Origin of the sequence: Massilia horti (genome assembly GCF_004614195.1) — a bacterium.
Classification (GTDB): domain Bacteria; phylum Pseudomonadota; class Gammaproteobacteria; order Burkholderiales; family Burkholderiaceae_D; genus Telluria; species Telluria horti.
Window position 1 is genome coordinate 1 of the sequence record NZ_SPUM01000145.1, and the last position, 45,376, is coordinate 45,376.

Below are 45,376 nucleotides of genomic sequence, written 5' to 3' on the forward strand. Positions count from 1 at the left end.
GTAGGGTGCGCACCCCGTGCGCACGCGGTTCGCGAAAGCAGCGTAGTACAACAGCAGCCGCAAGCCAGCATGCGGTGACCGCGTGCGCACAAGTGCGCACCCTACGAACTGCCGAAGCCGGAGCAGTCACACATCGTAGGGTGCGCACCCCGTGCGCACGCGGTTCGCGAAAGCAGCGTAGTACAACAGCGGCCGCAAGTCAGCATGCGGTGACCGCGTGCGCACAGGTCCTCGGCGGCCCCGCGCCCCCTACGAACTCCGATCAGGATTGCGACAAGGGCGCCAGCCCGACCCCGATCAGTCCTGCTTGATCGTGACCTGCGCCCCACCCTGCTCGCTGGCCAGCTTCGACAGCGATTCAAACAGCTCGCTATCGTCGCGCGTGTTGCGCCACTCATCGCCCACGCGCTTGTAGTGATAGCCGCCGGCGCGCGCCGCCACCCACATCTCCTGCAGCGGCGCCTGGCTGTTGACGATGATCTTCGAACCATTATCGAGGAACTCGATCTCAAGCACATTGCCACTGCGCTTACATTCAACGTCGAGCACGTCCTCGTCGTTCAGCCGGTCCAGCGCGGACTCGATCGTGTCCAGCGTCGATTCGGCCAGGTCCAAAAATTCGGTTTCGGTCATGCTACACTCCAAGGTCTGCTAATCAAACCATGATTCTAAACGTGAAGCCTTCCGTCGCGCTCATCGCCGCCGCTGGCCTGGCCGCAAGCCTGGCAGGTTGCGGCCAGCCTGGCCCGCTGTACATGCCCAAGCCGCCCGCCAAGCCGGTCCCGACCGCGCCTCCCGAGTCGCCGCAGGTCACCGGCGCGCAGGTCCCACCGCAGCTTCCGACGGCGGCTCCGACGCCAACGCCGACTCCGGACCCGAACCCGACTCCGACCCCGAATCCGATCCAACAATAAACATGTCGCACTTTTCGTATCAAGACGGCGTCCTGCACGCCGAGAGCACGCCTTTGCCCCAAATCGCCGACGCGTTCGGCACCCCGACCTACGTCTATTCCAAGGCCGCGCTGCTGGAGAACTTTAACGCCTACGCCAATGCCTGCAAGGGCCGCGACGCGCTGGTCTGCTATGCGATGAAGGCCAATTCGAACCTGGCGATCCTGGATTTGCTGGCGCGCGAAGGCGCCGGCTTTGACATCGTCTCGGGCGGCGAACTGCTGCGCGTGATCGCGGCCGGCGGCGACCCCGGCAAGGTGATCTTCTCCGGCGTGGGCAAGACCGTCGGCGAGATGAAGCTGGCGCTTGAAAAGGGCATCCTGTGCTTTAACGTCGAGTCGATCCCCGAGCTGCACCGCCTGAACGAGGTGGCCGGCGCGATGGGCAAGCGCGCGCCGGTGTCGCTGCGTGTGAACCCGAACGTCGACGCCAAGACCCATCCATACATCTCGACGGGCCTCAAGTCGAACAAGTTCGGCATCGCCTTCGACGACGCGCTGGAGGCCTACCGCACGGCCGCGCGCCTGCCGCACTTGGCGGTGGTGGGCATCGACTGCCACATCGGCTCGCAGCTGCTGGACGACGCGCCGCTGCTCGAAGCGCTCGACAAGCTGATCGACCTGATCGACACCCTGGCGGCTGTTGGCATCGTGCTGCACCACCTCGACATCGGCGGCGGGATCGGCATCAACTACGGCGCCGCCGGCGACGATCCGCCTGTCGCCGTGGGCGAATACCTGGGCCGGCTGTTCGCGCGCATCGACGCCTGGCGCGCCGACAAACACGGCGGGCAGCCGATCAAGGTGATCTTCGAACCGGGCCGCTCGATCGTCGGCAACGCCGGGGTGCTGCTGATGTCGGTCGAGTTCCTCAAGCCGGGCGAGGAGAAGAATTTCTGCGTGGTGGACGCGGCGATGAACGACATGATGCGCCCGACCCTGTACGAGGCGTGGATGGCGGTGCAGCCGGTAGTTCCGCGCAGCGGCAAGCCGGTAACCTACGACATCGTCGGCCCGATCTGCGAATCGGGCGACTGGCTGGCACGCGGGCGCGATCTGAGCCTGGTGCCGGGCGACCTGCTGGCGATGATGACGGCCGGCGCCTACGGCATGACGATGGCGTCCAACTACAACACCCGCGCCAGGCCGGCCGAAGTGATAGTCGACGGCGACCAGGTGCACCTGGTGCGCAAGCGCGAAAATCCGGTGGATTTGTTTGAGCTTGAATCGCTGCTCAAATAAGACAGGGGCCAGGACGAGGCCCGCTTCGGCGGGCCTTTTTGCATCCTGTTCTTACGACGACTCCGCTGCCCGTCATTGCACGATTTATCTCAATCGGCGATCACATCTTCCATACTGCCTACGTCCATAAGACGATACATCCAGCGCTCGATGTCCGCTTCTGGTGCCTCATCAATACGTTCGGCTATCGCTGCTGGAACACCGCCAAAACGCTTGGCGAGCAGGCCCTTGAGCAGGTTGCGGTTTTTTGCCAGGGACTCCTCACGCACCTCCTCACGGCCTTCCTCACGCCCCTGGGCCAAGCCAAGCTGCCGACCTTCATCCTTGTACGCATCGGCCCAGGTCGCGTATTTTCTCACGAACCGTTCACCCATTATCCGGCCCTCCAGCAGACTCTTGATTTCTTCCTCTGTTGCCTCATGACCTTCCCGTTGCAACAAACGGGTGATCCAGCTTGTAATGCTACGGCGGAGCGGCGCTTGCCCATCACCCGAAAGCCATGCTGCCAGCGTTGCCAAGGCGTCAATTAGATTGTCCGCTCGATCGGATAGTTCAAGCCGAAAAAGCTCGGCCACCAGGTTCCGCGACTGGCCGATCCGATCCATGTCGAGGCTTTGCTTATCGATCAGCACGTACCGCTGACTCGCCTGAAACGCATCCAGTTCGGACGGCCCGGCGGCCACAAGTTCGCGTAATTCTGCGCATGCCGTCCACGGCCGGTTCCCGCTGTAGAAAACGACAGGTAACACCGGCGGCAAGGCCAGGCGTGGACCAAGTTCGTGCCGCTTTACGAGGTCCTGGTAGAGCAATCCGACATACACCTGCATGCGCAAGGCCATCCAGCGCTCGGCTTGGGACTGGAACTCGAGCAATAGATAGACGTAGACAAAGTGATCGGCGACGCGGACCCGCCACACCATATCACCATGCCGTTCACTGAAGCGGTCACTCACATAACTGGCGCTCACCCGGGCGAACGCGGCAGGCGCCAAGCCTCGAAAACAGGCAAAAGGCGTAAAGCCCGCGAGCAAGTCGCGCACCAGTTCAGGATGCGCGAACAGCTGTTTGTAGCCAAGGTCGTGGTCGCCGGACATCCGCCCAGTCTAGCGCCGCCAATATCGCGCCCTTCGCGCCGGCTCAAGTACGTTGCGATTCATGGTTGAAAGAATGCTATGCTCGGGTGTCGCCCATTCCCGAGTCCAATGCCATGCTTGCTGCCGACCCTGCCATCGAACCCGTCCCTGAAACGCTCAATAGCTCACGCATCGGCGCGGCCCGCGTTGCCATCGGGCTCACCCAGGGCCTGGCGTTGTACCTGCTCTATCACGCCGCGCAAACCCCGTCCTGGCCCGCGACCGAGCCACTGCTGTTCGCGCCGCTGCTGCTGGTCGCGCTGCTGGCGCCGCTCATCACGATCAGCAGCCTCGGCCACCTGACGCACCGGCAGGCCGCGCTGTGGGTTGGCATAGTGACCGTGCTGGCTGCGGCCATGGGCTGGTACGACCGCTGGCGCGCGGCCGACATCGCCATACTGCCGAAGTCGGCTGGGCCTTCGGAGCGGATCGTTTTCCTGATCGTCGCCGGATTTTTTATCGCGCATGCACTCGTGCTGGCTGGCGCGCGCGACCGCCGGCGCATCGCGTCCTATGCCAGCTATTTTGAAATCGCCTGGAAGCTCGCGGTCCAACTTACGTTCAGTTCGCTGTTCGTGGGCGTCACCTGGCTGGTGTTGCTGCTCGGCGGACAGCTGTTCGAACTGATCCAACTGGACTTCCTGAAGCGCTGGATCCACCAGTCGTGGTTCGCGATCCCGGTCACCGCGTTCGCGTACGCGTGCGCGATGCACCTGACCGACGTGCGGCCGGCTATCGTGCGCGGCATCCGCAGCCTGCTGCTGGTGATGATGTCGTGGATCCTGCCTGTGATGACGCTGATCGTCGGCGCCTTCCTCCTTTCGCTGCCGTTCACCGGACTGGCGCCGCTATGGGCGACGCGCCACGCGGGCTCGGTCCTGCTCACTGCCGTCGCCGGGTTCGTCATTCTTGTCAACGCCGCCTGGCAGGACGGCGCCGCATTCGCCACGGCGGCACGCGTCGTGCGCGCCAGCGCCCGCGCCACCGCCGTGCTGCTGGTGCCGCTCACCGTCATCGCCATCTATGCCCTGACCATGCGCGTACGGGACTACGGCTGGACCAACGAGCGCGTCTATGCCGCGGCCTGCCTGCTGGTAGCAAGCTGCTACACGTTCGGGTATGCGTACGCGGCTGTGACCAGCGGCTCGCTGGGGAGGCTCGCAAACGTGAACGTCGCGAGCGCGTTCGTCGTGCTGGCGACGCTGCTGTTGCTGCTCTCGCCGATTGCCGATCCTGCGCGCCTGTCAGTCAACGACCAGCTCGCGAGGCTCTCGTCCGGCAGGATCACGGCGGAGAAATTCGACTTTACCTACCTGCGCTTCGAAGGCCAGCGTTACGGACGCGAAGCGCTGGCGCAGTTTGCCACCCGCACCACCGGCAAGGATGCCGAACTGATCCGCAAGCGGGCCGTCGACGCACGCGCACTGCGCGACCGCTGGGACCGTGTGATTCAGCCGCCGGCAAGCATCGCGCTAAGCGTCCATGTGTGGCCCGAGGGGGCGCGCCTGCCGGAGAGCTTTTTGCGCCAGAACGTGAATGATTTCCACGGCGAGTCCGCCGGACCGCAATGCCTGCGCGATGCCAGCAAGACCTGCGACGCCTACCTGCTCGACCTCACCGGTGATGGCAAGCCCGAGGTCATCCTGCTCGGCGAGCCATTTGAGCAGTCCGCGGTAATGGCGGAAACCACGCCAGGACGCTGGGAAGCCGTGGCGTGGCTACCGTTCGAGGCGTCCCATTGCGGCAGCCTGCGCAGCGCCATGAAAGCCGGCCAGTTGCGCGCCGTGCCGTCGACGATCAACGATATCGAGGTTGCCGGCCAGCGCTTGCGCGTGTCCCTTAAAGGTGAGGTCCGCTGCGCGCCGACAGCGTCAGGCCACGACGGTCCTTGATCGAGCCAGGCTCCAGTAAACCCGCAGCCCAAGCAGCAACGCGACAATCACACCGAACAACAGCGGCTGCGCGAAATTGTGCTTGGCGGCCTTCATCCACCAGAAATGCAGGATGCCGAGCGGCGCGATAACGTAGATCAGCCGGTGCAGCGCCTGCCAGCGCCTGCCGCCCAGGCGCCGGACCATGGCGTTGGTACTGGTCGCCGCCAGCGGCACCAGAAGCACGAAGGCGATGAAGCCGACCGTGATGAAGGGCCGCTTGAATACGTCTTTCCACATCTCGGCCAGATCGAAGAAATGGTCGAACCAAAGGAATGTCATGAAGTGCAGGAAAGCGTAGAAGAACGCAAACAGCCCGAACATGCGGCGCAGCCTGACCAGCCAGTTGGCGCCCGTCAGCCTGCGCAGCGGCGTCACCGCCAGCGTGATGCACAGGAAGTACAGCGTCCAGTCGCCAGTGCCGTGCGTGATGAACGCGAGCGGGTCGACCAGCCGGCCAGCAACCGTCAGCCACGCCATGCGCGCCAGCGGCACCAGCGCCAGCACGAAGATGGCCGCCTTGATCAGCGCAAGCTGGCGGGGACTCGGATTGATCGCCATGTCAGAAATACTTCTTCAGGTCCATTCCGCTGTACAGCGATGCGACCTCGTTGTAGCCGTTGAACATCAGCGTCTTGCGCTTGCGCTGGAAAAAGCCGTCCTCACCGATGCGGCGCTCGGTCGCCTGTGACCAGCGCGGGTGGTCGACGTTCGGATTCACGTTCGAATAAAAGCCGTATTCGGTGGGGCCAGCCACCATCCAGGACGTGTTCGGCTGGTCTTTCCTGAAACGGATACGCACGATCGACTTGGCCGACTTGAAACCGTACTTCCACGGCACCACCACCCGCACCGGCGCGCCATTCTGGTTCGGCAGCACCTGGCCGTACATGCCGACGGTGAGCAGCGCCAGCGGATGCATCGCCTCGTCCATGCGCAGGCCCTCGACATACGGCCAGTCGAGCACGTGGCTTCGCACGCCCGGCATCTGGCGCGGGTCGGCCAGGCTGATGAATTCGACGTACTTGGCGTTGCCCGTCGGCTCAACCTGCTTGATCAGGTTTGAAAGCGAAAAGCCGATCCACGGTATGACCATCGACCAGCCCTCGACGCAGCGCAAGCGGTACACGCGCTCTTCCAGCGGCGCGAGCTTGATGAGGCTGTCGATGTCCAGCGTGACCGGCTTCTTGACCTCGCCCTCGATCGCCACCGTCCACGGCCGCGTGCGCAGCGTTTGCGTGTTGTCGTGGGGATCGGACTTGTCGGTGCCGAACTCGTAGAAATTGTTGTAGCTGGTCGCGTCCGTGAACGTCGTCTGTTGCTCGGGCGTTCTGTATGCCGGATTGGGTTGCGCCGCCAACTTTTGCAACGCGGCGCCTTGCGCAAAGGCTTGGCGGTTGGCCAGCTCCCACAGCGCGCTGCCGGCCGCCGCGCCGGCGGCGATCCGCGCGAGGAACTTGCGCCGCTCTTCGTATATTTCGCGTGGCGTGATTTCGGATGCGAACGGCAAGTCGCGGCCGTTCGGACTGCGTTTGATCAGCATGGCTTACTCCAGCAAGACAGTGACGTGTGCTTGGTTATAGAAAATACTACACACATTACACCATCTTGCAGGAGCTTTAAGCGCCATTACAGCCGCTTACAGTTTGCCGTAGGAATGCAGGCCCGACAGGAACATGTTAACGCCGAGGAAGGCGAACGTGGTCACCAGCAGGCCGACCAGCGCCCACCAGGCAGCCGCGCGCCCACGCAGGCCCGACATCAAACGCATGTGCAGCCAGGCGGCGTAGTTGAGCCATACGATCAGGGCCCAGGTTTCCTTCGGGTCCCACGACCAGTAGCCGCCCCAGGCGTCGGCCGCCCACAGCGCGCCCAGGATGGTGGCGACGGTGAAGAACGCAAAACCGACCGAAATCGCCTTGTACATCACGTCGTCCAGCACTTCGAGCGACGGCAGGCGATCGGCCAGGATGCCGTGCGACTTGAGCAGGTAGGCGCTGCCGACCATGGCCGCCAGCGCAAAGGTGCCGTAGCCGATGAAGTTGGCCGGCACGTGGATCTTCATCCACCAGCTCTGCAGCGCCGGGACCAGCGGCTGGATCTCGGCCGCATCGCGCGATACTGTGTACCACAGCAGGAACCCGACCGCTGCCGAGATCACCAGCAGCACGAACGGACCCAGCTGCCGTGTGGCGTAGCGCTGCTCGTAGTACAGGTAGAACAGCGCGGTGATCATCGAAAACAGGATGAACACTTCGTACAGGTTCGAAACCGGAATGTGGCCGACGTCGCTGCCCAGCAGGTAGGATTCATACCAGCGCATCATCATGCCGGTAAAGCCGAGCACCACCGCGGCCCAGCACAGCTTGGAGCCGACCGCGGCGCCGAACGGCGAGCGGGCGACCAGGCTCAGCCAGTAAAACGCGGTCGAGAACACGAACAGCGCGCTCATCCACAAAATCGCGGACTGGCTCGAGAGTGCATACTTGAGGAAGAACCTCTGGTTGGCCGCGGCGAGCGAACCGCCGTAGAGTGACACGCCCCACAGCGACAGCGCCGCCACCAGCGGGATCAGCCAGCGCACCGACTTGAAGTGCCAGCCGAGCGCGGCGAACGTGGGCGCGGTCAGCAGCAGGATCGCCTGCTCGTAGCCGTCCATGTAGCTGCCGTAGCGTTGCAGCGCGAACACGGCAGCGGCCACCAGGCCCAGGCCGTATAACCAGTCGAACACCGACAGTCGTCGGAAATAACCTGGCTGCTCCCGGTAGATGTCGGTTTGCGCCTCGGTCCGCGTTGCTTCCGATAATTCCATTGTCTTCTCCAGTCCGTCTGCTTTGCTCCAGCTTACGCCGATTGCGGCAGCTTGGTTTTCAACTCGTCGAACTCCCGTTCGAAATCAAGCGTCTTGCGCTGCGTGCTCATTGCCATCAAGGCATGGGCGCCCTGCCCGTCGTCGCGCACCCACACCCACAGCCGCCGGTCACGGATGTAGAACATCGCGAACACGCCGGCCACCAGCAACAGGCAGCCCAGGTAGACCACTTTCTTGCCCGGCGAGCGCGTTACCTGCAACACCGACGCCTTCACTTCAACGAAATCATCCAGTTGCAGGTAGACAGGGGCGCCATAAAAAAAGCTGTCCGACAAGGCGTTGGTGGCCAGTTGCAAAAAGCGGCCATGCGCATCGGTCGGCTCGGCCGCCGGCAAGCCGTCGCGCTCGCGCGCCACTTGCCACAGTTCCCACACCGAACCGTTGAGCATTTTCATGAAGATGTTGGCAGCCTTCTCCTGTTCCGCAGCGGGAATCTTTTCCAGGAAGCGCGATACGCCCATGAAGCCGCCCTGGCTGCCCTCGCCGGCAAAGATGCCCAGCGTCTTGAAGGCCGATTCCTGCAATTGCGCGGCAAGTTGCTGCTCTGCAGCGCCCTGCGCTGCCGGCATCGTGCGCAGCGCGTAGCGGCGCGCCGCCTCCGCCCGCAGGCCGGGGTCGGCCAGCGCGGCGCGCAGGCGCATCCATTCGGTCACGCCGTGCTGGTCGTCGGCCGGGATGCGCAGGAAGCTGAACGGGTCGGCCGGGCTGCTGCGCACGCCCGCCAGGTACACCTGCGCGCCATCAAGCATGACCGGCTGCATGTAGTTGAGGAACTCGCGCGCCTGGCCGGTCTGGTCGCGCAGCTTGTACTGCACGCTCGGACCGACATTTTTCAAATCCTTGTTGTTGGCGTTCTTGGCGGCCGAACCGGATGCCTTGCCCAGCGTGCTTGCTACCTGTTCGTCGAACGACTGGCCCTTGGTCACCGCGCGCACGTCTTGCCCGGTGTTCACGTTTTCGACGTTGAACGGGCGAAAAGCCGACCACTCGACCGACCAGGCCTGGCCGCCACGCTTGAGGTCGGTGGCGCTGCCGACCTCGCCAGCGATCGGGAATGTCTTGCTGTCGGTGCCGGTCATCGGGTAGCCGACGAGCTTGAGCTTGCTGCCGCCGTCCTCAATGCCCGACTGGTACACGGCGATGCCCTTGTAGATCAGCGGTTCGTTGACCTTGATCGTGGCCGGGAACGACTTGCCGGTTTCATGATCCCGCACCACGACTTCGCTCGCGAACAGCTTGGGCATCCCGGTCGAGTAGAAGTCGACGATGAACTTGTTCAGGTGGATGGTGAACGGCAACTCCTGGATCAATACCCCGTTGCCCTGGTTAATGACCGCAGTATTGCTGCTCTGCCCCTCGGGAATCAAGGTGTTGCCACGGAAGGTAGGGTTGCCCAGGCCAAGCCGATGCTGTTCCGGGATCTGGGCAATGATGCCGCTGCCGTCAAACGGCTTCTTGCCCATGAACCATTCTTGGAAACGGATGGCCAGGTCGGAATCGAGCGTGCCGCCGATCAGGATCACGATAATCGCGGAATGCGCAAAGATGTAGCCGAACTTGTTGCCGGCGCCCTTCTTGGCGCTGACCAGCGTGGCCTCGCCCTTGTCGACGATCTTGACCCCGTAACCCGCATGGCGCAGGCGCGCGGCGGTTCTTTCCGCAAGCTGCGTGCGCGCAATCGGCGCGCGCCACTCGACCTTGTGATGAAAATTCTTCAGCGACTGTTCGCGCACATGCTCACGCCAGCTGCGCATGTCGTGCAGCATCTTGGGCGCATTGCGGATGATGCACAGGCTGGTCGAGACGATCAGCACGAACAGGATCAAGAGGAACCACCAGGTCGAATAGACCGCGTAAAGGCCGAGCTTGTTGAAAATCTCGAACCAGAACGGGCCGAACTGGTTCACATAGTTCGGCATCGGTTCGTTCTGCTTGAGCACGGTACCGATCACGGCTGCGATCGAGATCATCGTCAACAGGCTGATCGCAAAGCGCATCGACGAGACAAGCTCGACCACTTCGGCCAGGCCACGGCGCCGCGTGTTCAATTCAATTCCGGTGGTACTCATTGTTCAAGGATTCGTAGTATTCGGCAATGCCCGCGCAGCAGCATACAACAAAAAGGGCAGCCCGCTTACGCTGCCGCCCTTCATTACTACCGCATTTTTGGCCGAACCTATTTGAGGCCGGCGATGTAATCGACAACCGCCTTCATTTCTTCGTCCGACATGCGCTGTGCCAGCGTGGTCATCTGCGGGCTGTTCTTGCGCGCGCCGCTCTTGAACGCCTGCAGCTGGGCGAAACTGTAGTCCTGGTTCTGGCCTGCCAGGCGCGGGTACTGGATCGGCACGCCGGCGCCGATCGGTCCATGGCAGCTCGCGCAAGCGGCCACGCCCTTGGCGGCGATGCCGCCACGGTAGATATTGCGGCCCAGCTCGACGGTGTTCTTGTCGTGCGCGGCGCCCGGTTTGGGCTGCTGCTTGGCCAGGTAGGCGGCGATGTCCTTCTTCTCCTGGTCGGAGAGCTGCTTGGCAATGGGGCTCATGATCGCGTTGTTGCGGCTGGGCGTGGTGAAGTCGACCAGTTGCTTGTAGGTGTAGGCTTCGAACTGGGCCGCGAGCTTGGGATTGGCTGCGATGGTCGAGTTGCCGCCAGCGCCGTGGCAAGCCACGCAGGCCGGGATGCCGCGCGCAGCATCGCCCGATTCGAACAGCGTGCCGCCCTTGGCCACATCGGGCTTGGCGGCCGCAGGCTGCTGTGCAGACGCAGCCCCTGCCAACGCCAGGGTTGCAACCAACAAGGATTTCACAAACGGGACCGAGATTCGATTCATTCAACCACCTTAAAGTCAAAAAAAATTCAGTTTTTCTTGCAAGTCACGCCCAGGCATGACTCAGGTGAAGCCGCTTCCCTTGCCGGTGCGCCTCCCCAAGGCGACGCAACGTCAGATAACCCCTTATTGTACAATAGCTTTGTTTCTCCAACGCTCATTTAGTTGTCTCTTTCGCCTCATTCATGTCCAAACTCTGGCAAGCCCGTTTCTTCACGACCGTCAACCAACTGCGCGACCTGCCATCGACGCGGGTGCCGGAAATCGCTTTCGCCGGACGTTCGAACGCGGGCAAGTCGACGGCGATTAATATCCTGACCAACCAGAAGGGCCTGGCCTTTGCGTCCAAGACGCCGGGCCGCACCCAGCACATCAACTTCTTCTCGATCGGCGGCGCGCATGTGGGCCAGCACCGCAACGACCCGGTGCGCATGGACGAGCTGCAGGCGCTCCTGGTCGACCTGCCCGGCTACGGCTATGCGGAAGTGTCGGGCGGCGCCAAGCTGCACTGGCAAAAGCTGCTGGGCGACTACGTCCAGCGCCGCGAGCAGCTGGCCGCGCTGGTGCTGATCATGGACTCGCGCCGCCCGTTCACCGAGCTCGACGTGCAAATGCTCGAATGGTTCGCGCCGACCGGCAAGCCGATCCACTGCATCCTGACCAAGGTCGACAAGCTCAACCGCAACGAGGCGACCAACGTGCTGCGTCAGGCCAGGCAGGTGCTCGACAGCTATGTCGACGAGGAAGGCAACGGGTTCCCGTTCACCGTGCAGCTGTTCTCGGCCTTAAAGCGCGTGGGCGTGGAAGAAGCGAACGACAAGATCATTGAACTGCTCGGCCTGGCGGAAGACGATGCCCAGGCTGCCCCTGCTCCACCGGACAATGAATAGCAGCAACCAGGTTCACGATCAATCTTTCGGGACACACACAATGCCAATCATTACCCCTGCCCAGTATCCCACCGCCCGCATGCGCCGCATGCGCCGTGACCCGTTCTCGCGCGCCCTGATGCGCGAAAACACGATCACCGCCTCCGACCTGATCTACCCGGTGTTCATCCTCGACGGCGTCAACCAGCGCCAGCAGGTTGCCTCGATGCCGGGCGTCGAGCGGGTGTCGGTCGACCTGCTCCTGAAGGTGGCCGAAGAGTGCGTGGCGCTGGGCATTCCGGTGCTGGCATTGTTCCCGGTGATTGACCAGTCGCTCAAGACCTATGACGGCGTCGAGGCGACCAACCCGGACGGCCTGGTGCCGCGCGCTGTGCGCGAACTGAAGCGCAACTTCCCGGAACTGGGCGTGCTGACCGACGTGGCGCTCGACCCGTACACCACGCATGGCCAGGACGGCCTGCCGGACGAGACTGGCTACATCGTCAACGAAAAGACGATCGCGATGCTGACGCGCCAGGCGCTGGCCCAGGCCGAGGCGGGCGTGGACGTGGTGGCGCCGTCGGACATGATGGACGGGCGCATCGGCGTGATCCGCAACGCGCTGGAAGAACAAGGCTTCATCCACACCCGCATCATGGCCTATTCAGCCAAGTACGCTTCAAGCTTCTATGGCCCGTTCCGCGAAGCCCTGGGTTCAGCGGCAAACCTGGGCAAGGCCGACAAGAAGACCTACCAGATGGACCCGGCCAACAGCGACGAGGCGCTGCGCGAAGTGGCGCTCGACCTGGCCGAAGGCGCGGACATGGTGATGGTCAAACCGGGCATGCCCTACCTGGACGTGGTGCGCCGCGTGAAGGATGAGTTCAAGGTGCCGACCTTCGCCTACCAGGTGAGCGGCGAGTACGCGATGCTGCAGGCTGCATTCCAGAATGGCTGGCTCGACCGCGACAAGGTGACCATGGAATCGATGATGGCGTTCAAGCGCGCCGGAGCGGATGGGGTGCTGACCTATTTCGCGCTGGAGATCGCGCGCATGCTCAAGGCTGGCGCGTAAGCGACATTCCTCGGCAAAAAGGCCGCGCCCTGGATTGAACAGGCGTGGCCTTTTTTCATACCCGTTGCCGACGGGTAGCCGTAACGTGAATCACTGGCGCACTAAAAATAGCACGTCGTTCCCGGGCTCGGCGCCCCCCTTGGCGGGAACCCATGCTGAGCGTCATGTCACGCTGCCTATGGGTCCCCGCCAAGGGGGGCGCCGAGCCCGGGGACGACGATTTTTGGGGCAGACTATCGTTGTTATTTCCCCCCAACCGCTTCCTGCAACCCCTGCACGAACTGCGCGCCCTGCTTGACCTGCGCCGTCGATCCCTTCAACGCAGCCCCGATCGGTTCAGCGCGCCCACCGAGGCAGTTGCCGAGGAAATTCTCCGCGACGGCGTTGAACGCGATGTTGTTGACCGGCCGTGCGAAGCCATGGCCTTCGTCCGGGAACACAACATAGGTCACCGGAATGCTCTTGGCGTTCATCGCGGCAACGATCTGGTCCGATTCACGCACGTTCACGCGCGGGTCGTTGGCGCCCTGACCGATGAGCAGCGGGCGCACAATCTTGTCGGCGAAGTTCAGCGGCGAGCGTTCCTTGAGCATGGCGCGGCCCGATTCGGTCGTCGGGTCGCCCATGCGCCGGTAGAACTGCTGCTTGAACGCCTCCCAATACGGCGGAATGGTCTCCAGCAGCGTGAACAGGTTCGACGGCCCGACGATGTCGACGCCGCAGGCAAAGGCCTCGGGAGTAAATGTCAGCCCGGCCAGCGTGGCGTACCCGCCGTACGAGCCACCCATGATCGCCACCTTGTCGCGCGTCGTGATGCCGTTGGCAACCGCCCAGTCGACTGCGTCGAGCAGGTCGTCATGCATCTTGCGACCCCACTCCAGATTACCCTTGGCGATAAACTCCTTGCCGAACCCGGTGGAGGCGCGGAAGTTGACCGACAGGACAGCGTAGCCGCGATTGGCCAGCCATTGGTGATAGGAGTGGTAGCCGTAGCTGTCGCGGCCCCACGGGCCGCCATGGACGAACAGCACCATCGGGACCGGCCGTTCGGCCTTGCCGCTACCCTGCGGATCGGCGCTCTTGGGCAGGCTCAGGTAGGACACCAGCGTCAATCCGTCGCGGGCCTGGATTTCTTGCGGGAACATCGGCACCAGCGGGGCGCCTTCCAGTTCAGGCCTGCTCACGTACAGCTTGGTCAGGCGCTTGCCCTTCCGATCGTACAAATAGGTGGCGGCGGGCGCCGAGACCGTGTCGACCGCCACCGTCCATTTGTCGTCCTTGTCGCTGCGGGACGTTACGCTGAACTGCCCCTTCAACTCTTTCTCGAGAAAATCAAGGTCGGCCTTGATCGACGGATCGATCGGGACGTACTCACGCTTGAGCACTTCCAGTTCATAGGCCTGGATGCGCCCGGTGCGCACGTCGAACAGTCCCGAGGTGATATCGGCACGGACATCCGTCGCGATGACCGTGGGCTTGCCCGACGCCACATCCTGCGCGATCAGGGCGGCCGTGTCACGCCCGCGCGAATCCCTCCAGTAGAGCGTCTTGCCATCAGTGGTGAATCCCAGCGGGGCGGTCGTAAGCGAATCTTCCAGGCCAACCTGGCCGATGGGAGAGTTCTCGACCTTGCCGTTGCTGATGCGGTAAAAATCGTTGCCGCCGTCTTTGCGTGCCTTTGCGGCAAGCCGCAGATTGAGGCTTTCGTCGCTGAAGAATTCGGCATAGCCATCGTTCTTGTACACGAGCGTCAGCTTGCCGGTGGGCAGATGGAGGCTGTAGACATCGTGCCAGCGCGGGTCGCGGTTATTGACGGCAATGAGGATGCGGTCCTTGACCTGGCGGCTGATGTTGACCAGTTGCACGCGGGTCTTCTCGAACGGGGTGTAGAGGGTTTGCTTGCCGCTCACCACATCCACGCCATACAGGAGGAAGTTTTCGTCCCCGCCCTTGTCATTGATAAACAGCAGCGTCTTCGAATCGGGCGACCAGAACGCGCTGCGGATCGGCCGCGTTTTCTCGTCCGTCAGCGCCCGTGCTGCGGACGGGTCGGCGAGGGGCGCAACCCAGACGTTGAGCACGCCGTCGCGCGGTGCGATCCATGACAGCCATTTGCCGTCAGGGCTGACACGGCCGGCGGTCTTGGTGGGGTTGCCAAAGAGCTTGGCACGCTCGATCAGCGGCGTGTCCGCAGGGGACGCGGCGGGGGCCTGTGCATAAACCGGAACAATAACTGCGACAGACAGTGCAATCAGGATGGAACGGAGCATACACACCTCACTAAAGGGATGAGTGCTCCATGGTATGTTATTTTTGGTATTGAAATAAAGAAAATTATTGTTTATGCAGCATCACCGCTTCACCGGCGGTTTGTACTCCGGGAACATTTCCTTCATGAGGAAGGCCATCAGCTCCGGCTCATCCTTGGGCCGCGCGCTCATCGTGATCACCTTGCCCAGGCGGTGCGATTCCCACGGGAAGTCGCCGGGGCGCTCCCTGCGGATCAGCTCGATCATCTTCTTCACCACCGCGGTCTCGAGGTCCTGCTCGTTGCCCTGCTCGACCGTCACCTGCGTCAGCCAGCGCTGCTTGAAGTTCGGGTTCCAGCCGCGGAACTTCAGGTCCATGCTGTGGAACGTCCGATTCGATGTGGAGAACACGCCGCCGTTCTCGTTGCGGTCGTCGCGGCTGCGGCCGTTGACCGCCGCGATGTTGGCCAGCGCGTTGCGCATGCCGCGCGCCTCGTCGGTTTCTTCAACCGCCTGGCTCGGTTCGGGCGCCCCGCGCTGCCTACGGCGCGCGTCGATGGCGGCCTGCAGGTCCACCGCCTGTGGCGTTTCCTGCACCTCTTTCTTGGGCTCGACCTTGGTCACCTCGACCGGTTTTTCGTTCGGCAGCGTGATCGTGTTGGGCAGCCGCTGCACGTGCACCACCTCGGGCGGCGCGCTCTTGTGCGGTTTGGTCTTGGGCGTGTTCTTCGGGGCCTGTTCCTGCGGCCGGGGTTTCGGCTTGCCGGGGCTCGGGGCAACCCAGACGATCTCGCCGCTAGCGGGCGGTGTCGAGCGCTCGCGCTTCACTTTCGGCTGGAACAGGTAGATCGCGATCAGCATCAGGTGCAGCAGAACCGTGACGATCAGGCCCGTGCGCCGGTTGCGCCCGCCGCCATAGGACGGGCTGGACGAAACGCCGGGCAGCGGCTGGCCGCAATGCGCGCAAATGCCGCTGCTGTCGGTCGAGATGTGGGAATGATCGCGCAAAGGTGAATCCAGTGTTCAGGTAGCGACGTGGGCATAATCGAAGCCGAGTGCGGCAGTCTATCCGTTTTGGACAAGGTGCGCACGCAGCAGGGCTAGCCAAAGCTTACAGCGAGCCCTTCCTGATGGATGTTACAGTATGTTTCCGTGTCGGTGACCGCTGGTTGCGAAGCGCCCGTCCCGCCCGAGGGCAAAGGACGGGCGCCGGCTCAGGCTACGCGGATGGTGCGTGCCCTGGCCAGCTCCTTGTGCTCATGCGCCTGTTCGGCCTGCGCAAGCTGCTCGTCGCTCATCGGACCGCTGCCGCTGTACCGGTCGAGGAACAGGTAGATCACCGGCGTGATGTACAGGGTGATAACCTGCGAGAAGATCAGGCCGCCGCACACGGCCAGGCCCAGCGGCTGGCGCAGTTCGGCGCCGGCGCCCATGCCCAGCGCGATCGGCAGCGCACCCATCAGCGCGGCCAGCGTGGTCATCAGGATCGGGCGGAAGCGCAGCACGCACGCCTCGCGGATCGCCTTTGCCGGCGTCATTCCCTGGTTGCGCTGGGCGTCGAGCGCGAAGTCGATCATCATGATCGCGTTCTTCTTCACGATACCGATCAGCATCAGGATGCCGATGATCGCGATCATCGTCAGGTCCAGGCCGAACAGGCGCAGCGTCAAGAGCGCGCCGACCGCCGCCGACGGCAGGCCGGCCAGGATCGTCAGCGGGTGGATGAAGCTTTCATACAGCACGCCGAGCAGCACGTAGATCACGCCGACCGCCGCGATAATGAGGATCAGTTGGCTCGACTGCGAATCCTGGAACACCGCCGCGTCGCCGCCGTACTTGGTGATGATCGAGGCCGGCAGCTTCATGTCGCGCCCCATCTGGTCGATCGCCGCGGTCGCGTCCCCCAGCGGCACTTCCGGCGCCAGGTTGAACGACAGCGTGATCGCCTGCAGCTGGCCCTGGTGGTTGACCGCCAGCGGGCCGACGGTGCGCTTGACCGTCGCAATCGAGGACAGCCGCACCAGCTGGCCGGTCTTGCTGCGCACCGAAATGCGCGAGAGCGCCTCGTCGAACTGGCGGTCGGCGGTGGCCGCCTCCAGGATCACGTAGTAGCTGGCGGCGGTCGAGTAGATGGTCGAGACCTGGCGCTCGCCGAACGCGGCGTACAGCGCGCTGCGCACGTCGGACATCTGCACGCCGAGCAGGTTGGCCTTGTCGCGGTCGATGTCGAGCGAAGCCTGCAGGCCCTTGTTCTGCGAGTCGCTGGTCACGTCGCGGAACAGCGGGTTGGACTTCATGCGGTCGAGGAACTCGTTGGCCCAGTTGCCGATGTCGCCACCCGAGACGCTCTGCAGCGTGTACTGGTAGCGGCTCTTGCTCTGGCGGCCGCCCAGCTGCAGGTTCTGCACCGGCGACATGTACACGTTCACGCCGGCGATCTTGTGGGTTGCCTTGCGCAGGCGGTCGAGCACCTGCGGCATCTTGGGACGTTCGGACCGGGGCTTAAGGACCAGGAACATGCGGCCGTTATTGCCGCCGCCCGTGAACGAGGTCACGTCCTGCACCGCGGGGTCGGCCATGATGGTCGAGGAGACCTTCTCCTGCAGCGCCAGCAGGGCGGCGGACGAGATGTCCTCGGACGCTTCCACTGTCACCCGGATCTGGCCCAGGTCCTCCTCGGGGAAAAAGCCCTTGGGGATGGTGGTGTACAGCACCACGGTCAGCACGAAGGTGCCGACCGCGATCAGCAGCACCACGGTGCGGTGCGCCAGCGCCATGTCGAGCGTCTTGGCGTAGCCGTCGCGCAGGCGGGCGAACCCGGCTTCGAAGTGGCGCGTGACGAAGCCGCCTCCGCTGTGCCCATGCGCGTCGTGCGCGGACAGCAGGCGCGAGGACAGCATCGGCACCAGGGTCAGCGACACCGCCGCCGACACCAGGATCGACAGCCCGACCACCACCGCGAATTCGTGGAACAGCAGGCCGATCACGCCCGGCATGAAGAAGATCGGAATGAACACCGCGACCAGCGACACCGAGATCGAGACGATGGTAAAGCCCATCTCGCGGGACCCTTCGAGGGCGGCGCGCATGGTCTTTTTGCCCATCTCCATGTGGCGCACGATGTTCTCGAGGACCACGATCGCGTCGTCGACCACCAGGCCGACCGCGAGCGTAATGCCAAGCAGCGAAACGTTGTCCAGGCTGTAGCCGAGCCAGTAGAACAGCGACAGCGCACCCAGCAGCGAGATCGGCATCGTGACGGCCGGGATGAAGGTCGCGGCCACGCGGTGCAGGAACAGGAAAATCACCAGCACCACCAGCGACACGGTCAGCGCCAGCGTGATGTTCACGTCGTGGATCGCCTCGCGGATCGAGACCGAGCGGTCGTTGACCAGGTTGATCTTGATCGAGGCCGGCAGCTGCGACTGGAAGCGCGGCAGCAGGTGGCGCACCGCGTCGACCACCTTGACGGTGTTGGCGTCCGGCTGGCGCTGCACCAGCAGCACGATCGAGCGCTCGCCGTTGTAGCTGCCGTAGGCCTTGACCGACTGGTAGCTGTCCTCGACCTCGGCCACGTCCTTCAGGCGCACCGGCTCGCCGTTGCGGGTGGCGACGATCAGGTCGGCGAATTCGGCCGCGCGCTGCATCTGGGCGTTGCCCTTGATGGTCAGCGTCTGGTTCGGGCCGTCGATGATGCCCAGCGGCGTGTTGGAGTTGGCCGTGCGCAGGGCAGTGGCCAGTTCGTCCATCGTCAGGTTACGCGCGTTCATCAGGTCAGTCTTGGCGCGCACCCGCACCGCGAACTTCTTGCCGCCGTTGACCGACACCTGTGCCACGCCCGGCAGGGTGGAAAGCGCGGGCGAGACCAGGTTCTCGGCGTAGTCGTTCAGCTCCGACAGGTTCATCGACGGCGAGGTCATCGTCATGAACAGCACCGGCGCGTCGGCCGGGTTGACCTTGCGGTACGAAGGCAGGTCCGTCATCTCCTGCGGCAGCGAGCGCTGGGCGCCGAGCAGCGCCGCCTGCACGTCGATCGCGGCGACGTTGACGTCGACCGACGGATCGAATTCGAGCGTCAGCGAGGTGTTGGAGAGGGAGCTGGTCGAGGTGATCAGGTTGATGCCGGCGATCGTCGAGAACGCCTTCTCGAGCGGCAGCGCGACCGAGGACGCCATCGTCTCCGGGCTTGCGCCCGGCAGGTTGGCGTTGACGTTGATGACCGGGGTGTTATAGCTGGGGAGCGCCGCGACCGGGATGTGGAAGTAGGCCAGCACGCCGACCAGCACCAGGCTGATCGACAGCAGCACCACCATCACCGGGCGGCGGATGCACAGTTCGGACAGGTTCATGCGGCCGCGCCCTTCCCGCCCCTGGCGCCGCCAGGTTTGCCGCCACGCTTGCCTGCACCGCCGCCGTGCTTGCCTTCGCCATCGCCGGCGCCGGCCAGGCGCACCTTGCCGCCGGGGCGCAGGTTCTGCTTGCCCTCGGTGACGATCGTCTCGCCCCCAGCCAGGCCGGTGACCGCGGCGCTGGGGCCGAACGCGTGCACCTTCTCGACCGGCGCCAGGCGCGCGGTGTGGTCAGCCTCGACCACGTACACGTAAGTGCCCTTGGCGTTGATGATGATCGCGTTTTGCGGGATCACCACCGCATCCTTCAGGGTGCTCACCGTGACACGAGCGTTGACGTACTGGCCCGGCCACAGGCTGGTGTCGGCATTGGCAAACTGGGCCTTCACGCGGATCATGCCGGAAGCCGGGTCGACCGCGTTGTCCACGAAACTGAGCTGGCCGGTCGCCGGTTGGCCATCGGCGCCGGCGCGCGCCTCGACTTCGACCTTGCCGCGCTTTTGCGCCGCCAGCAGCGCCGACAGCGACGATTCAGGCAGCGTGAACGCGACGTCGATCGGGTCGAGCTGGGTGATCGTGGTGAGCGAAGTGGACATCTGTACCAGGCTGCCCGGGTAGACGTTGATCGCGCCCACGCGGCCGCTCATCGGTGCGGAAATCGCGGTGTAGCTGGTAGCGACAATGCTGGCCTGGGCGGCCGCCATGTCGGACTTGAGCACGGCGCGCGCGGCATCGACCTGGCTCTTCAGGCTGTCGACCGCGCTCTGGGCGATGAACTTTTGCGCGAACAGTTCCTGGCTGCGCTTGTACTGGCGCTCGAGATCGGCCAGCGTGGCCTGGTCGCGCGCTACCTGCGCCTGGGCCTTTTCAAGGTTGGCGCGGTCCGCGCGATCATCCAGCGTGAACATCAGCTGGCCCGCCTTGACGAACTGGCCTTCCTTGATGTGGACCGCACGGATGGTGCTGGTCGTCTGCGGACGCAGATCGACGGTACGGATCGGCGTCACGGTGCCGTTGGCGATCACCACCACCGGCACATCCTGGCGAACCGGCGTCACCACGTTGACCACGGTCGGACCCTGCGCCCCCCTGCCTCCCTTGCCGCCACCACCACCGCCGCCGCCACCGGCCCGGGCCTCGGCTGGCGTGCCGCTACCGTGATTGAAATACCATGCTGCGGCGCCGGCGAGCACGATCACGCCGACGATAAGTCCCACACTATTCTTCTTCATTCTGATCCCTGGCCGCTTTGCCGCGGCTTATTCATTACGTATCGGATGCTTCCACGCTGTCCAGGCCGCGTGGTCCGACATTGTCGCACACGTATGTTTCGCTAAAGTGTCATTTTCGCGAGTAATACTCAGGCAGCATCAGCGTGACTTCCAGCCCGCCCTCGGGATGGTTGAGCAAGGTGATGCTGCCGCCGTGCTGTTCGGCGATATTGCGCGCAATCGTCAGTCCCAGGCCGGTACCGCCGGACTCGCGCGAGCGCGAGGTCTCCACCCGGTAGAACGGTTCGAACACGCGCGCCAGCTCGTTATCCGGGATGCCAGGGCCGGCGTCGCGGATGCGGATGCGGGCCGCGCCGCCCATACGGTCGACCGTCACGTGCGCTTCGCGTCCGTATTTGACGGCGTTGTCGATCAGGTTCCCAAGGCAGCGCCGCAGGTCCATCGGCCGGCCCAGCACCGCCATGCCGGCATGCCCGCTCAAGGTCGCGTTCTGGCCGGCGTCGATGGCGTCGGAGCACACCGAATCGAGCAGCGAATCGAGGTCGAGCATCTGCATGGTTTCGGTGGTGTCCATGCTGCGCGCCAGGTCCAGGCCCTCGCGCACCATCGCCTGCATTGCCGACAGGTCGCCGATCAGGCGCTGCTGCAGCTCGGGGTCGGATACCTTCTCCAGGCGCAGGCGGATGCGAGTGAGCGGTGTCTGCAGGTCGTGCGTGATCGCGGCCAGCATCTGCGTGCGCTGCAGGATGTACGTGCGGATGCGCGCCTGCATCGCGTTGAACGCGGCGCTGGCCTGGCGGATCTCGCTGACCCCGGTCAGCTCGAGCGGCGCGTGGTTGATGTCGTTGCCCAGGTCCTTGGCGGCCTGCGCCAGCTGCTTGAGCGGCCGGGTGGTCATGCGTGCAACCAGGTAGGCGAGGAAGGCAATACTGACCAGGAACAGCGCGATCACGGCCTGGTAGTTGCCCTGCGGCGGAGCCAGGTTGGCGCGCGGCGGCAGCAACGACAGGCGCACCTCCTCGCCATCGCGCAGGCGCACGTTCAGGCTCTCGCACGAACCACGCCAGCGCAGGCTCATGAGGCCGAACAGCACCGGCTGGTGGGCCGGGCCTTCGCACGCGGCCGGACGCTGGCTCGACGATTCGATCGTATAGGCCTTGCCCAGGCGCGCGGCCAGGGCAGCGGCGAACTCGCTCTGCGACCCCTTCGGCAGCGCTGCGCCCAGCTCGATCTTCAGGCCCGGGCGGCTGGCCACGGCCAGGTAGGCCTGGCGCGCGGAGACCGGCACGATCTCGGTGGCCATGATGATCTGTTCGGCGCGCTCGAGCATGTGCTGGTCGCGCGAATCCTCCATGGCGCGCTGGCGCTCCGCATCGGCCAGCACCTGGGTCAGCGCGGCCGTGATCAGGATCCCCAGCAGCAGGGTGACGAACACGCGGCCCGTCATCGAGCCGAGGAAAGCTTTCACGCGGCAGGCTCCACCGTTACCTGGCCGGCCAGCACATAGCCACCGTTGCGGACAGTTTTGATAATTTGCGGCATGCGCGCGTCCTCGCCCAGCTTCTGGCGCAGGCGGCTGATCTGGATGTCGATCGAGCGGTCGAACGGGTCGGCGTCCCGCCCCTGGGTGAGATTGAGCAACTGGTCGCGGTTGAGCACGCGGTTGGGGTGCTCGAGGAACACGCGCAGCAGGCGGAATTCGGCGCCCGACAGCATGATCACCACGCCGTCCGGATTGACCAGGTGGCGTGCGGTCAGGTCCAGCGTCCAGCCCGTGAAGCGCATCCGTTGCACGTTCTCCGAGGGGGCGTTGGAGGGCATCGCATGCGAACGGCGCAGCACGCTGCGCACGCGCGCCAGCAGCTCGCGCGGCTCGAACGGCTTGGGCAGGTAGTCGTCGGCCCCCATCTCCAGCCCCAGGATGCGGTCGAGCGGTTCGCCCCGGGCGGTAAGCATGATCACCGGCAGGGTCGAGTGCGCGCGCAGCTTGCGGCACAGGGTCAGGCCGTCGTCGCCGGGCAGGTTCAGGTCAAGCACGATCAGGTCGGGGCGTGCCTCGTCGAGCGCCTTCCACATGGCGCTGCCGTCGGCCGCCGCCAGGGTGCGGTAGCCGTTCGATTCAAGATAGTCGGCAAGCAGCGAGCGGATGTCGCGGTCGTCGTCGACGATCAGAATAGTAGAAGGAGTGTCCATACCTTAATTATCCTTACTTACAGACGCGCTGAACAACCAGTTTGTATCGGCATGTATAACGGCTGGTGGACGATACAAATTGATACAAAGTCTACGGCACGGGACACGCGTCCGATACACTGGCGCGACATGATGAACATGTGCACAGCAGTCGGATGCACGCCCACCACAACCCGGGCGCCCGGCGACGGGCCCCGTATTTGACACGGAAAAGGACGACAAATGAATACCTTACGCAAGCAGATTCTGATCGGCCTGGCAGCCCTGTCGATGGGCACGACCGCGGTCGGCGCAATGGCGCAGACCCAGCCGCAGCCGCAAGAAGGACGCCACGGCCACGCCATGACGATGGAGCAGCGCCAGGCCAAGATGGCCGAGATGTGGCAAAAGCACGTGACCAAGCTGCATGACTCGCTCAAGCTCACCAGCGCCCAGGAGCCGGCCTGGAACACCTTCGTGAACGCGATCAAGCCGCAGCCGATGGCCAAGCCAGATCGCGCCGCCTGGGCCGCCCTGACGGCTCCGCAGCGGATGGAGAAGATGATCGCGATGTCCAAGGAGCGCACCACGCGCATGGAATCGCATCTGGCGGCGCTGAACACCTTCTACAATCAGCTCACGCCCGAGCAGAAGAAAACCTTCGACCAGCAGACGCTGCGCAGCACCTGGGAAGGTGAACACGGCGGCTACGGCGAACACGGCATGAAGAAGGGCTGAGCAGGCCGGTAACGCATGCGCCAGGGGACACCGCGTCCCTTGGCGCGCCTTTGTGCCGGGCCCCTGCCCGGTCAATGGCGTCCGAGCGGCACCCGCAGCTTGTCTGGTTCAAAATATCCCCGCAAGCGCGCGATCTTGCCGTCGGGGTCGAATTCCAGCAGCGTGGCGCCGTCGTAGACGATCGGCTGGCCGTCCGGCCCGGTACCGTCCGAGTGCCAGAACAGCCCGGCAGTGTGATCGCCGCAGGTGATTTCGCCGAACTCGGAATGCACGGTGCCAAAGGTGCCGCGATAGGCGCGCCAGAAAGCCTTGATCTCGTCCCGTCCCACGCGTTCGCGCCCCAGCTGTTCGAGGAAGGGGTTGGTCAGCGAGGCGTCCTCCGCAAACATCTCCGCGATGCCATCGATCGCCGCTGGCTCGCCCTGCTCAAGCCGCTGCAGTTGGCCGATGAAGTGTTGGGCAGTATTCCTGACCTGCTCCTGGCTCATGCTTTCCTCCGGCGGTGGCGGTGCTCTGTCTGATCCTGTGCGCCGCTGGAAGTTCGAGCCGGTTTTGCAGGGTGGGCGGGTTTCCCGCCCACCCTACGCGGCCAAGCTAACGATGACAGCGCCTTTTGAAACGGCCGCTACGGCAGCCGCGCGAGCGAGCGCATGAACTTGGTAGCGTCCTGGTAGCCGATCACGCGGCTGTCCGGGATTTCGCGCCCGTCCCGGTCGAACATGATGATGCCCGGTGGCCCAAACAAACCGAAGCGCTTGAGCATGGCCTGGTCGTGCGCGTCGTTGGCGGTCACGTCCACCTGCAACAGTAGCGTGCCCGCCAACTTTTCCTTGACCGCCGGGTCGACGAAGGTCAGCTTTTCCATTTCCTTGCATGAGACGCACCAGTCAGCGTAAAAGTCCAGCAGCGCGGTCTTGCCGCCGCTGGCTGCGAGCGCCGCGTCGAGCTGGTCGACAGTCTTGATGCGGGTGAAGGCCAGCGCCTGCTGCTGCCCGCCACGCAGGTGCGCCAGCGGCGCCAGCGCGTCGCGGCCACCGCTGGCCACGCCGGCCAGCTGCATTGCGCCCAGCACGGCGCAAGCGGCTCCCAGGGCCATCCCAGCCCATTGTCCCCGTGCGCACAGCAGGTAGAAGCCGTAGCCAAGCAGGAGCGCGGCCCACAGCAACATCTGCGCCACCGCCGGCAGCACCGGCGACACCATCCACACCGCCATCGCCAGCATCAGCACGCCGAAGAAGCGCTTGACCGCGTCCATCCAGGCGCCGGCGCGCGGCAGCAGCGACCCGGCCGACACGCCGACCAGCAGCAGCGGAATGCTCATTCCGATCGCCATCGAGAACAGCGCCACGCCGCCGATCAGCACGTCGCGCGTCTGGCTGATGTAGACCAGCGCACCTGCCAGTGGAGCCGCCACGCAGGGCCCGACGATCAGCGCCGAGATCGCGCCCATCGCGAACACGCCGGCAAGCTTGCCCGAAGCCTGACGGCCCGAGGCGCTGGCCAGGCGCGACTGCAGCGCGGCCGGCACCTGCAGCTGGTACACGCCGAACATCGACAGCGACATCGCCACAATCAAAAGCGCGAACGCGCCCAGCACCCACGGGTTCTGCAATGTGGCCGCCAAACCCTGGCCGAGCAGGCCCGCGGCCACACCCAAAGCCGTGTAGACGATCGCCATGCCGAGCGAGTAGGTGAGCGACAGGACGAAGCCGCGTGCGCGCTTGACCTTCCCTTCGCCCACAATGATCGAAGACAGGATCGGAACCATCGGCAGCACGCAGGGCGTGAACGCCAGGCCCAGGCCAAGCAGCACGAAGGCCGGCACGATCGCCAGCAGGCGCCCGCCATGCAGCAGCGAGGCGATGCCCGACAGCTCAGAATCAGCCTGGGCTGGCGCGGCGGCCGGCGGCGCTGATGGGGCGGATTCGGTGGCGGGGCCGGCGGCCGGCGGCATGTCCACGGCAGGCGCCTCGCCCAACGCGCCGGACTGGAACGGCAGAGGTTTGCCGCCGACCGGAACACTCATCTGCGGAGTCGGGCCAACCGAACCGTTATCGGCGACCAGCCGGGCCTGCGCCTGCTGCGGCGGATAGCACAGCCCCTTGTCGGCGCAGCCCTGACCGGTGGCGGTCAGCATGAACGGACCAGCGCCCTCGACGGGAATGCGGATCGTGACGTTGCCGTGATAGGTTTCGACCTCTTTCTGGAAGGTCTCGTCGAACTTGACCTTGCCCGACGGGATCTGCGGTTCGCCCAATTTGGCGCCATCGGCGCTGAACTTGAAGCGTTCGCGGTACATGTAGTAGCCATCGGCGATGTCGTAGCTGACCACGATGGTCTTCAAGCCGTCCATGTGGGCCGAGAACTTGAAGGCCTGCTCGGGGGCGAGGAAATCGTCATCCGCGCGCGCAGCCAGCGGCGCGCACAGGCATGCCAATGCGACAAACAACAGCGCCAGGCGGCGCAACAGTGAAATGGACAGGAGATTGGTCATATTTCCAGTGATCTTGAATCCGCACCGGAATGGTACCACCCGTACCGGATCGATGTGTGACCGTGCCGCAAGGTTCGTTCCACCGGCCTCGCCCGAGGCGTAGGGTGCGCACCTGTGCGCACGCGGTCACCGCATGCTGACTTGCGGCTGCTGCTCCACTACGCTGCCTTCGCGAACCGCGTGCGCACTGGTCCTCGGCGGCCCCGCGCCCCCTACGAACTCCGATCCGTGTGCGCCAAAGAGCGCATCCGCCACCCTGGTCTGCGCAGCCGAAAAAAAACCAGGCACAAGGCCTGGTTTTTTAGCGAACGCCGGGGTGAATTACTCAGCGGTCGGTGCTTCGTCAGCTGCGGTCGGTTCCGGACGGTCGACCAGCTCGACGTAGGCCATCGGTGCATTGTCGCCAACGCGGAAGCCCATCTTCAGGATACGGATGTAGCCGCCATTGCGGTTAGCGTAGCGCGGGCCCAGTTCGGCGAACAGCTTGAGGACCATTTCGCGGTCGCGCAGGCGCGAGAATGCCAGGCGCTTGTTGGCCAGCGTGTCGGTCTTGCCCAGGGTCAGGATCGGCTCGATGACGCGACGCAGTTCCTTGGCTTTCGGCAGCGTGGTCTTGATGGCTTCATGACGCAGCAGCGAGACGGTCATGTTGCGCAGCATGGCCAGGCGGTGGGACGAAGTACGGTTCAGCTTGCGAAGGCCGTGACGGTGACGCATGGTAGTTCCTTTCGAGTTTTTACATTCCAGTTCTTCGATCGACTCATGCAAGCTGCTGCATGATCGCGGACCGGTTCAATGGTTTAAATTCCCTGCGCCGGATTGCGCGGGGCAGTACTGCAGTTGCACTTCCTGGTGTTACATCCAAAAAGGATCTGGCTCTGCCAGTCCTTTTTGGCTAATTCCAACCGAAAGTAGGGTTGTACTTTCGGTTGATTACTTTTCGAGCCCAGCCGGCGGCCAGTTCTCCAGCTTCATGCCGAGGGTCAGGCCGCGCGAAGCGAGCACTTCCTTGATCTCGTTGAGCGACTTGCGGCCCAGGTTCGGGGTCTTGAGCAGCTCGTTTTCCGAACGCTGGATCAGGTCGCCGATGTAGTAGATGTTCTCGGCCTTCAGGCAGTTCGCCGAACGGACGGTCAGCTCGAGGTCGTCCACCGGACGCAGCAGGATCGGATCGACCAGCGGTGCGCGCGACGGTGCCTCGGCGGCTGCCTCGGTGCCTTCCAGCGCGGCGAACACGTTCAGCTGGTCAACCAGCACGCGGGCCGACTGGCGGATCGCTTCTTCCGGCGTGATCACGCCGTTGGTCTCGATGTTGATGATCAGCTTGTCCAGGTCGGTACGCTGCTCGACACGGGCCGATTCCACTGCGTAGGACACGCGACGCACCGGCGAGAACGAGGCATCGAGGATGATGCGGCCGATGGTCTTGTTGGTGTCTTCCGACAGGCGGCGCACGTTGCCCGGCACATAGCCGCGGCCCTTCTCGACCTTGATCTGCATGTCCAGCTTGCCACCAGCGGTCAGGTGGGCGATGGTGTGATCCGGGTTGATCAGTTCCACGTCATGCGGCAGGTCGATGTCCGATGCCAGCACCGGGCCTTCGCCTTCCTTCTTCAGGGTCAGCGTGACGGAATCGCGATTGTGCACCTTGAACACGACGCCTTTCAGGTTCAGCAGCAGGTCGACCACGTCTTCCTGCACGCCGTCCAGCGACGAGTACTCGTGCACCACGCCGGCGATCGTCACTTCGGTCGGCGCGTAGCCCACCATCGACGACAGCAGCACGCGACGCAGCGCGTTGCCCAGCGTATGGCCATAACCACGTTCGAACGGCTCCATCACGACTTTTGCGTGACCGGCGCCGAGCGCTTCGACATCGATAATACGTGGCTTCAACAAACTATTTTGCATGAAATGTCCTTTTCAATACCCTCGGCTCGTTACACCGATAAGGCTGATGGCATTAATGTGATAAAGCCTGCCACGGGGGCAGGCACACTTCCAACGTCGTTCCCGGCATTGCCGGAAACGACTTCCCGCGGAGGCGGGAACCTATGCTGAGGCGATTTAGCCAGCTCAGCATGGATCCCCGCCTGCGCGGGGACGACTTCGTCGCGGGTTGACCGCGACGAAGTCGATTAACGCGAGTACAGTTCGACGATCAGTGCTTCGTTGACGTCGGCGGCGATCTCGTTACGCTCCGGGAACGACTTGAGCGTGCCTTCCATCTTCTTGGCATCGACCGACACCCAGGTCGGGAAGCCAACCTGCTCGGCCAGCGACAGCGCTTCCTGGATACGCACTTGCTTCTTGGCCTTTTCGCGCACGGCGATCACGTCGCCGGTCTTGACCGCGTACGAAGCGATGTTCACCACGTTGCCGTTGACCGTGAAGGCCTTGTGGCTGACCAGCTGGCGCGCTTCGGCGCGGGTCGAGCCAAAGCCCATGCGGTAGGCGACGTTGTCCAGGCGTGCTTCCAGCAGCTTGAGCAGGGTCTCGCCGGTGTTGCCCTTGCGGCGCGATGCTTCAGCGAAGTAGCGGCGGAACTGGCGCTCGAGCACGCCGTACATGCGCTTGACCTTCTGCTTTTCGCGCAGCTGGTTGCCGTAGTCCGAAGTACGGGCGCCCGACTTGACACCGTGCTGACCCGGCTTGACGTCCACCTTGCACTTGGAGTCGAGCGAGCGGCGTGCGCTCTTGAGGAACAGGTCGGTGCCTTCACGGCGCGCCAGTTTGCATTTTGGTCCGATATAACGTGCCACGTTTGTTACCTTTATAGAAAATCACGCCCCAGGGGCATCGCCACGCGATGCGACAGGCGCTAGTCCGGCTCTGACGATGAGGCCGGACGTGGCTTAAACAAAAAACCCGCCGTGAATGGGGACGGCAGGCGACAATAGCCGGGCAGTATAACCCATTTTCCAGGGCACTGCACCGGCGATTTCTTGCAGCAACCGATCTGTCGCAAACGGGCCAGGCCCGTCTGCCATCAGATGCGGCGGCGCTTCGGCGGACGGCAGCCGTTGTGCGGAATCGGGGTCACGTCCTGGATTTCGGTGATCTTGATACCCAGGTTGTTCAGCGCGCGCACAGCCGACTCGCGGCCCGGGCCCGGGCCCTTGATACGCACTTCCAGATTCTTCACGCCCGATTCCTGCGCGACCTTGCCTGCCGCTTCAGCAGCAACCTGCGCTGCGAACGGGGTCGACTTGCGCGAGCCTTTGAAACCGGCGCCGCCCGAGGTCGCCCACGACAGGGCGTTGCCCTGGCGGTCGGTGATCGTGATGATCGTGTTGTTGAACGATGCGTGGATGTGGGCGATGCCCTCGGCAACGTTCTTCTTGACTTTCTTGCGTACGCGGGCTGCTGCCGCGCTGCTCTGTTGCTTAGCCATGGTCGGTTCCTAGATTATTTCTTGAGAGCTTGTGCTGCCTTGCGCGGGCCCTTGCGGGTACGTGCGTTGGTGCGGGTGCGCTGGCCGCGGACCGGCAGGCCCTTGCGGTGACGCATGCCACGGTAGCAGCCCAGGTCCATCAGACGCTTGATGTTCATGGACAGCTCACGGCGCAGGTCGCCTTCCACGACAAACTTCGCAACTTCGTCGCGCAGCTTCTCGAGTTCGTTGTCGTCCAGTTCCTTGACCTTCTTGTTGGTCGCCACACCGGTCGCGGCGCAGATCTTCTCCGAGCGCGGACGACCGATACCGTAGATTGCCGTCAGGCCGATCACGGTGTGCTGGTGATTTGGGATGTTAACCCCTGCAATACGTGCCATTCGTTATTCCTTGAAATTAACCTTGACGCTGCTTGTGACGCGGCTCGACGCAGATGACGCGGACCACACCCTTGCGCTTGATGATCTTGCAGTTGCGGCAGATCCGCTTGACTGAAGCGTTAACTTTCATGTTTGCACTCTCTTCCTTGGATACTTAAATTTTTACTTGGTCCGGAACACGATGCGGGCGCGCGACAGGTCGTACGGCGTCAACTCCACCGTCACTTTGTCGCCCGGCAAAATACGGATGTAATTCATCCGCATTTTACCCGAGATATGCCCGAGAACCACGTGCCCGTTTTCCAGCTTTACGCGAAATGTTGCGTTCGGGAGATTCTCGAGAATCTCGCCTTGCATTTGGATGACGTCGTCTTTTGCCATTCGGTCTTGCTCTCCTAGGACGGCAACGCTTAGCGCGTCGGAATCCCGCCCTTGAAATTGGCCTTGCGCAGCAGCGATTCATATTGCTGCGACATCACATAGTTCTGCACTTGCGCCATGAAATCCATCGTCACCACCACGATAATCAGCAGCGACGTGCCGCCGAAGTAGAAAGGAACCTTCCACTTCGCGACCAGGAATTCCGGCAGCAGGCACACCAGGGTGATGTAGACCGCACCGGCCAGGGTCAGGCGCATCAGGATCTTGTCGATGTAGCGCGCGGTCTGCTCACCCGGGCGAATGCCCGGCACAAACGCGCCGCTCTTCTTCAAGTTGTCCGCCGTTTCCTTGCTGTTAAATACCAGCGCCGTATAGAAGAAGCAGAAAAACACGATCGCCACCGCGTACAACAATGCGTGGATCGGCTCGCCAGGTGCCATCGACGCTGCCAGGTCCTTCAGGAACCCGATCACCGGGTTCGAAGTATCCTTGCCGCGCGTGAACCAGTCGACGATCGTGGCCGGGAACATGATGATCGACGACGCAAAGATCGGCGGAATCACGCCTGCCATGTTCAGCTTCAGGGGCAAGTGGCTGCTCTGGCCACCGTACACCTTGTTGCCGACCTGGCGTTTCGCATAATTGACCAGAATCTTGCGCTGTCCGCGTTCCACCTTCACCACGCCCCACGTCACTGCGGCCACCAGGACCACGATGACGATGGCCGAGAAGCTGCCAATCGATCCTTTGGACACGAGGGTAAACAAGCCGCCAAGCGCGCCCGGCAGGCCTGCCGCGATACCGGCAAAAATGATGATCGAAATACCGTTGCCCAGGCCGCGTTCCGTGATCTGCTCACCCAGCCACATCAGGAACATGGTGCCGGTCAGAAGCGACACGACAGTCACGAAGCGGAACGCCATGCCCGGGTCGAGCACGAGGCCCGGCTGGGCCTCCAGCGCGACCGCGATGCCGAACGCCTGGAACAGCGCCAGTGCCACCGTGCCGTAGCGGGTGTACTGGGTGATCTTGCGGCGTCCTGCCTCGCCCTCCTTCTTCAGTGCCTCCATCTGCGGGACGACGATCGACACCAGCTGCATGATGATCGAAGCCGAAATGTAAGGCATGATGCCGAGGGCGAACACGGTAAAGCGCGACAAGGCGCCACCCGAGAACATGTTGAACATGCCCAGGAGGCCGCCTTCGTTCTGCTGGAACAGCCGAGCCAGGGCGACCGGATCAATCCCGGGGACCGGGATGTGAGCACCGATACGGTATACGACCAATGCGCCAAGCAAAAACCACAGCCGACCCCAGGGGAAGCCGGCGGCGGCGCTTTTACCAAGTTGTGAATTAGTCGCCAATTTTTGCTCCGATCAGGCAGTCGGTCACTTACGCGACCGAACCGCCAGCAGCTTCGATCGCCGCTTTCGCGCCGGCGGTCGTTTTCAGGCCCTTGAGGTTCACCGCACGGGTGAGCTCGCCGGACAGGATCACGCGGACGTCGCGGGCGACGACCGGCAGGATGCCTGCTTGCTTGAGCACCAGGATATCGATGTCGGCAACGGCCAGGCCGTTCAGTTCCGACAGGCGCACCTCGGCGCGGAACGGCGCGTTCATCGACTTGAAGCCACGCTTGGGCAGACGGCGCTGCAGCGGCATCTGGCCGCCTTCGAAGCCGACCTTGTGGAAGCCGCCCGAACGCGACTTCTGACCCTTGTGGCCGCGACCTGCGGTCTTGCCCAGGCCCGAGCCGATACCGCGGCCGACGCGACGCTTAGCGTGCTTGGCGCCAACGGCTGGTTGAATGGTATTGAGTTCCATTAGTTTCTCCGTTCGTAAGCCGAGGCTTACTCGACTACTTTAACGAGGTACGCGACTTTGTTGATCATGCCGCGGATCGCCGGGGTGTCCTGCAGCTCGGAAACCGAGTTGATACGGCGCAGGCCCAGGCCGCGCACGGTGGCGCGGTGGTCCTGGCGGGTACCGATCAGGCCCTTGACCAGCTTGACTTTGATGGTGTTTGCCATGGTGTTCCCCTTAACCCAGGATCTCTTCGACCGACTTGCCGCGCTTGGCGGCGATCTCGGCCGGAGTGCTCATTTTCGACAGGCCGTCCAGGGTCGCGCGCACCAGGTTGTACGGGTTGGAGGAACCCGTCGACTTGGCGACCACGTCGGTCACGCCCATCACTTCAAAGATGGCGCGCATTGCGCCGCCTGCGATCACGCCGGTACCCGGCTTGGCCGGCGACATCAGCACGCGCGACGCGCCGTGGCGGCCGGTGACGGTGTGCTGCAGGGTGCCGTTCTTGAGCGGGACCTTGATCAGGTTGCGGCGGGCTTCTTCCATTGCCTTTTGCACGCCGACCGGAACTTCCTTCGACTTGCCCTTGCCCATGCCGATGCGGCCATCGCCATCACCGACAACGGTCAGTGCCGCGAAGCCCATGATGCGACCGCCCTTGACCACTTTGGTCACGCGGTTGATCGCGATCATCTTTTCGCGCATGCCATCATCCGGCTTGTCGCTTTGCATTTTCGCTTGCATTTTTGCCATGACGATTCTTCCTTAGAACTTCAGACCGGCTTCGCGCGCGGCTTCTGCCAGCGCCTTCACACGGCCGTGGTAACGGAAACCGGAGCGGTCGAACGCTACTTCGGTGATCCCTGCTTTGAGCGCCTTTTCGGCGACGCGCTTGCCAACCAGGGCAGCGGCAGCGGCGTTGCCGCCCTTGCCCGTCTGACCGGCCAGCTCGGCGCGCACTTCCGCTTCCAGCGTCGAAGCCGACACCAGCACCTTGGCTTCCGGGCTGATCAGGTTCGCATAGATGTGCAGATTGGTGCGGTGCACCTGCAGGCGGTTCACGCCCAGCTGCGCAATCTTGATGCGGGTTTGGCGTCCGCGACGCAGACGCGATTCTTTCTTGTCCATCGTCAGCTCCGATTATTTCTTCTTGGTTTCTTTCAGCTTGACCACTTCGTCCGCATAGCGAACGCCCTTGCCCTTGTAAGGCTCAGGAGCGCGGTAAGCACGCACTTCGGCGGCGACCTGGCCGACTTTCTGGCGGTCGATACCCTTGATCACGATCTCGGTCGGGGTCGGGGTCGCGGCGCTCACGCCTTCCGGCATCGCGTGGATGACCGGGTGCGAGAAGCCCAGCGACAGGTTCAGCGCGTTGCCCTGCACGGCGGCGCGGTAACCCACGCCCACCAGGGTCAGCTTGCGCTCGAACCCCTTGGTCACGCCGGTGACCATGTTCGAGACCAGTGCACGCAGGGTACCCGACATCGCGTTCGATTCGCGCGAATCGTCGATGACGTCAAAGGTCAGCGTGCCGTTGTTGTGTTCTACCTTGACCAGGCCGTTGAGCGACTGGGTCAGGGTGCCCAGCGGGCCCTTGACCGTGATCGCGCCAGCGCTGATGGTCACGTCGGTGCCGCTCGGAACGGCGATCGGCATCTTAGCTACTCGAGACATCGTCTACTCCTTAAGCCACGTAGCAAATCACTTCGCCACCGACACCGGTTGCGCGTGCTTTGCGGTCGGTCATCACACCCTGCGGGGTCGAGACGATTGCCACGCCCAGGCCATTCATGACCTGAGGGATTTCGTTCTTGCCCTTGTAGATGCGCAGGCCAGGACGGGACACGCGCTCGAGGCGCTCGATAACCGGACGGCCAACGTAATACTTCAAACCGATTTTCAGTTCAGCCTTGCCACCTTCGGTGGTCACGGCGAAATCTTCAATGTAACCCTCGTCCTTCAGGACGGAGGCAATCGCAACCTTCACTTTCGACGACGGCATCGACACGGTGGTCTTCTGCACGCCCTGGGCGTTGCGAATGCGGGTCAGCATATCGGCGATAGGATCGCTCATACTCATGCTTTGTTCTCCTATTACCAGCTAGCTTTGGTCATGCCCGGGATTTCGCCACGCATGGCGAATTCGCGGAGTTTGATGCGGCCCAGACCGAATTTACGGAAGGTGCCACGCGGACGGCCCGTGATCACGCAGCGGTTGCGCTGACGGGTCGGGTTCGAGTTACGCGGCAGCGCCTGCAGCTTCAGGCGCGCTTCGTAGCGCTCTTCGTCCGACTTGGACTGGTCGTCGATGATGGCTTTCAGAGCGGCACGCTTTGCGGCGAATTTCTCCACCAGGTCTGCACGCTTCTGTTCGCGGTTGATCAGTGAAAGTTTTGCCATGCTTAGTTCCTGAACGGGAATTTGAAGGCGGCGAGCAGCGCTTTGGCTTCGTCGTCGGTCTTAGCGGTGGTGGTGATCGAAATGTTCAGACCACGCAGCGCGTCGATCTTGTCGTAATCGATTTCCGGGAAAATGATCTGCTCTTTGACGCCGATGTTGTAGTTGCCACGGCCGTCGAACGAGCGGCCATTGACGCCGCGGAAGTCACGCACGCGCGGCAGGGCCACGGTGATGAAACGGTCCAGGAATTCGTACATGCGGGCGCCGCGCAGGGTCACCATCGTGCCGATCGGGTAGCCTTCACGGATCTTGAAGCCTGCGATTGCCTTGCGCGCCTTGGTCACCACCGGCTTCTGGCCAGCGATCTTGGTCAGGTCGCCGGTCGCGTGCTCGATGACCTTCTTGTCGGCCACCGCTTCGCCCAGACCCATGTTCAGGGTGATCTTGGTCAGGCGCGGCACTTCCATCACGGACTTGTAGCCGAACTTTTCGGTCAGCTCGCCGACGATCTTATCTTTATACAGTTGTTGGAGACGGGCCATTATCTATTACCCCTTCACTACTTCGCCGTTCGACTTGAAGACGCGGACCTTCTTGCCGTCCACAATCTTGAAGCCCACACGGTCAGCCTTGCCGGCCGCTGCGTTGAACAGCGCGACATTGGACTGGTGGATCGGCATGGTTTTGTCGACGATGCCACCGGTGACACCGGTCATCGGGTTCGGCTTGACAGCCTTCTTGGCGACATTGACGCCTTCGACGATGACGTGCTCGGCATCGACGCGAGCCAGCACGACACCGCGCTTGCCCTTGTCCTTGCCTGCCAGGACGATGACTTCGTCGTTTTTACGGATCTTATCCATTCGATTCCCCTTACAGAACTTCAGGTGCCAGGGACACGATCTTCATGAACTTCTCGGTACGCAGTTCACGCGTCACCGGCCCGAAGATGCGGGTACCGATCGGCTCCAGCTTGGAGTTCAGCAGGACAGCGGCGTTGCCATCGAACTTCACCAGGGAGCCGTCTTGGCGGCGCACACCCTTGGCGGTACGCACAACCACAGCGTTGTAGATTTCACCTTTTTTGACACGGCCACGCGGCTGGGCCACCTTCACGGTGACCTTGATCACGTCGCCAATGCTCGCATAACGGCGCTTGGAGCCGCCCAACACCTTGATGCACAGAACTTCCTTCGCACCGGTGTTGTCGGCCACTTCGAGCCGGCTTTCAGTTTGAATCATGATATTTTCTTTCCCAACTTAAGCCGAAGAAACCCCACGGAGACCGTGGGCCTGCGGTCAGTCTTGGTCCCGCCGTCCGCCCACGGGCGTCCGTTTGGGTGATTGGACTTTCCAATATAACTTCGTTGCAGGCCGCAGCGATCGCGGGGATGAACTGCGGCGACATATGAACGAAGCCCGCTAGTATTGCACATACCAGCGGGCGTCGCAAGACAAATTTTTTAACGCTTACAGGACCTGTGCGACTTGCACCACACGGGTCACGGTCCACGCTTTCGTCTTCGAGATCGGGCGACCTTCCTGGATCTCGACCGTGTCGCCGGTCTTGGCCTGGTTGGTCTCGTCGTGCGCGTGATACTTGTTCGAGCGCACGATGATCTTGCCGTACAGCGGGTGCTTGACGTGACGTTCGATCAGTACGGTCACCGTCTTGTCCATCTTGTCGGACACGACCTTGCCGACCAGCGTACGCTTGAGCGCCGTTTTAGTGGTGTCGTTCATTTGGCTTCCTTCTGGTTCATCACAGTCTTCACACGCGCGATGTCGCGGCGTACCTTCTTGAGCTGCGCGGTGTTCGACAGTTGCTGGGTCGCGATCTGCATGCGCAGGCCGAACTGGGCCTTGAGCAGCTCGGTCAGCTCCTTGGTCAGCGCGTCCTGGTCTTTGCCGCGGAGTTCACTAGCTTTCATATTCAACTCCTGTTATTGGCCGACCTGGCGCACCACGAAGGTGGTTGCCAGCGGCAGTTTGGCAGCGGCCAGGCGGAATGCTTCGCGCGCCAGTTCTTCTGCGACGCCGTCCATCTCGTACAGGACCTTGCCTGGCTGGATTTCAGCGACGTAGTACTCCGGGTTGCCCTTACCGTTACCCATACGGACTTCGGCCGGCTTGTTCGAAATCGGCTTGTCCGGGAAGATACGGATCCAGATACGGCCGCCACGCTTGATGTGACGGGTCATGGCACGACGCGCCGCCTCGATCTGGCGTGCGGTGATCCGGCCGCGGGCAACTGCCTTCAGGCCGAACTCACCGAACGACACCGAGGTGCCGCGGGTGTGCGAAATGCCGGTGTTGCGGCCTTTCTGCTCTTTACGATACTTTCTGCGGGATGGCTGCAGCATCTTTATTCTCCTGCTTTGTCAGCTGCAGCCGGCTTGGCAGCGCGGCGGCCTGCTGGAGCGGTTGCCGGTTTGGCGCCCGGGCGGCCACGGCCAGCCGGTTTGCCGTCTTCGCGACGCGGACCGCGCGGCTTCTTCTCGTCGGCCGGGGTCTCGATCACCGGAGCTTCGCCCGTTGCCGAACGGTCGCCCTTGTAGACCCAGACCTTGACACCGATGATGCCGTAGGTGGTCGACGCTTCGCTGGTGCCGTAGTCGATGTCGGCGCGCAGGGTGTGCAGGGGCACACGGCCTTCGCGGTACCATTCGGTACGTGCGATCTCGATGCCGTTCAGGCGGCCCGACGACATGATCTTGATGCCCTGGGCACCCAGGCGCATCGCGTTCTGCATCGCGCGCTTCATGGCGCGGCGGAACATGATCCGCTTTTCCAGCTGCTGCGAGATCGAATCGGCGATCAGTTGCGCATCGATTTCCGGCTTGCGGATTTCCTCGATGTTCACGTGCACCGGCACGCCCATGATCTTGGTCAGCGACGACTTCAGGACTTCAATGTCCTCGCCCTTCTTGCCGATGACCACGCCCGGACGCGAGCTGTACACGGTGAAGCGCGCGTTCTTGGCCGGACGCTCGATGACGATGCGGCCAACCGAAGCGTTCTTCAGCTTCTTCTTCAGGAAGGTACGTGCTTCCAGGTCTTCCTTGAGCATCTCGGCGAAGTTGCCGTTGCCGGCGTACCAGCGCGAAGCCCAGTTACGGGTCACTGCCAGGCGAAAGCCAGTCGGGTGAATCTTCTGTCCCATCGTATGACTCCTTAATGGCCGACAGTCACGTAGATGTGACAGGATTGTTTCGAAATGCGATCGCCGCGGCCCTTGGCACGTGCCGTGAAGCGCTTGAGGATCGGTCCCTTTTCGACGTAGATCTGGGTAACTTTCAGCTCGTCGATGTCGGCGCCATCATTGTGCTCGGCGTTCGCGATCGCGGACTCCAGCACCTTCTTGATGATGGTCGCACCCTTCTTCGGGCTGAACTGCAGAATGTTGAGTGCAGCATCAACTTTCTTGCCACGGATCAGGTCTGCAACCAGGCGGCCCTTCTGTTCCGACAGGCGCACGCCTTTGAGGATAGCTTTAGTTTCCATTATTTCTTCGCCTTCTTGTCAGCGGCGTGGCCCTTGAACGTGCGGGTCAGCGCGAACTCGCCGAGCTTGTGACCAACCATGTTCTCGGAAACGTACACCGGTACGTGCAGCTTGCCGTTGTGAACAGCGATCGTCAGGCCGATAAAGTCCGGCATGATCGTCGAACGACGCGACCAGGTCTTGATCGGCTTTTTGTCCTTCGATGCCTGAGCGGTCTCGACCTTTTTCATCAGGTGGGCGTCGCAGAACGGCCCTTTTTTCAGTGAACGAGTCATCTAGTGTTCCCCTTATTTCTTACGACGCGAGACGATCATCGAAGAAGTGCGCTTGTTCGAACGCGTCTTCTTGCCCTTCGTCTGCTGGCCCCAAGGCGACACAGGATGACGACCGGCAGCCGTACGACCTTCACCACCACCGTGCGGGTGGTCGATCGGGTTCATCACCACACCGCGAACGGTCGGGCGGACGCCGCGCCAGCGCATTGCACCAGCCTTACCAATCTTGCGCAGGTTGTGCTCGCCGTTGCCGACTTCGCCAACCGTGGCGCGGCACTCGATGTGCACGCGGCGCACTTCACCCGAGCGCAGGCGGACCTGGGCGTAGGTGCCTTCACGTGCCATCAGCACGACGCCGGCGCCGGCGGTACGCGCCATCTGCGCGCCTTTGCCAGGCAGCATTTCGACGCAGTGCATCGTGGTGCCGACCGGGATGTTACGGATCGGCAGGCAGTTACCGGCCTTGATCGGCGCTTCCGAGCCGTTCTGGACCACGTCGCCCACCGCCATGCCTTTGGACGCGATGATGTACTTGCGCTCGCCGTCGGCGTAGCACACCAGGGCGATGTGCGCGCTGCGGTTCGGGTCGTACTCGATACGCTCGACCTTGGCAGTGATGCCGTCCTTGTTGCGCTTGAAGTCAACCAGGCGGTAGTGCTGCTTGTGGCCACCGCCGATGTGGCGGGTGGTGATGTGGCCGTTGTTGTTACGGCCAGCAGTCTTCGATTTCTTCTCAACCAGCGCTGCGAACGGACGGCCCTTGTACAGGTCGGCGTTCACAACCTTGACCATGCCGCGGCGGCCTGGGGAGGTTGGCTTCATCTTTACGAGTGCCATTATTTAGCCTCCTCGACAAAATTGATTTCCTGGCCCGGCTTCAGGCACACGAAAGCACGCTTGGTGTGGTTGCGACGGCCGATGAAACGGCCCGAGCGCTTCTGCTTGCCTTCGCGGTTGACGGTCTGCACCGACTCCACTTCGACTTTGAACAGCAGTTCCACAGCAGCCTTGATTTCCGGCTTGGTGGCGTCCGGCAGGACCTTGAACACGATCTGCTCGTTCTTTTCCGCGACGAAGGTAGCCTTCTCGGAAATGACCGGAGCCAGCAGCACCTTCATCAGGCGCTCTTCGCTGAATTTGATAGCGGCGCTCATGCGAACATCTCCTCGATCTTGGCCAGCGCTGCTTTCGTGACCAGGACTTTCTTGTAGAACACCAGCGACATCGGGTCGGCGTGCTTCGGCTCCACAACCAGCACGTTCGGCAGGTTGCGCGAGGCCAGTTGCAGGTTCTCGTCGATCGTGTCGGTGATAACCAGGACCGAGTCCAGACCCATGCCCTGCAGCTTTTGCGACAGCAGCTTGGTCTTCGGCGCTTCGACCGACAGGTTCTCGATCACGTTCAGGCGGTCCTCACGGGCCAGCTGGGACAGGATCGAGCAGATGCCTGCGCGGTACATCTTGCGGTTGACCTTGTGCGAGAAGTTCTCGTCCGGGGTGTTCGGGAAAATCCGGCCACCTCCGCGCCACAGCGGCGACGAGGACATACCAGCACGAGCGCGGCCGGTGCCCTTCTGGCGCCACGGCTTCTTGGTCGTGTGGGAGACTTCCTCACGGTCTTTCTGCTTGCGGTTGCCGCTGCGCGCATTGGCGGCGTAGGCGACCACAACCTGGTGGATCAGGGCCTCGTTGTAATCGCGGCCGAACACGGTGTCGGCAGCAGCGACGGCGGCGCCAGCTTGACCTTGCTCATTCAGAAGCTTCAGTTCCATCGTTTAAGCTCCCTTCTGTGCTTTGGTTTTGACGGCTGGCTTGACGACCACGTGGCCGTTCTTCGCGCCAGGAACCGCGCCCTTGACCAGCAGCAGCTGGCGATCGGCATCGATACGAGCGATTTCCAGGTTCTGGGTGGTCACGGTGACGTCACCCATGTGACCGGTCATGCGCTTGCCCGGGAACACGCGGCCCGGATCCTGCGCCATACCGATCGAGCCCGGCACGTTGTGCGAACGCGAGTTACCGTGGGTCTGGCGACCCGAGGCGAAGTTGTAACGCTTGATGGTACCGGCGTAGCCCTTACCGATCGAGGTGCCTTGCACGTCGATTTTCTGGCCGACTTCGAACATCGAGACGTTGATGGTGTCGCCGGCTTTGAGTTCGGCGGCTTTGGCGGCTTCGATGCGGAATTCCTTCAGCACCGTACCGGCTTGTACGCCAGCCTTGGCGTAGTGACCCGCAGCGGCCTTGTTCACGCGCGATGCGCGACGTTGACCGAATGCGACCTGAACAGCGGTGTAACCATCCGTTTCAGGAGTTTTGACTTGCGCAACACGGTTGTCCGATACGTCCAGCACGGTAACAGGGATCGAATCCCCGTCGTCCGTGAAGATGCGCATCATGCCAACCTTGCGACCGAGAAGGCCCAGGCTCATTTTTTCTCCATTCCCACCTACGATTGGGCGGGGCTAGTTCAACTACTAAAAACGTGCATATTCAAAAAAGACGAATACACACCGAAGCCGACTAGTATAGCGCGAAATAAGTCTTGACGCAACAGGGTAGCGCGAGGTATGTCGCACTGTTGCACCGCGATGCAGGAAGAATGGAGAAAGAAGAAATCTGACCTTTGCTGGTCAGCACAGAAAAGGCGCGCAGGGCACCCTTTTCTCTACAGGATCGCGCGGATCCTGCGCATTTGGAATTCTGGTGGGCGGTGCAGGATTCGAACCTGCGACCCCTTGGATGTCGACCAAGTATTCTAACCAGCTGAACTAACCGCCCGGGGACCGGCATTATACGGGCAGCGGCTGGAAAAGCGCAAGGCCCGTTCGCTAACCGGCCCATAGGCGCCGGATCGAGCCCAATCGTGCCATGGGTTGTCACGCTGAGGCTGCATGTTAGACTTTCCTTGCAACATAAGGACGACGTGCCGATCCTGCAGCGCCGCTGCGCGCCGCCTTCGCAGGACAGCCAAGGGAAGCAACACATGAATCTGGTCTTTTACAACAACACAACGGCCGAATGGCTGATCGCGGTCGGGATCGCGGTGGGCGTCACGCTGGGCCTGTACGCGCTCAAGACCGTGCTGGTACGGCGGCTGGCGATCATCGCCGCGCGCACCGAAACCAAGCTTGACGACATCCTGGTGGCCGCGCTGGACGCCACCCACTTTTACGTGCTGGCGGTGTTGGGCATATTTTTCGGCGCCCGCTACCTCACGCTGGCGCCGCGCGTGGACCTGTTCCTGACGCGCGCGGCGATCACAGTCGGCCTGATCCAGGGCGCGGTCTGGATCGACAATGCGCTGCGCGGCTGGCTGGTCGAATACCGCGCCGCGCGCGGCGACGAACCGGGGCGCGCCACTTCGGCCGCCGCGATCGGCTTTGTCTCGCGCATCGTGCTGTGGTCCGTCCTCGCGCTGATGTTGCTGGACAACCTGGGCTTTAACATCACGACGCTGGTCGCCTCGCTCGGGATCGGCGGTATCGCGGTGGCGCTGGCGGTGCAGAACATCCTGGGCGACCTGTTTGCGTCGCTGTCGATCGTGCTCGACAAGCCGTTCGTGATCGGCGACTTCATCAACGTCAACGGCGTGCTCGGAACCGTCGAACACGTGGGGCTGAAGACCACGCGCGTGCGCAGCCTGAACGGCGAGCAGATCATCTTCTCGAATGCCGACCTGCTCAAGAGCCGCATCCACAACATGAAGCGCATGGAAACGCGGCGGGCGGTGCTGGGTATCGCGGTTCCTTTCGGCACCTCGGAGCAGCAGCTGCGCGAGATCCCGGGACTGATCGCAGACATCATCAAGTCGCAGCCACAGGTGCGCCTCGATCGCTCCCACTTTACGGGAGTGGGGCCGGCGTCGCTGAACTTCGAGGCCGTGTACACGGTGAACTCGCCGGACTATGTGGTGCACATGGACATCCAGCAGGAAATCCACTTCCAATTGATCAAGAGCTTTGCCGAGCGCGGGGTCCAGTTCGCGCTGCCGACGCAAGCACTGCATCTGGTTGACGTCAACGGCGAACGCGCGCTGCGCGCCGGCGCGGCAACCCCGCAGGCCGAGAGCGCAGACCAGGCCCCATAACCATTCAGAGCAAACCCAGGGCGGCCACGTCGCCCTCCTATTGCGGGAACGACGAGTGAGGGTTATTGGTGTTTTCATTGTGATAACATCATCTTCAGCCCTACCCAGCCCAACTCCTGTTTATCGACCATGCGCAAAAATTCGATCTGGATTGCCCTACTCGCCGCCCTCCTCCACTTGGGTCCAGTCTCAGGCAAGGTTATTGGAAACGATGCCTGCCAGGCGCTGGTTGACAAAGGACACGCGCTGCTCGCGCAAGGAAAATTCCGCGAGGCGTGGGACACTTTCCAGCTCGCCCGCAAGGAAGACCCGGAAGCGTCCATGCCTGTCGCGGCGATGGCCAACCTGCTTTACGAGCTTGCGCGGGGAACGCCAGCAGATAAGGCGCCGGAACTGCAACGCCAGGCCGAAGCGGCCGCGCGAGAAGCGCTGAAGCTCGACGAGCGCGACCCGCTGGCCCAGGAAACCTTGCGCGCCCTGATGGATGACCTGCCTGCGCCATTGCACGTGCCGACCGCTGAAGCGTCCGCGGCATTCAATGAAGGCGAGGCACTGTTTCACCAGAAGCGCTATCCCGAAGCGATAGCTAAATACGAACTTGCCGCCAAACTCGATCCTTTATATTCGACTGCGTGGGTGATGGCCGGGGACGGTTACTACGCGCAGCGACAGTGGCATGAGGCCGAGCTGCGGTTCCGCAAAGCCACCGAGATCGAAGCGCGCAACAGCCAGGCGTGGCGCTTCCTGTCTGACGCCTTGCTGATGCAGGGAGAGCGCCGCCGTGCGGAAGCGGCCCTGTACAACGGCATTGCTGCGCATCCGAGCCAGGTGCCCAACTGGGACAAACTCGAGATGCTGCTGCGTGCCGAAGGCATGGACCTCAAACGGCTGGAATTGGGGCACAGAGCGAATGTGAAACGCGATCCAGCAACCGGGCACGTGAACATCACACTTAACTACGGGGACGAGAAGGAAACAACCGATCACTTGGTCTGGCTCGCGCTTGCATTAGCCGAAAGCGCGGAGCAGAAAGATGCCGACGATAAGCCCCTCTCCCCGTTCCGCCGGCAATTGGTGGCCTGGCAGCTGGCGATGGAGACAGCGGCCAAGGCGAGGGCAAATGGCAAGGGCGATCTGACCGATCCTGGCCTGCTTGCAATGGAAAAGTTGGTGAAGGCTGGCCAGCTCGAACCAGCGGTACTGCTGTTGATGTACCGCGAAGCGTACCGCACCGAATTCGAAGACTGGAAACGCGCCCACCCGGACGGAATCAAGGCCTTCATCGCGGCATACGGATTGCGTCCCTGAAGCGGAGAGCGCAGACCAGGCGCCATAGCGCAAGCGGAGTTGCGCATGTTGAACATATGGCTGAAACTGGGCTCATCCGCAGATCAGGATTCGGCCATACGTCGTAGGGTGCGCACCTGTGCGCACGCGGTCCGTTCGCAGGCTCGCGGCTGCACCACCGCGACGTAACGCTTGTAAACCCAGACGCGCAAACTCTATTCAACCGTACCGCGTGCGCACGGGTGCGCACCCTACGGGACAGCAGGCGCCAACATTCGTGGTGGCGGCCGCGCATCATAACCATAAAGGGAGAACACGATGTCCAATACGCAGTTCCCGATCGAAGGCGCCTGCGACTGCCGCCACGTACGCTATCGGCTCACGAGCGCCCCACTGTTCGTGCACTGCTGCCATTGCCGCTGGTGCCAGCGCGAATCCGGCGCCTCGTTTGCCTTGAACGCGATGATCGAAGCCGACCATGTGGAACTGTTGGCCGGCGAGCCGCGGCTGGTGGATACGCCATCGGCCAGCGGCAACGGTCAAATGATCGCGCGCTGCCCGCACTGCCTGGTTGCGCTGTGGAGCCACTATTCCAGCAACGGCCCCCTGGTGAGCTTCGTGCGCGTCGGAACGCTGGACCAGCCGGACCTGCTGCCGCCCGATATCCACATCTTCACCACCTCCCGGCAGCCCTGGGTGGTGCTGCCGGCGGATACCCCGGCAGTGCCGGAATACTACGACCGCGAGCTGTACTGGCCGACCGAGAGCCTGAGGCGACGGATTGCGCTGTTGCCGCGGATCGAAGCGTACCAAGCCGCGCGGCGCTGAAGCGTAGGGTGGGCGGGTTTCCCGCCCACGCGTTCAACTAAACTGCAAACTGTTCAGATATGGCCGGCCATCGCTGAACGCGTGGGCGTTCGGCAGGCCACTGGCCAGCCTCACCCTGCCCACCCTACGCCCAACGCAACCCGGCCAACGGTGACAGGGACGAAAAAAAGCCAGCGTCATGCTGGCTTTTTCAGTGGCGGGCTCTCCCGCCAGTATCAAATTTGCAGGATTACTGCAGCTTGATTTCGACGTCGACGCCAGCCGGCAGGTCCAGCTTCATCAGTGCGTCAACGGTCTTGTCGGTCGGGTCCACGATGTCCATCAGACGCTGGTGCGTACGGATTTCGAACTGGTCGCGCGAGGTTTTGTTCACGTGCGGGGAACGCAGCACGTCGAAACGCTGGATGCGGGTCGGCAGCGGAACCGGGCCCTTGACCACTGCGCCGGTGCGCTTGGCGGTATCGACGATTTCCAGTGCGGACTGGTCGATCAGCTTGTAGTCGAACGCTTTCAGGCGAATGCGGATTTTCTGGTTGGGAGTGGACATGCTATTTCCTTAATAAAGAACGAACCGGCTGGGCGCCGGCAATAAGTGTCTGGTCCTACTGTACAGCAAAGCGAGCAAGTATATCACCAATTCAGAGGGGATCGATAAAAGTTCCGCCTCCTGTGGCCTTGCTTAAACGCCAGGGGCGGAACTGCAAGCTCCGCCCCTCTTGTTGCGCCGGACAGGGCTCACGCCCCGTCCGTTGATCGCGGCTGATTAGTCAGCCAGGATCTTGGCAACCACGCCGGCGCCAACGGTACGGCCGCCTTCGCGGATTGCGAAACGCAGACCTTCTTCCATTGCGATCGGAGCGATCAGCTTGACGACGATCGACACGTTGTCGCCCG

At 62.9% G+C, this 45,376-nt stretch carries 54 protein-coding genes and 1 tRNA gene; 9 read left to right on the plus strand and 46 right to left on the minus strand.

Features of this window, described 5'->3' with window-relative positions; all coding sequences use genetic code 11:
- Positions 1–297: 297 nt before the first annotated feature.
- On the minus strand, positions 298–633 hold the full coding sequence (gene cyaY, locus E4O92_RS22650) for an iron donor protein CyaY (protein ID WP_135191910.1): 336 nt from the start codon (positions 631–633) through the stop codon (positions 298–300).
- A gap of 41 nt (positions 634–674) precedes the next feature.
- On the opposite strand from cyaY, the gene lptM reads away from it, so the two are divergent.
- Together lptM and lysA are read left to right on the plus strand one after the other, a co-directional pair.
- Positions 675–914, plus strand: a complete 240-nt coding sequence (gene lptM, locus E4O92_RS22655) for an LPS translocon maturation chaperone LptM (RefSeq protein ID WP_135191911.1) — start codon at positions 675–677, stop codon at positions 912–914.
- A gap of 2 nt (positions 915–916) precedes the next feature.
- Positions 917–2,194 (plus strand): diaminopimelate decarboxylase, encoded by a 1,278-nt coding sequence (gene lysA, locus E4O92_RS22660; RefSeq protein ID WP_135191912.1) that lies wholly within the window; start codon positions 917–919, stop codon positions 2,192–2,194.
- 89 nt (positions 2,195–2,283) lie between these two features.
- On the opposite strand, the gene E4O92_RS22665 is transcribed toward lysA, so the two are convergent.
- Entirely contained in the window at positions 2,284–3,288 is a 1,005-nt protein-coding gene (locus E4O92_RS22665; protein ID WP_135191913.1) for an Rpn family recombination-promoting nuclease/putative transposase, read from the minus strand.
- Between the two features lie 113 nt (positions 3,289–3,401).
- Here E4O92_RS22665 and E4O92_RS22670 point away from each other — a divergent pair, with 113 nt between their 5' ends.
- Positions 3,402–5,219 carry a DUF4153 domain-containing protein gene (locus tag E4O92_RS22670; RefSeq protein ID WP_135191914.1) on the plus strand — a complete coding sequence of 606 codons (1,818 nt, stop codon included), beginning with the start codon at positions 3,402–3,404 and terminating at the stop codon, positions 5,217–5,219.
- Here E4O92_RS22670 and msrQ read toward each other — a convergent pair.
- The 5 genes from msrQ to E4O92_RS22695 form a co-directional block, all read right to left on the minus strand.
- Positions 5,199–5,819: a protein-methionine-sulfoxide reductase heme-binding subunit MsrQ gene (gene msrQ / locus E4O92_RS22675; protein WP_135191915.1), complete on the minus strand. Its 621-nt coding sequence runs from the start codon at positions 5,817–5,819 to the stop codon at positions 5,199–5,201. The genes E4O92_RS22670 and msrQ overlap by 21 nt on opposite strands.
- A 1-nt stretch (position 5,820) precedes the next feature.
- Positions 5,821–6,801: a protein-methionine-sulfoxide reductase catalytic subunit MsrP gene (gene msrP, locus E4O92_RS22680; protein WP_135191916.1), complete on the minus strand. Its 981-nt coding sequence runs from the start codon at positions 6,799–6,801 to the stop codon at positions 5,821–5,823.
- 96 nt (positions 6,802–6,897) lie between these two features.
- Positions 6,898–8,070, minus strand: coding sequence for a c-type cytochrome biogenesis protein CcsB (ccsB, locus tag E4O92_RS22685; RefSeq protein WP_135191917.1), 1,173 nt, complete (start codon positions 8,068–8,070; stop codon positions 6,898–6,900).
- 32 nt (positions 8,071–8,102) lie between these two features.
- Positions 8,103–10,199, minus strand: coding sequence for a cytochrome c biogenesis protein ResB (locus tag E4O92_RS22690; RefSeq protein ID WP_135191918.1), 2,097 nt, complete (start codon positions 10,197–10,199; stop codon positions 8,103–8,105).
- A gap of 107 nt (positions 10,200–10,306) precedes the next feature.
- Positions 10,307–10,963, minus strand: a complete 657-nt coding sequence (locus E4O92_RS22695) for a c-type cytochrome (protein WP_135191919.1) — start codon at positions 10,961–10,963, stop codon at positions 10,307–10,309.
- Between the two features lie 182 nt (positions 10,964–11,145).
- On the opposite strand from E4O92_RS22695, the gene yihA reads away from it, so the two are divergent.
- Together yihA and hemB are read left to right on the plus strand one after the other, a co-directional pair.
- Positions 11,146–11,850 (plus strand): ribosome biogenesis GTP-binding protein YihA/YsxC, encoded by a 705-nt coding sequence (gene yihA / locus E4O92_RS22700; RefSeq protein WP_135191920.1) that lies wholly within the window; start codon positions 11,146–11,148, stop codon positions 11,848–11,850.
- 40 nt (positions 11,851–11,890) lie between these two features.
- Positions 11,891–12,904 carry a porphobilinogen synthase gene (hemB, locus tag E4O92_RS22705; protein ID WP_135191921.1) on the plus strand — a complete coding sequence of 338 codons (1,014 nt, stop codon included), beginning with the start codon at positions 11,891–11,893 and terminating at the stop codon, positions 12,902–12,904.
- A 242-nt stretch (positions 12,905–13,146) separates the two neighbouring features.
- Here the strand turns inward: hemB and E4O92_RS22710 are convergent, their stop codons facing one another.
- The 6 genes from E4O92_RS22710 to E4O92_RS22735 all read right to left on the minus strand — a co-directional run bounded on the left by E4O92_RS22710 (position 13,147) and on the right by E4O92_RS22735 (position 22,927).
- On the minus strand, positions 13,147–15,174 hold the full coding sequence (locus E4O92_RS22710) for a S9 family peptidase (RefSeq protein WP_135191922.1): 2,028 nt from the start codon (positions 15,172–15,174) through the stop codon (positions 13,147–13,149).
- Between the two features lie 81 nt (positions 15,175–15,255).
- Positions 15,256–16,161 carry a hypothetical protein gene (locus tag E4O92_RS22715; protein WP_135191923.1) on the minus strand — a complete coding sequence of 302 codons (906 nt, stop codon included), beginning with the start codon at positions 16,159–16,161 and terminating at the stop codon, positions 15,256–15,258.
- Positions 16,162–16,367: 206 nt separating this feature from the next.
- Positions 16,368–19,502: an efflux RND transporter permease subunit gene (locus E4O92_RS22720; protein ID WP_135191924.1), complete on the minus strand. Its 3,135-nt coding sequence runs from the start codon at positions 19,500–19,502 to the stop codon at positions 16,368–16,370.
- Positions 19,499–20,734, minus strand: coding sequence for an efflux RND transporter periplasmic adaptor subunit (locus tag E4O92_RS22725; protein ID WP_135191925.1), 1,236 nt, complete (start codon positions 20,732–20,734; stop codon positions 19,499–19,501). Before E4O92_RS22725 ends, E4O92_RS22720 begins: the two co-directional genes overlap by 4 nt.
- 109 nt (positions 20,735–20,843) lie before the next feature.
- Complete coding sequence (locus E4O92_RS22730; RefSeq protein ID WP_135191926.1) at positions 20,844–22,202, minus strand: ATP-binding protein; 1,359 nt, start codon at positions 22,200–22,202, stop codon at positions 20,844–20,846.
- Positions 22,199–22,927 (minus strand): response regulator, encoded by a 729-nt coding sequence (locus E4O92_RS22735; RefSeq protein ID WP_135191927.1) that lies wholly within the window; start codon positions 22,925–22,927, stop codon positions 22,199–22,201. The genes E4O92_RS22730 and E4O92_RS22735 overlap by 4 nt, the downstream gene beginning before the upstream one ends.
- A gap of 222 nt (positions 22,928–23,149) precedes the next feature.
- Here E4O92_RS22735 and E4O92_RS22740 point away from each other — a divergent pair, with 222 nt between their 5' ends.
- Positions 23,150–23,644 carry a Spy/CpxP family protein refolding chaperone gene (locus E4O92_RS22740; RefSeq protein WP_135191928.1) on the plus strand — a complete coding sequence of 165 codons (495 nt, stop codon included), beginning with the start codon at positions 23,150–23,152 and terminating at the stop codon, positions 23,642–23,644.
- 71 nt (positions 23,645–23,715) lie between these two features.
- On the opposite strand, the gene E4O92_RS22745 is transcribed toward E4O92_RS22740, so the two are convergent.
- The 31 genes from E4O92_RS22745 to E4O92_RS22895 all read right to left on the minus strand — a co-directional run bounded on the left by E4O92_RS22745 (position 23,716) and on the right by E4O92_RS22895 (position 41,058).
- A complete protein-coding gene (locus tag E4O92_RS22745) occupies positions 23,716–24,132 on the minus strand; it encodes a nuclear transport factor 2 family protein (RefSeq protein ID WP_135191929.1) in 417 nt (138 codons plus the stop codon).
- Between the two features lie 137 nt (positions 24,133–24,269).
- The gene (gene dsbD / locus E4O92_RS22750; RefSeq protein WP_135191930.1) at positions 24,270–26,138 is read right to left on the minus strand and encodes a protein-disulfide reductase DsbD; all 1,869 of its coding nucleotides are present in this window, start codon (positions 26,136–26,138) and stop codon (positions 24,270–24,272) included.
- 321 nt (positions 26,139–26,459) lie between these two features.
- Positions 26,460–26,855: a 50S ribosomal protein L17 gene (rplQ, locus tag E4O92_RS22755; RefSeq protein WP_135191931.1), complete on the minus strand. Its 396-nt coding sequence runs from the start codon at positions 26,853–26,855 to the stop codon at positions 26,460–26,462.
- 216 nt (positions 26,856–27,071) lie between these two features.
- Positions 27,072–28,049, minus strand: coding sequence for a DNA-directed RNA polymerase subunit alpha (locus E4O92_RS22760; protein ID WP_135191932.1), 978 nt, complete (start codon positions 28,047–28,049; stop codon positions 27,072–27,074).
- A 227-nt stretch (positions 28,050–28,276) separates the two neighbouring features.
- Positions 28,277–28,900: a 30S ribosomal protein S4 gene (gene rpsD, locus E4O92_RS22765; RefSeq protein WP_135191933.1), complete on the minus strand. Its 624-nt coding sequence runs from the start codon at positions 28,898–28,900 to the stop codon at positions 28,277–28,279.
- 227 nt (positions 28,901–29,127) lie between these two features.
- The gene (gene rpsK, locus E4O92_RS22770; RefSeq protein ID WP_135191934.1) at positions 29,128–29,532 is read right to left on the minus strand and encodes a 30S ribosomal protein S11; all 405 of its coding nucleotides are present in this window, start codon (positions 29,530–29,532) and stop codon (positions 29,128–29,130) included.
- A 14-nt stretch (positions 29,533–29,546) separates the two neighbouring features.
- Entirely contained in the window at positions 29,547–29,912 is a 366-nt protein-coding gene (rpsM, locus tag E4O92_RS22775) for a 30S ribosomal protein S13 (protein ID WP_135191935.1), read from the minus strand.
- Positions 29,913–29,928: 16 nt separating this feature from the next.
- Complete coding sequence (rpmJ, locus tag E4O92_RS22780; protein WP_005663407.1) at positions 29,929–30,042, minus strand: 50S ribosomal protein L36; 114 nt, start codon at positions 30,040–30,042, stop codon at positions 29,929–29,931.
- A 32-nt stretch (positions 30,043–30,074) separates the two neighbouring features.
- Positions 30,075–30,293, minus strand: a complete 219-nt coding sequence (gene infA / locus E4O92_RS22785; protein WP_005663428.1) for a translation initiation factor IF-1 — start codon at positions 30,291–30,293, stop codon at positions 30,075–30,077.
- 29 nt (positions 30,294–30,322) lie between these two features.
- Entirely contained in the window at positions 30,323–31,657 is a 1,335-nt protein-coding gene (gene secY / locus E4O92_RS22790) for a preprotein translocase subunit SecY (protein WP_135191936.1), read from the minus strand.
- A gap of 28 nt (positions 31,658–31,685) precedes the next feature.
- Positions 31,686–32,117, minus strand: a complete 432-nt coding sequence (gene rplO, locus E4O92_RS22795) for a 50S ribosomal protein L15 (RefSeq protein WP_135191937.1) — start codon at positions 32,115–32,117, stop codon at positions 31,686–31,688.
- A 26-nt stretch (positions 32,118–32,143) separates the two neighbouring features.
- A complete protein-coding gene (rpmD, locus tag E4O92_RS22800; protein WP_135191938.1) occupies positions 32,144–32,323 on the minus strand; it encodes a 50S ribosomal protein L30 in 180 nt (59 codons plus the stop codon).
- Between the two features lie 10 nt (positions 32,324–32,333).
- The gene (gene rpsE / locus E4O92_RS22805) at positions 32,334–32,852 is read right to left on the minus strand and encodes a 30S ribosomal protein S5 (protein WP_135191939.1); all 519 of its coding nucleotides are present in this window, start codon (positions 32,850–32,852) and stop codon (positions 32,334–32,336) included.
- Positions 32,853–32,864: 12 nt separating this feature from the next.
- Positions 32,865–33,227, minus strand: a complete 363-nt coding sequence (rplR, locus tag E4O92_RS22810) for a 50S ribosomal protein L18 (RefSeq protein WP_135191940.1) — start codon at positions 33,225–33,227, stop codon at positions 32,865–32,867.
- 12 nt (positions 33,228–33,239) lie between these two features.
- Complete coding sequence (rplF, locus tag E4O92_RS22815; RefSeq protein WP_135191941.1) at positions 33,240–33,773, minus strand: 50S ribosomal protein L6; 534 nt, start codon at positions 33,771–33,773, stop codon at positions 33,240–33,242.
- Positions 33,774–33,783: 10 nt separating this feature from the next.
- A complete protein-coding gene (rpsH, locus tag E4O92_RS22820; protein ID WP_135191942.1) occupies positions 33,784–34,179 on the minus strand; it encodes a 30S ribosomal protein S8 in 396 nt (131 codons plus the stop codon).
- Positions 34,180–34,193: 14 nt separating this feature from the next.
- Positions 34,194–34,499, minus strand: a complete 306-nt coding sequence (rpsN, locus tag E4O92_RS22825) for a 30S ribosomal protein S14 (protein WP_135191943.1) — start codon at positions 34,497–34,499, stop codon at positions 34,194–34,196.
- Positions 34,500–34,501: 2 nt separating this feature from the next.
- The gene (gene rplE / locus E4O92_RS22830; RefSeq protein ID WP_135191944.1) at positions 34,502–35,041 is read right to left on the minus strand and encodes a 50S ribosomal protein L5; all 540 of its coding nucleotides are present in this window, start codon (positions 35,039–35,041) and stop codon (positions 34,502–34,504) included.
- 6 nt (positions 35,042–35,047) lie between these two features.
- Positions 35,048–35,362: a 50S ribosomal protein L24 gene (gene rplX, locus E4O92_RS22835; protein ID WP_135191945.1), complete on the minus strand. Its 315-nt coding sequence runs from the start codon at positions 35,360–35,362 to the stop codon at positions 35,048–35,050.
- Positions 35,363–35,372: 10 nt separating this feature from the next.
- Positions 35,373–35,741, minus strand: a complete 369-nt coding sequence (gene rplN / locus E4O92_RS22840) for a 50S ribosomal protein L14 (protein ID WP_135191946.1) — start codon at positions 35,739–35,741, stop codon at positions 35,373–35,375.
- Between the two features lie 228 nt (positions 35,742–35,969).
- A complete protein-coding gene (gene rpsQ / locus E4O92_RS22845; RefSeq protein WP_135191947.1) occupies positions 35,970–36,242 on the minus strand; it encodes a 30S ribosomal protein S17 in 273 nt (90 codons plus the stop codon).
- A complete protein-coding gene (gene rpmC / locus E4O92_RS22850; protein ID WP_135191948.1) occupies positions 36,239–36,430 on the minus strand; it encodes a 50S ribosomal protein L29 in 192 nt (63 codons plus the stop codon). Before rpmC ends, rpsQ begins: the two co-directional genes overlap by 4 nt.
- 12 nt (positions 36,431–36,442) lie before the next feature.
- Positions 36,443–36,862 carry a 50S ribosomal protein L16 gene (gene rplP / locus E4O92_RS22855; RefSeq protein WP_036246288.1) on the minus strand — a complete coding sequence of 140 codons (420 nt, stop codon included), beginning with the start codon at positions 36,860–36,862 and terminating at the stop codon, positions 36,443–36,445.
- A 2-nt stretch (positions 36,863–36,864) separates the two neighbouring features.
- Entirely contained in the window at positions 36,865–37,662 is a 798-nt protein-coding gene (gene rpsC / locus E4O92_RS22860; RefSeq protein ID WP_135191949.1) for a 30S ribosomal protein S3, read from the minus strand.
- Positions 37,663–37,673: 11 nt separating this feature from the next.
- On the minus strand, positions 37,674–38,006 hold the full coding sequence (gene rplV, locus E4O92_RS22865; RefSeq protein WP_206076929.1) for a 50S ribosomal protein L22: 333 nt from the start codon (positions 38,004–38,006) through the stop codon (positions 37,674–37,676).
- Complete coding sequence (rpsS, locus tag E4O92_RS22870) at positions 38,003–38,278, minus strand: 30S ribosomal protein S19 (protein WP_135191951.1); 276 nt, start codon at positions 38,276–38,278, stop codon at positions 38,003–38,005. Before rpsS ends, rplV begins: the two co-directional genes overlap by 4 nt.
- 12 nt (positions 38,279–38,290) lie before the next feature.
- Positions 38,291–39,115, minus strand: coding sequence for a 50S ribosomal protein L2 (rplB, locus tag E4O92_RS22875; protein WP_135191952.1), 825 nt, complete (start codon positions 39,113–39,115; stop codon positions 38,291–38,293).
- Positions 39,115–39,432 carry a 50S ribosomal protein L23 gene (rplW, locus tag E4O92_RS22880; protein ID WP_047826124.1) on the minus strand — a complete coding sequence of 106 codons (318 nt, stop codon included), beginning with the start codon at positions 39,430–39,432 and terminating at the stop codon, positions 39,115–39,117. The genes rplB and rplW overlap by 1 nt, the downstream gene beginning before the upstream one ends.
- A complete protein-coding gene (gene rplD / locus E4O92_RS22885) occupies positions 39,429–40,049 on the minus strand; it encodes a 50S ribosomal protein L4 (protein WP_135191953.1) in 621 nt (206 codons plus the stop codon). Before rplD ends, rplW begins: the two co-directional genes overlap by 4 nt.
- Positions 40,050–40,052: 3 nt before the next feature.
- On the minus strand, positions 40,053–40,709 hold the full coding sequence (rplC, locus tag E4O92_RS22890) for a 50S ribosomal protein L3 (RefSeq protein ID WP_135191954.1): 657 nt from the start codon (positions 40,707–40,709) through the stop codon (positions 40,053–40,055).
- A gap of 272 nt (positions 40,710–40,981) precedes the next feature.
- Positions 40,982–41,058 (minus strand) — tRNA-Val (locus E4O92_RS22895).
- Between the two features lie 205 nt (positions 41,059–41,263).
- On the opposite strand from E4O92_RS22895, the gene E4O92_RS22900 reads away from it, so the two are divergent.
- From E4O92_RS22900 to E4O92_RS22910, 3 genes are all read left to right on the plus strand, one after another.
- The gene (locus E4O92_RS22900) at positions 41,264–42,367 is read left to right on the plus strand and encodes a mechanosensitive ion channel family protein (protein ID WP_135191955.1); all 1,104 of its coding nucleotides are present in this window, start codon (positions 41,264–41,266) and stop codon (positions 42,365–42,367) included.
- Between the two features lie 129 nt (positions 42,368–42,496).
- Positions 42,497–43,675, plus strand: a complete 1,179-nt coding sequence (locus tag E4O92_RS22905; protein ID WP_135191956.1) for a tetratricopeptide repeat protein — start codon at positions 42,497–42,499, stop codon at positions 43,673–43,675.
- Between the two features lie 297 nt (positions 43,676–43,972).
- On the plus strand, positions 43,973–44,482 hold the full coding sequence (locus E4O92_RS22910; RefSeq protein ID WP_135191957.1) for a GFA family protein: 510 nt from the start codon (positions 43,973–43,975) through the stop codon (positions 44,480–44,482).
- Positions 44,483–44,711: 229 nt separating this feature from the next.
- On the opposite strand, the gene rpsJ is transcribed toward E4O92_RS22910, so the two are convergent.
- Positions 44,712–45,029, minus strand: coding sequence for a 30S ribosomal protein S10 (gene rpsJ, locus E4O92_RS22915; RefSeq protein WP_130186563.1), 318 nt, complete (start codon positions 45,027–45,029; stop codon positions 44,712–44,714).
- A gap of 216 nt (positions 45,030–45,245) precedes the next feature.
- The coding region (locus E4O92_RS22920) for an EF-Tu C-terminal domain-related protein (RefSeq protein WP_502572583.1) at positions 45,246–45,376 on the minus strand (131 nt) is incomplete at its 5' end.

What these genes read in the sequence shown, in the direction of transcription:
- rpmJ (WP_005663407.1), bottom strand. Translation starts at nt 30,042, where the DNA reads ATGAAAGTTAACGCTTCAGTCAAGCGGATCTGCCGCAACTGCAAGATC.
- cyaY (WP_135191910.1), bottom strand. Translation starts at nt 633, where the DNA reads ATGACCGAAACCGAATTTTTGGACCTGGCCGAATCGACGCTGGACACG.
- rplX (WP_135191945.1), bottom strand. Translation starts at nt 35,362, where the DNA reads ATGGATAAGATCCGTAAAAACGACGAAGTCATCGTCCTGGCAGGCAAG.
- rplP (WP_036246288.1), bottom strand. Translation starts at nt 36,862, where the DNA reads ATGCTGCAGCCATCCCGCAGAAAGTATCGTAAAGAGCAGAAAGGCCGC.
- E4O92_RS22760 (WP_135191932.1), bottom strand. Translation starts at nt 28,049, where the DNA reads ATGCAAAATAGTTTGTTGAAGCCACGTATTATCGATGTCGAAGCGCTC.
- ccsB (WP_135191917.1), bottom strand. Translation starts at nt 8,070, where the DNA reads ATGGAATTATCGGAAGCAACGCGGACCGAGGCGCAAACCGACATCTAC.
- rplB (WP_135191952.1), bottom strand. Translation starts at nt 39,115, where the DNA reads ATGGCACTCGTAAAGATGAAGCCAACCTCCCCAGGCCGCCGCGGCATG.
- rplE (WP_135191944.1), bottom strand. Translation starts at nt 35,041, where the DNA reads ATGGCCCGTCTCCAACAACTGTATAAAGATAAGATCGTCGGCGAGCTG.
- rplN (WP_135191946.1), bottom strand. Translation starts at nt 35,741, where the DNA reads ATGATTCAAACTGAAAGCCGGCTCGAAGTGGCCGACAACACCGGTGCG.
- E4O92_RS22690 (WP_135191918.1), bottom strand. Translation starts at nt 10,199, where the DNA reads ATGAGTACCACCGGAATTGAATTGAACACGCGGCGCCGTGGCCTGGCC.
- rpsM (WP_135191935.1), bottom strand. Translation starts at nt 29,912, where the DNA reads ATGGCACGTATTGCAGGGGTTAACATCCCAAATCACCAGCACACCGTG.
- E4O92_RS22735 (WP_135191927.1), bottom strand. Translation starts at nt 22,927, where the DNA reads ATGGACACTCCTTCTACTATTCTGATCGTCGACGACGACCGCGACATC.
- rplR (WP_135191940.1), bottom strand. Translation starts at nt 33,227, where the DNA reads ATGGACAAGAAAGAATCGCGTCTGCGTCGCGGACGCCAAACCCGCATC.
- rpsJ (WP_130186563.1), bottom strand. Translation starts at nt 45,029, where the DNA reads ATGTCCACTCCCAACCAGAAAATCCGCATTCGCCTGAAAGCGTTCGAC.
- lysA (WP_135191912.1), top strand. Translation starts at nt 917, where the DNA reads ATGTCGCACTTTTCGTATCAAGACGGCGTCCTGCACGCCGAGAGCACG.
- E4O92_RS22695 (WP_135191919.1), bottom strand. Translation starts at nt 10,963, where the DNA reads ATGAATCGAATCTCGGTCCCGTTTGTGAAATCCTTGTTGGTTGCAACC.
- E4O92_RS22725 (WP_135191925.1), bottom strand. Translation starts at nt 20,734, where the DNA reads ATGAAGAAGAATAGTGTGGGACTTATCGTCGGCGTGATCGTGCTCGCC.
- dsbD (WP_135191930.1), bottom strand. Translation starts at nt 26,138, where the DNA reads ATGACCAATCTCCTGTCCATTTCACTGTTGCGCCGCCTGGCGCTGTTG.
- E4O92_RS22670 (WP_135191914.1), top strand. Translation starts at nt 3,402, where the DNA reads ATGCTTGCTGCCGACCCTGCCATCGAACCCGTCCCTGAAACGCTCAAT.
- rplC (WP_135191954.1), bottom strand. Translation starts at nt 40,709, where the DNA reads ATGAGCCTGGGCCTTCTCGGTCGCAAGGTTGGCATGATGCGCATCTTC.
- E4O92_RS22710 (WP_135191922.1), bottom strand. Translation starts at nt 15,174, where the DNA reads ATGCTCCGTTCCATCCTGATTGCACTGTCTGTCGCAGTTATTGTTCCG.
- rplD (WP_135191953.1), bottom strand. Translation starts at nt 40,049, where the DNA reads ATGGAACTGAAGCTTCTGAATGAGCAAGGTCAAGCTGGCGCCGCCGTC.
- E4O92_RS22910 (WP_135191957.1), top strand. Translation starts at nt 43,973, where the DNA reads ATGTCCAATACGCAGTTCCCGATCGAAGGCGCCTGCGACTGCCGCCAC.
- rplW (WP_047826124.1), bottom strand. Translation starts at nt 39,432, where the DNA reads ATGAGCGCCGCTATCAAATTCAGCGAAGAGCGCCTGATGAAGGTGCTG.
- rpsE (WP_135191939.1), bottom strand. Translation starts at nt 32,852, where the DNA reads ATGGCAAAAATGCAAGCGAAAATGCAAAGCGACAAGCCGGATGATGGC.
- hemB (WP_135191921.1), top strand. Translation starts at nt 11,891, where the DNA reads ATGCCAATCATTACCCCTGCCCAGTATCCCACCGCCCGCATGCGCCGC.
- msrP (WP_135191916.1), bottom strand. Translation starts at nt 6,801, where the DNA reads ATGCTGATCAAACGCAGTCCGAACGGCCGCGACTTGCCGTTCGCATCC.
- rplF (WP_135191941.1), bottom strand. Translation starts at nt 33,773, where the DNA reads ATGTCTCGAGTAGCTAAGATGCCGATCGCCGTTCCGAGCGGCACCGAC.
- E4O92_RS22745 (WP_135191929.1), bottom strand. Translation starts at nt 24,132, where the DNA reads ATGAGCCAGGAGCAGGTCAGGAATACTGCCCAACACTTCATCGGCCAA.
- rpmC (WP_135191948.1), bottom strand. Translation starts at nt 36,430, where the DNA reads ATGAAAGCTAGTGAACTCCGCGGCAAAGACCAGGACGCGCTGACCAAG.
- E4O92_RS22900 (WP_135191955.1), top strand. Translation starts at nt 41,264, where the DNA reads ATGAATCTGGTCTTTTACAACAACACAACGGCCGAATGGCTGATCGCG.
- msrQ (WP_135191915.1), bottom strand. Translation starts at nt 5,819, where the DNA reads ATGGCGATCAATCCGAGTCCCCGCCAGCTTGCGCTGATCAAGGCGGCC.
- infA (WP_005663428.1), bottom strand. Translation starts at nt 30,293, where the DNA reads ATGGCAAAAGACGACGTCATCCAAATGCAAGGCGAGATTCTCGAGAAT.
- E4O92_RS22905 (WP_135191956.1), top strand. Translation starts at nt 42,497, where the DNA reads ATGCGCAAAAATTCGATCTGGATTGCCCTACTCGCCGCCCTCCTCCAC.
- E4O92_RS22665 (WP_135191913.1), bottom strand. Translation starts at nt 3,288, where the DNA reads ATGTCCGGCGACCACGACCTTGGCTACAAACAGCTGTTCGCGCATCCT.
- rpsS (WP_135191951.1), bottom strand. Translation starts at nt 38,278, where the DNA reads ATGACTCGTTCACTGAAAAAAGGGCCGTTCTGCGACGCCCACCTGATG.
- rpsQ (WP_135191947.1), bottom strand. Translation starts at nt 36,242, where the DNA reads ATGAACGACACCACTAAAACGGCGCTCAAGCGTACGCTGGTCGGCAAG.
- rpmD (WP_135191938.1), bottom strand. Translation starts at nt 32,323, where the DNA reads ATGGCAAACACCATCAAAGTCAAGCTGGTCAAGGGCCTGATCGGTACC.
- E4O92_RS22720 (WP_135191924.1), bottom strand. Translation starts at nt 19,502, where the DNA reads ATGAACCTGTCCGAACTGTGCATCCGCCGCCCGGTGATGGTGGTGCTG.
- rpsC (WP_135191949.1), bottom strand. Translation starts at nt 37,662, where the DNA reads ATGGGACAGAAGATTCACCCGACTGGCTTTCGCCTGGCAGTGACCCGT.
- yihA (WP_135191920.1), top strand. Translation starts at nt 11,146, where the DNA reads ATGTCCAAACTCTGGCAAGCCCGTTTCTTCACGACCGTCAACCAACTG.
- rpsN (WP_135191943.1), bottom strand. Translation starts at nt 34,499, where the DNA reads ATGGCAAAACTTTCACTGATCAACCGCGAACAGAAGCGTGCAGACCTG.
- rpsK (WP_135191934.1), bottom strand. Translation starts at nt 29,532, where the DNA reads ATGGCTAAGCAACAGAGCAGCGCGGCAGCAGCCCGCGTACGCAAGAAA.
- rplQ (WP_135191931.1), bottom strand. Translation starts at nt 26,855, where the DNA reads ATGCGTCACCGTCACGGCCTTCGCAAGCTGAACCGTACTTCGTCCCAC.
- E4O92_RS22740 (WP_135191928.1), top strand. Translation starts at nt 23,150, where the DNA reads ATGAATACCTTACGCAAGCAGATTCTGATCGGCCTGGCAGCCCTGTCG.
- rplO (WP_135191937.1), bottom strand. Translation starts at nt 32,117, where the DNA reads ATGGAACTCAATACCATTCAACCAGCCGTTGGCGCCAAGCACGCTAAG.
- rpsH (WP_135191942.1), bottom strand. Translation starts at nt 34,179, where the DNA reads ATGAGTATGAGCGATCCTATCGCCGATATGCTGACCCGCATTCGCAAC.